Raw genomic sequence first — 55,818 nt, 5'->3', positions numbered from 1 at the left:
GGCGATCTCGAAACCGTCGGCGTCGTAGATCTGCGAGCCGATGTGGCTGTGCAGACCCACGAGCTTGAGGCCCTCGGCCTTGAGCACCCGGCGGGCCGCCTCGGCGGCGTCGCCTCCGGCGAGCGAGAAGCCGAACTTCTGGTCCTCGTGCGCGGTGGCGATGAACTCGTGGGTGTGCGCCTCGACGCCGACGGTCACGCGGATCATCACGGCCTGCCGGACGCCGTGGCGGCGCGCCACCTCGTCCAGGCGGGCGATCTCCACGAACGAGTCCAGCACGACCACGCCGACGCCGGCGGCCACCGCCTGCTCCAGCTCGGCGGTGGACTTGTTGTTGCCGTGCAAGGCGATCCGCTCCGGCGGGAAGTCCGCGCGCAGTGCGATGGCCAGCTCGCCGCCGCTGCACACGTCCAGCCCGAGGCCCTCCTGGGCGACCCAGCGGGCGATCTCCACGGACAGGAACGCCTTGGAGGCGTAGTGCACCAGCCCCGGGTCGCCGAAGGCCTCGGCGTGCGTGCGGCAGCGCGTGCGGAAGTCGTCCTCGTCGACCACGAACAGCGGCGTGCCGTACTGCTCGGCCAGGTCCCGCACGTCCACGCCGGCGAGCTCGACCACGCCGTCCTCGCGGCGGCGCGCGCCCAGCGGCCACACGTTCGCCGGCAGCGCGTCGATCTCGTCCGAAGTGGACGGTTGCGGTCCTGCGGTGTTCGCCGGCACCAACACGTCGGCGTGACGTGGGCCGGCGGGATGTGCGCGCATCGGGGTTTCCTACATCCGTTCCGGGGCGGAGACACCCAGCAGGGCCAGCCCGTTGCGCAGCACCTGCCGCGTGGCGCGGAGCAGGTGCAGCTGCGGGACCGCCCGCGCCGACACCTCCTCGTCGCCCTTGGGCAACACCTTGGCCAGGGGGTCCTTGTCGTCGTAGTACTTGTGGAAGGCGCCGGCCAGCTCTTCCAGGTACCGCGCCACCCGGTGGGGCTCGCGCAGCTCGGCCGCCGAGGCGACGACCTTCGGGAACTCGCCGAGGGTGCGGATCAGCGCACCCTCCTTGTCCAGGGTCAGCAGGCCGAGGTCCGCGTCGGCGACCTCGCCCAGGTCGATCTTCAGGTCGGCGGCGTTGCGCAGCACGCTGCTCACCCGGGCGTGCGCGTACTGCACGTAGTAGACCGGGTTCTCGGCGGTGGTCTTGCGCAGCAGGTCCAGGTCGATGTCCACGGCCGAGTCGACCGAGGACCGGATCAGCGAGTACCGGGCCGCGTCCACGCCCACGGCGTCGACCAGGTCCTCCAGCGTGATCACCGTGCCGGCGCGCTTGCTCATCCGCACCGGCTTGCCGTCGGAGACCAGGTTCACCATCTGGCCGATCAGCACCTCGACGGTGTCCGGGTCGTCGCCCAGCGCCGCCGCGGCCGCCTTGAGCCGGCCGATGTAGCCGTGGTGGTCCGCGCCGAGCATGTAGATGCACAGGTCGAAGCCGCGGTCCCGCTTGTCCTTGAAGTACGCGATGTCACCGGCGATGTAGGCCGGCGCGCCGTCGCTCTTGATGACGACCCGGTCCTTGTCGTCGCCGAAGTCCTTGGACCGGATCCACCACGCGCCGTCCTGCTCGTACAGGTCGCCGGAGGCCTTCAGCCGCTCGACGGCGCGGTCCACCGCGCCGGACTCGTGCAGCGAGTTCTCGTGGAAGTAGACGTCGAAGTCGGTGCCGAAGTCGTGCAGGGTCTGCTTGATCTCGTCGAACATGAGGTTCACGCCGACCCGCCGGAACGTCTCGTCCCGCTCGGCCTCGGGCAGCGAGAGCACGCTCGGCTCGGCCTTGACCACCTCGGCCGCGATGTCGTTGATGTAGCCGCCGGCGTAGCCGTCCTCGGGGGCCGGCTCGCCCTTGGCCGCGGCCACCAGGGACCGGACGAACCGGTCGATCTGGGCGCCGGCGTCGTTGAAGTAGTACTCCCGGGTGACCTCGCCGCCCTCGGCCTCGAGCACCCGGCCCAGGGCGTCGCCGACCGCGGCCCACCGGGTGCCGCCCAGGTGCACCGGGCCGGTCGGGTTGGCGGAGACGAACTCCAGGTTGATCTTCTTGCCGGCCAGCAGCGTGTTGTGGCCGTAGCCGGCGCCCTGGGCCAGCGCCTCGCGCACGATCGCGCCCTGCGCGTCGGCGTCCAGCCGCAGGTTCAGGAAGCCCGGCCCGGCCACGTCCACCGCGGCGACGCCGGTCTGCTTGGTCAGCGCCTCGGCCAGCCAGCCGGCGAAGTCCCGCGGGTTCACACCGAGCTTCTTGGACACCTGGAGGGCCAGGTTGGTGGCGTAGTCGCCGTGCTCCGGGTTGCGCGGTCGCTCCACTGTCACCTCGGCCGGAAGCACGCCGGAGTCCAGCCCTCGGGAGGCGAGGACGTCGACGGCGGTGGAGCGGACGAGGTCGGCAAGAGCGGCTGGAGTCACCGGAGCAGTCTAGGCAAGCGTATCCGCACGTCGCGATGGGGTTACGGGTGTCCCAGTCACTGGACCCGACCTGGTCTGACGGAATTCTCATGCCGGGTCCCTACACTGGCCGCCGAAGGTCTGGACCGATGTGGTCCAGCTCACGATGCCAAGGGCGGGGAGATGGCCGGCGGGAAGAAGAAGGGCGGCGCGAAGAAGAACGCCGTCAGTTCGGCGCGCGGACAGGTGGTGGCCGGCAAGGGCAAGCCGTGGGGCACCATCGCCGCGATCGTCGTGGTGGTGTTGCTCGCCGGCGGCGTGTTCGGCTACGCGTACTGGCAGATCAACCAGAAGAACGCGGCCCAGGCCGCGCTCACGCAGTGGCAGCCCAGCGACAGCAACCACGACCCGTCGACCAAGATCCAGGGCGTCGTCGTCAAGGACTACAAGCAGGGCCAGCATGTGCAGCCCACCCAGCGGGTGGCCTACGACCAGTCGCCGCCCTTCGGCGGCCCGCACGACGGCTTCTGGGCCGCGTGCAACGGCATCGTCTACCCGAACGCGGTGCGCAACGAGAACATGGTGCACGCGCTGGAGCACGGCACCGTCTGGATCGCCTACAACCCGGACAAGATCAAGGGTCCCGACCTCGACACGCTCAAGCTCAAGGTCACCGGCAAGCAGAACATGATGCTGTCGCCGTACCCGGGCCTGGACAAGCCGATCTCGCTGCAGTCCTGGGGCCACCAGCTGAAGCTGGACAGCGTGACCGACCCTCGGATCGACGAGTTCATCTCGGCGCTGCGGACCAACCAGTACGAGACCCCCGAGGTCGGCGCCAGCTGTGACGCCCTGGGCCCGGGCCAGTTCGACCCGAACAACCCGCCGCCGTTCGACCCGTCCAAGCCGGGTCCGGACGCGATCCCGATGAGCGGCACCGGCGCGCAGAACGCCACCAACGAGCAGCAGCCCGGCATGCCGCCGGCCACCGCGCCGTCCGGCTCGGGCACGCCGACCACCGGTTCGGGCGCCCCGACCACCAAGCCGTCGAGCTGATGACCGACACCGAGGAACTCGACGAGGTCGCGGAGGAGCTGCCCACCGGGCCGGTCTCCGCGACCACGCGGGTGCTGGTGCTCGCCGCCGCGGCGGTGGCCATCCTGCTGCTGGGCGCCGCCGTCGGGCTGCTGATCAAGCTGCCCGGCGGTTCGTCGGACTCGGCCAACCCCGTCGCCGGCTCCGTCGAGGTCGGCTTCGCCCAGGACATGTCGCTGCACCACCTCCAGGCCGTCACGATGGCCAACTGGGAGCTCCAGCACACCCAGAACGCGGAGCTCAAGCAGCTGGCGTTCGACATCGAGACGACCCAGGGCGACCAGGCCGGGCGGATGCGCGGCTGGCTCATGTTGTGGGGCCAGCCCGAGCAGTCCCCGACCGGGCGCTACATGGCGTGGATGGCCGGGCCCAGCGACGGCATGGCCGGCATGCCGGGCATGACCAACAACCAGATGCCGGCCAACGGCGTCGACCACATGCCCGGCTACGCCACCCAGGCGGAGATCTCCAAGCTCCAGACGCTGACCGGCACGGACATGGACAACTTCTTCCTCCAGCTGATGCTGCGCCACCACCTCGGCGGCGCGCCGATGGCGCAGTTCGCCGTGGACCACTCCACGGTGTCGGCGGTGAAGGTGTTGGCGCAGAACATGCAGGCGTCGCAGAACGCCGAGGTCGAGCAGATGCGGCAGATGATGGCGGCGCGGAACATCCAGCCGCTGCCGATGAACTGAGCCTGATGCAGGGAAGGACGCCTTACCCGCGTTGAACGAGGGTGAGGCGTCCTTCCCTGCATTGAGTCGTGCCCGCTTCGGAGGGGGAGACGTCCAGGGAGCGGACGATTTCTGGCGGCGCGGCGGACCGCTCCCTGAACGTGAGGTGACCTGACCCCCGTCTCGGCCTGCCTCGTTTATCCCCTTGTGCGACCCTTCCCTCCGAGGAGGTGCCGCTACGCTATGCCACCAATCACAGCCTTGGCTTCCCCCAAACGAGTGAAACGTTAAAAGGAAGCGTTCGCATCGCTGCGCTGCGTCACCAAATTCTCGCCGCGCCGCTCGAAGACGATGTCCTGGGCCGCGCGCAGGCCGGTGGCGATCGCGCCGGTCAGCACCGCGTCCTCGCCCAGCTGGCCAGGAGCGATCCGGGGCATCATCGGGCTGATCTCGTGCAACGCCTTCTCCAGCGGCTCGATCAGCAGGTCCGTGTTCGAGCCGATGCCGCCGACCAGCAGCACCACCTCGGGATCGATCACCGCCGACACCGACGCCACCAGGAAGGCCAACTTGGTCGCCTCCTGCTCGACCACGGCCAGCGCGCCGGCGTCACCCTGACGGGCGAGCTGGAACACCTCGCGGGCCGAGCCGGCGTGCCGCACGCCGTGCTCGCGGGCCAGCTGCACCACCGAGTTCGCCGCCGCGGCCTGCTCCAGCATGCCGGGCGTGGCCGGCGTCCAGCCCTCCGAGTCGGCGTCCACCCAGCCGTAGGGCAGATAGCCCACCTCGCCGGCAGCCCCGTGCGCCCCACGGAACAGCTGCCCGTCGACCACGATGCCCATGCCGATACCGGTGCCGACGTTCACGCAGACGAACACGTCCACACCGCGCGCCGCGCCCTGGTCCCGCTCGCCCACCGCGGCCAGGTTGGCATCGTTCTCCACCAGCAGGCCCGGGCCGAGCACCGCCTCCAGCTCGTCCAGCAGGCCCCGCCGGCCCCAGCCGGGCAGGTTCGGCGCGTAGTGCAGCATCCGGCCGCGGCGGTCCGGCACGCCCGGGCTGCCGACGACCGTCAGGACCACATCGGACAGTGCCATGCCGGCCTGGCCGACCACGTCCGTGGCCATCTCGTGCACGGTGCGCACCAGCGCGCTCGCCGAGCGGCACCGGTTGGGTTCGTCCACTTTGGCCACGACGTTGCCGGCGAGGTCGGCGACGGCCAACCGCAGCCGGCCGCGGCCGATGTCGATGCCCAGCACGTGTCCGGCCGCCGGATCGGCCTCGTACAGCACCGCCGACCGCCCCGGGCCGGCCGACGTGCGGCCCGCCGGCCGGACCAGGCCGTCCTGCTCCAGGTCGAGCAGCGCCTGCCCGACCGTGGGCTTGGACAGTCCGGTGTCCTTGGCCAGGCTCGGCCGCGTGGCGGCGCCGCCCCGGCGCAGCCGGTCCAGCACGATTCGCTGGTTGAGCTCCCGCATGCTCGCGGGAGTGCCGACCTGTGGCGCCCTCACACCGCCTGCCTCCGTGTCCAGGGGCCAAAGCCCCGCCGACCTCCCATAGTAGGAGTTGCCCGGATCAGTGGACGTGAGCAGCCATGGCGCGCCGCAGAGCTGCGAACGTCGGGTACACCGAGACCCCCGGATCGGCGTCGGCCGACCGGCCGAACGACACCATGGTCCAGACCAGCTCGCGCCCCAGCCCGGCGGTGTAGACCACCACCCCGCAGGTCGCGCAGCTGGCCACCGCCGCCACCGGCGCGGCCGCCAGCGGATGGTCGTCGGCGATGCCCTCCACCAGCTGTTTCTCCAACGCGCAGCGCTGGTCGGTGGTCGCGATCAGCCACGACTGCGGGAACAGTCCGGGCGGCGTCACGGGGCCAGTCTCCCGCAAGATCAGGTCACGACTTCGTCGGCAGTCACACTCGGCGTGTTCCCCCCGCACGGCCTTTATGTTAAGAACCTTTCCTAATTCCAGAGCCAGGGAGGTGGGCGTGGCTACGTTCACGCAGAAGGGGCAGTCGGGCCTCGAGCGCCGGATCGGGCCGTGGCAGGCGACCGCCATCAACATGACGCAGATGTGCGGCATCGGGCCGTTCCTCACGATCCCGCTGATGGTCACGGCGATGAACGGGCCGCAGGCCATGTTCGGCTGGGTCATCGGCGCGATCATCGTGCTGGCCGACGGGCTGATCTGGGCCGAGCTCGGCGCGGCCATGCCCGGCGCCGGCGGCACGTACATCTACCTGCGGGAGGCGTTCCAGTACCGGACCGGGCGGCTGATGCCGTTCCTGTTCGTGTGGACCGCGGTGTTGTTCATCCCGCTGATCATGTCCACCGGCGTCATCGGCCTCGTCCAGTACCTCGGGGTGCTGTGGCCGGCGGTGGTGGACGACACCGGCGCCGTCAACACGTTCGGACACGTGGTCGGCGTGGTCATCACCGCCCTGGTGGTCGTCCTGCTGTACCGCAAGATCGGCGACATCACCAAGGTCACCACGGTCTTCTTCGGCGTGATGCTGGTCAGCATCCTCGCCGTGATCGTCGCCGCCTACACCCACTTCAGCGCAGCACTGGCCTTCGACTTCACGCCGGGCGCGTTCGCCGGCGGCGGCGCGTTCTGGACCGGCCTCGGCGCCGGCCTGGTCATCGCCGTGTACGACTACCTCGGCTACAACACCAGCGCCTACCTGGGCGGTGAGGTGAGCGAGCCCGGCAAGACGCTGCCGCGGTCGATCATCGTGTCGATCGTCGCGATCATGGCCCTGTACCTGCTGCTCCAGATCGGCATCCTCGGCGCCGTGCCGTGGCAGGACGTCGCCAAGTCGTTCTCGGTGGCCACCCTGGCCGTGCAGACCTCGTGGGGCGCGGGCGTGGCCAACGTCGTCACCGCGCTGATCGTCGTCACCGCGTTCGCGTCGGTGTTCGCCGGCCTGCTCGGCGGCTCGCGGGTGCCCTACGAGGCCGCCCGCGACAAGCTGTTCCTGCCGGTGTTCGCCAAGCTGCACCCGAAGGGGCACTTCCCCACCGCGGGTCTGCTGGTGATGGGCGTGATCACGGCCATCGCCTCGCTGTTCCCGCTGACCGTGGTGATCAACGCGCTCACCGCCGTCATCGTGCTGGTGCAGTCGGTGGCGCAGATCGCCGCGCTGGTCGTGCTGCGGCGGCGCCAGCCGAACCTCGAACGCCCGTACAAGATGTGGCTGTACCCGGTGCCGTTGGTGATCGCGTTCGTCGGCTGGGCGTTCCTGTACTACTCGACCGACTCGCTGTCCCAGATCCTGTCGGTCGCCTGGGTGATCGTCGGCGTGGCCGCGTTCCTCATCTGGGCCCGCGCCGAGCAGGTCTGGCCGTTCGGGCCGAAGGAGATCAACGAGGAGTACCTCACGACATCGACGTCAGCCGAGTGAGCTCGTCGTCGATGTCGACCCACAGGTGCTCGTTGCCGGGCATGACGACCTCGTAGGTTTCGTCCAGGAACTCGGCGAGGTCCTCGGCCGCGGCCTCGAACACGGCCTGGCCGGACGGGGAGTGCAGCTCGACCACGACCATCTCGACATCGCTGTCCGACGGCCTGATCCGGATGTCGCCCTCACCGGCGTCGCCGATCAGGCCGTCGGCCAGCAGGTCCCGGGCGAAGGCCCATTCCACGCAGTCGTCGCGGCCCGGCCGGAATGCCGCCACCACCGCGAACGGGTCCAGCGTGTCGTAGCGCAGCTCGACCTCCAGCGGCACCAGGAAGTCGTGCGCGGCCAGGAAGCCGAAGTCGACCCTCGACGTGATCACCTTGCGGTCGTTGCCCATGTCGTCCATCCCCTTCGCTCTCTCACGTCATCACCCGTGACAGAGGTGGGACGCAGCACCGCCGGGATACCCACGCGGCTTTCACAGAAGACACCCGAAAGGGTGCCGTCACCAACTCAGGTCACGGCACTTCGAGGTGGCTTCGCGGGGCTCGACCTGGACCGTCGCGTGCTCCAGCCGATAGTCCTCGGCCAGCAGTTTCTGGGCCCTGACCAGCACGTCGCCCGGCTCGCTGCCGGGGGCGACGGTGAGGTGCGCGGAGGCCACCTCCATGCCCGATGTGAGTGTCCACACATGGACGTCATGGGCCTCGGTGACGCCGTCCAGGGCGGTGAGGTCAACACATAGCTGCCGCACGTCCACCCGTTCGGGCGCGTGCTGGAAGAGGATGCGCAGCGCGCGGCGGGCCAGGCCGTAGGTGCGGGGCAGCACGAACAGGCCGATGGCGACCGCGATGACCGGGTCCGCGTAGCGCCAGCCGGTGGTCAGCGTGATCAGACCGCTGATCAGGACGCCCACCGAGCCCACCAGGTCGGAGAGCACCTCGAGGTAGGCGCCGCGCAGGTTCAGACTCTCCTTCGCGCCCTCGCGCAGCAGGAGGAAGGCCACCGCGTTGATGGTGAGGCCCACGATCGCCGTCAGGACGACGGGCAGGCCCGGCACCTCCGGCGGGGCCGTGAAGCGCTCGATCGCTTCGTACAGGACGTAGCCGGCGACCGCGAACAGCAGGACCGCGTTGGCCAGCGCCGCGAGCACCTCGGCCCGGTACATGCCGAAGGTGCGGTTCTGGTCCGTGCGGTTCTTGGCGGCCAGGATCACTGCCGCCAGGGCGAGTCCGATGCCGACGACGTCCGTGAGCATGTGCGCGGCGTCCGAGATCAGGGCCAGGGAGCCCGTGGTGACGCCGACGACCACCTCCACGGCGAGGAACGTCGCGCCCAGGCCCAGGGCCGCCCACAGCCGGCCCACGTGCTGACCCGACGCGCTGGCGTGGCCGTGTCCGTGCCCCATCGCTTGTCCCCTTCTGTCCGGCTCGCCGTCGAACATATAGCGACATGCGCATAAGTTCAATAAGGCAAGCCTAGCTTTCCGCCACGAACTCGGTGATCCAGCTCGCGACCACCTCCGGATGAGTCTGGATCACCCAATGTCCCGCCGGAGCCCGCCGTTCCGTGAGGTCGCCACACCACTCCCGCGCCGACGCCGCCAGCGCCGGCGTCACGTACCTGTCCCGCGTCGGGACAATCTGCAACACCCTCGTCGTGATCCTCCTGGGCTCATGCCCGCGTCCCAGGTTCTGCCGGTACAGCGCCAGGCCGTTGCTGTCGAACCACAGATCCGCCAGCTTGGGGATCCGAAAGAAGGCCATGTACCAAGACCGGGCCAGCTGGGTCACCGTTGCCCTGGACGGGAAGTTCTTGCGGTACCAGTGGCCCGCGTGGCCCAGATCCGGGCCCGAAATCGCCGTGAAGGACGCGAAGAGCTCCGGCCGCTCCGACACCGCCCGCCACCCCTGCACCGCTCCCCAGTCGTGTCCGACCAGGTGAACCCGCTCCCCTGTGGCCTCCGCCACACGAAGCACGTCGTCCGCCAACTGCTCGATCCGGAAGCCGGCTTCGTCAGCCGGCGCCTGCGAGCCGCCCACCCCTCTGACGTCGTAGCGCACCACGTGGAACCGGTCCGCCAGCTGTCTGACCAGCGGATCCCACACCCTCGCCGTATCCGGGAACCCGTGCACCAACACCAAGGTCGGCTTCCCCGGATCGCCGTCCCCGTACACCGCCAGCCGCAGCCCGTCCGCCGTGATCGTCTCCTCCACGCCGATAGACGGTAGGCCGTGCAAAACCACGCCGCGCCATGCTGTAGGCTTCTCCACGTTGAGCAACGGGCCCCCGTAGCTCAGGGGATAGAGCACCGCCCTCCGGAGGCGGGTGCGCAGGTTCGAATCCTGCCGGGGGCACATCACAGGACACGCGAAACGGCTCTCGACTCAGTCGAGGGCCGTTTCGCGTGCAGGTCGGGTTGCTACCTAACGGTCGGCCCGACCCTGAGGACATCCTTGTCGAGGCCGCCGAGTAGGAGGCTAGGTCCCGCAGTCCGCACATCGGCGTGCCGGTGCGCGGACCGCGGATTTAGCGGGTTCAGCCGATGGTGCTTACCTGCTGGGTGAACGTGTTGTTGGCGGGGTTGATGTCGCCGGCGAACTTCGTGGCGTTGGCGGTGATGGTGGCGTTGCTCAACGCGCCGGTCACCTTGACGACGATCGTGACGTGCACGGTGGTGTGGGGCGCGACGAAGGAATTGAAGGAGCCGAAGGAGGCGTACTGGCCGGAAACGGCGGCGGGCAGGCCGCCAGTGGCGGTTGCTGACACGGGGGTGATTCCGGTCGGGAACGCGACCGAGCCGTTGAGGATTTCGGCGGCGTCGCTCAGGTTGGCCGCGTCGACGGCAATGCTGACCTGATCGCCCACGTGCAGTTGGTCGGGCACGGTGAGCGCGGTGATCGCGGTGTCGAGGTGGGCCTCGACGAAACCGGCGTCGATCGGGTTGATACGCCGGCCGGTGTCGACCCGAACCGGAGAGCCGACGGACTGGGTCAGCGGATCGAAGGCGGAATCCCCACCGGATCGGGTGAGCCCGTAGGTCGGATCCGGCGTGCCGGCCGAAAGCTGGTAACTGCCGGCGGGAAGGTCCTGGATCGCGTAATTCCCGGACGCGTCACTCGCGGCCGCGTTGTTGTGCCGAAGATTCGGTTCGTAGGCGGTGAAGTTGACGCCGGCCAGCGGCGGCTCGCCTGGCTGGCGGAGACCGTCGCCGTTGCTGTCGACCCACGCCTTCCCGACGATCGTGCCGCCCCGGATCCCGAAGTCGGCCGTCGCCCGGCCGCCCGCCGGCACCGTCACGCACACCGCGGGCGCGGTGGTGCTGGCGTAGCCGGCCTGGGCGCCGCTGACCTCGTACACGCCCGGCTTCAAGCCGTCGAGCGCGTACGTGCCCTTGATCATGTCGGTGGTGATCGTGGTGCTGGTGCCGTCGGCCACATCGGTGACGGTGACGGTGGACGCACCGAACGCGGGCTCCCCGTTGTCCTGCCGGTGGTCGGAGTTGCGGTCGAACCAGACTAGGCCGGCGATGCTGCCGGTGCCGGTGTCGGCCCACGCGGTCGCGGCCCCGAGCAACGGGCCCGCGATCACCGCCCCCGCGGTCGCCGCGATGAGGCCACGCCTGACCAGACTGCCGTAGAACATGTCTCCCCCTATAGGTGATAACCCATCCCTGTCAATGCACGTTCAGCTCGGCAAGCGGGATTGGCCGTCGGTAATTCCGCAAAGCCGCCGGCGCTTCGCTCCCCGCAATTACACAGACGCTCGGGCACCGCGAGGGTTGCCCGGGCGGGGTGCTCGCTGTGGGCGAATCTGCTGACAGCAGCAAAGGGATCCGCCACGGCCGCGAGCGCGGGATGGTCGGGGCATGACGAACGACGACGGGCCACGGCTGTTCGACCACCGACTCCGAGACCGGTTCCTGGACCAGCGGGTGCTGGTGCTGGACGGTGTGCTGGACGACGACAACGGGACGGTGCTGGCCACGCAGATGCTGGCGCTGGCGAGCGATGATCCACGCAAGGACATCGCGCTGTGGATCCACTCACCGGGCGGCTCGGTGCCGTCGATGCTGGCGATCCGGGACGTGATGCGGCTGGTGCCGTGCGACGTGGCGACGCTGGCGCTGGGACTGGCGTGCAGCGCGGGGCAGTTCCTGCTGTCGGCGGGCACACCGGGCAAGCGGTTCGCGCTACCGCACGCCAGGATCCTTATGCACCAAGGGTCTGCGGGCATCGGGGGCTCGGCGGTGGAACTGGAGGTTCAGGCGGACGACCTGCGCTACACGAGGGACACGGTGCTGGGGATCGTCTCGGAGGACACGGGCCAGCCGCTGGAGCGGATCTTCGCGGATTCCTTGCACGACAGGTGGTTCACGACCGAGCAGGCCCTGGAGTACGGCTTCATCGACCGGGTGGTCGACAGCCTCGACCAGGTGGTGCCGGTCCGCACGCACGCGTTGGGACTGGGGGCGAAGGCATGAGCACGTACACGATTCCCAACGTCATCACCCGGGTGGCGGGCGGCGAGCGGATCATGGACATCTACTCGCACCTGCTGTCGGAGCGGATCGTCTACCTGGGCACGGCGATCGACTCGGGCGTGGCCAACGCGCTGATCGCGCAACTGCTGTTCCTCAACGCGGAGAATCCGGACCAGGAGATCGACCTGTTCATCAACTCCGAGGGCGGCGACCCGTCGGCGATGTTGGCGCTGTACGACACGATGCGCTTCGTCACGGCGCCGGTCGCGACCACGTGCGTCGGCCAGGCGGTGGCGACCGGCGCGGTGCTGCTGGCGGCGGGCGCGCCGGGTCGGCGGACGGTGCTGCCGCACTCACGGGTGGTGCTGCACCAGCCGGCGGCGCAGGGACGCGGCACGATCCCGGACCTCATCCTCCAGGCGGACGAGGTCGTGCGGGTACGCACCCAGCTGGAGAAGATCCTCTCCGCGCACACCGGTCACGGCGTCGAGGAACTGCGGCACGACACCGACCGCGACCGGGTGTTCGACGCGGCGGGCGCGGTGGCGTACGGCCTGGCGGACCGGGTGTTGGAACCCGCGCAGCTCAGGCGGCCATGAGCACGGGGCCGGCCGGCCTGGTGTGCTGACGGACGCCGACGGAGATCTCGGCGAGCAGGTCGGCCAGCTCGATGCCGAGCGCGCCGGTGACCGCGGCGATCATCTCGCTCGACGGCTCCTTGCGGCCCCGTTCGATCTCGGACAGGTACTGCGGCGAGATGCCGGCGCGCTCCGCGACGTCGACGAGGCGGCCGCCCTGCTGTTCCCGGGCGGCGCGCAGGCTTCGGCCGAGGGCCTCGCGCCACAGCGGTTCCGGGGTGCGCCTGCGCGGGAACTGAAGGATGTCCGCCATGGGGTCACGATGGCATCGGTGCCGCACCCGGCGGCACCGATTCCGCTCCCGGCAGAACTCAGAACTCGTCGGCGTGGGTGAGTTCCTGCTCCAGCGCGTCGGCGCGGTTGACGAGGAGCTCGAGGGGGCGCGCGAACTCGTCGAGGACGCTGAGGTCCTCCAGCGGGGCCACGTGCTTGAGCAGCGCGACGCCGTCCACGACGGCGGCGCCGCCGATGGTGGCCTCGCCGGCGAGTTCGAGCAGGCGGCGCAGGTCGATGGCGTCGGCGCGGCCGACCGGCGAGGAGATCTCCAGCCACTCGACGCCGTCGAGGTCGGGGACGTGGTGCACGGCGACCTGCTGCGTGCGGTCGCCCTCGCACTCCAGCCGGAACCGCAGCCAGGAGCCGGTGTCCTCCAGCACCTCGTGCCGGGTCCGGACATAGTTGATCACGTCGGTCCAGGTGGTCACTCGCGTCCCTTTCGCCTACGAGCCTCGCGCCGCCACAGCATCGCATGCCGCGCCGGAGCGGCAGAGCGGAATCGCCGGACGGTCAGCGCGCGACCAGACCCAGCAGCAGCGTGGTGAGGGCCTGCTGGACGGTGTCGCGGTCGGCGCCGTTGGCGATCATGACGCCGGCCTCGGTGACGGCGCTGAGCACGAGCTGGGCCAGCGCCGGCACGGACGGGGCGACGACGAGACCGGCGGCGACGGCGGAGGTGAGCATGGCGGTGATCACGCCGAGGCCGTGGCGGGCCTCGATCTCCCGCCACCCGGCCCAGCCGAGCACCGCGGGCGCGTCGGTGAGGCAGATGCTCAGGACCTCGGGCCGCTGGCAGATGTCGAGGTAGCTGGTGACGCCGACGGCCATGGCGGCCAGGTGGTCGGGGGCGCCGGCGGTGGCGGCCTCGACCTCGGCGGTGATCTCGGCCTCCACCTGCTCGAACACGTCCCGGAACAGGGCCTGCTTGTCGGCGTAGTGGTGGTAGAGGGCCCCGCGGGTGACGCCGGCGGCGCGCACGATCTCGTCGGTGGACACGGCGGCGTAGCCCCGCTCGGCGAACAGCGTCCGGGCGGCGGCGGTCAGGGCGGACCGGGTGGAGCGGGTGCGCTCCTCCTGGCTACGACGTGGCACCCAGAAAGTTCACCATGAGGCGGGCCAACGCCTGCGGCTGGTCCTCGGGCACGAACGTGTACGAGTCGTCGATCAACTCCAGCCGGGCGTCGGGCAGCACGGCGGCGAGCCGCCGGGCGAGGGAGAGCGGGAACAGCTTCTCCTCACGGGCCCAGGCCAGCAGCACGGGCCGCGTGAACGAGCCGAGACGCGAGGCGGCGGCGAGGGTGTGCCGGTTGTGCACGGCGGAGACGAACCGCCGGAGGTCACGGCGGATCGCCTTGGAACCACGGCTGGGCCGCAGGTACGAGTCGACGACGTCGGCCGGCACGGGCCGCTTGGCCACCCACCCGAAGGTCATGGGCAGCCGGTGCAGGGCCCGCAGCCGCAGGGCCTGCACGAGCAGCCAGGTGGCGCCGGGCAGGCGCAGGAACCCCGGCAGCGGCGCGAACACCGAAGGGAAGAAGGCCTCGAAGCAGTCACACGGGGTGAGCACGACCCGCCCGATGCGCTCGGGGTGATCGGCCATCACGAGCTGGGTGATCGCCCCGCCGGTGTCGTTGGCGACCAGGGTGACGTCGGTCAGGTCCAACGCGTCGAGGAACTCCGCCACCAGCGCGGCCACGCCCGGCGGCGTCAGATCGGCGCCGGGCACGGCGATGGAATGCGCGCCGAGCGGCCAGTCGGGGACCAGACACCGGTAGCCGGCGCCGGCCACGACCGGCACGACCTTGCGCCACAGGTCGCCGTTGACCAGCAATCCGTGCACGAAAACGACGGGCGGACCCGAGCCGACCTCCTGGTACCGGAGGCGGCCGCCGCTGAGCTCGATCTCCATGGCGATTAACATACAGACTGTATGTATGTTTTGTCGAGGGTCTCCTACACCTGACCACTCCTCACATCCAGGGGCTTTGGGTCATTGTGAGCAGCACCCCTGCCAAGATCGGGCCTATCCCTCGACGACATCGCCTAGGTTTGAGGGGGACTTCGCCGATCATCCTGAGGGGGCGCCGTGGAGACCGGGACCGAGAATCCGCAGCCGAGACTGGCCCGCCACCTCGCGATGGCCGAGGTCTATGCAGATCAGACCCTGTCCCAGCGGTTCGCCAGCGACCTGAACCACCTGCTCGCCGAGACGAAGGCGACCGCCCGCGAGCGCTCCGCCGGCTGGGACGAGTGGCTGGCGGCGGTCACCCGGACCCTGGGACCGTCGCTGGCGGGCATGGTGATCCCGGCGCAACCCGCGACCGCGCCGGTGATTCCGGCCAACCAGCGCCACTTGTGGCGCAACCGGCTCAGGGTGATGCGCGAGGCGGTGGTCTCCGAGCCACAGCCGTGGCCCGAGCTCCGCATGACGGTGGCGCGGCTGTACCTGGACCTGTTGGCGGCCGGCGTCTGGGAGGCGGGCGAGGAGTGGCGGCCGGAGCTGCGCGACGTCGTGTCGACCCTGCCGCTGCGGGACGGCGAGAGCGTCCCCGGCCAGCTCGAGTCGTACCTGAGCTCGCTCGTGGCGGTGTGCCTGGCGCTGCTGTGCCAGGAGGCGGACCTGTTCGGCAGCGGCCCGAACGACGCGATCGCCAAGTCGGCCTGGGACAAGGCGGCCGAACTGGCGGCGTTCGCGGAGGCGGAGCAGGCCGAGCGCTACCTCTACAACCCGGACCAGCCCTACGCCCGGGTCGCCACCCGCACCGACGTGGACTGGGTGATCGAACTGGCCGTGGACTCGGCCGACGACCCGCACGCGGAGCTGCGCGCGGCGTTCGAGAGCGCGGGCCTGGACGTGGATCTGATCGACAGCGTCTGGGTGTCCAAGGGCACGTTCAAGAACCCGCGCCGCGCGGCGGCCCGCATCGCGACGCTGGTCGGCGGCGACTGCGTGACCATGGCGTACAACGACAAGCGGGCCAGCGTGATCATCCGCAGCGGCCGCGAGGTGGTGGTGGCCGACTCCACCGCCCCGCGCTGGCGCTACTACAAGCTGACCACGATGGCCACGCCGGAGTCGCTGCTCGGTGACGCAGAGGGACTGCCGCCGACCCGGGAGAACGACCCGTTCCGGCCGGTGCCGGGGCGGGTGCAGGCCCTGTTCGCGGCGGCCGATGTCAACGCGCAGCACATCCTGATGCTGTTCGACAGCTTCCGGCCGCGCCTGCGCTAACCCAGCACGCGGATCGGCGAGCCAGCGGCGAACGCGTCGATGTCCTCGACCGCCTCGGCGAAGTACCGGCTGTAGTTGCCGTACGTGACGTAGCCGAGGTGCGGCGTGGCCAGCACGGTCGGCAGCGTCCGAAGTGGATGGTCGCCGGGCAGCGGCTCGAGGTCGAACACGTCGAGCCCGGCTCCGGCCAGCCCGCCGGCGGTCAGCGCGGCGATCAGGGCATCGGTGTCCACGATCGCCGCCCGCGAGGTGTTGACCAGCAGCGCGGACGGCTTCATGGCGGCCAGCGCGGCCGCGTCGACCAGGCCCCGGGTGCGGTCGCTCAGCGCCAGGTGGATCGAGACGATGTCGCTGTCGGCCATCAGGGCCTCCAGCGACAGGGCCAGCCGGGCGCCCACCGCTTCGGTCCGCTCGGACGTCAGGTTCTGGCTCCAGGCAAGGACGTCCATGCCGAAGGCGCGTGCGATCGCGGCCACCCGGGTGCCGATCTTGCCCAACCCGATCAGCCCCAACGTACCGCCGGCGAGATCCGTGCCGACGGTGCTCTGCCACGGACCGCCGGCGCGGAAGGCCACGTTCTCGGGCACGAGGTGCCGGCACAGCCCGAGGATGAGCGCCCACGTCAGCTCGACCGGCGGCTCGGACCGGCTGGCCGTCCCGCACACGGTCACGCCGTGCTCGGCAGCCGCCGGGAGGTCGATGGACGCGTTGCGCATGCCGGACGTGATGAGCAGGCGCAGCTTGGGCAGCCGGGCGAACAGCGAGGCGGGGAACGGGGTCCGCTCCCGCATGATCACCACGACGTCGAAGTCGGCCAGCGCCGTGGCGACATCGTCCTCGGACGACATGTGCTCGCGGAAGACGGTGACGTCGACCCGGCTCCAGTCGGCCAGGGACAACGCCGCGTCCTGGTAGTCGTCGAGCACCGCACAGCGCAACATCAGGGAACCTCCGAGAGCCGGTACTGGGTGGGCGACTGGCCGAACAGCCGCTTGAACGCGTGGGAGAAGGCGAAGGGCGACTCGTAGCCGACCTGGCGGGCGACGGCCGTCAACGGCGCGTCGGAGTCGCGGAGCAACCGGGCGGCGCGGGTCATCCGCCACCACGTCAGGTAGGCCATCGGCGGTTGGCCGACCAGCGCGGTGAACCGCCGGGCGAGCGTGGCGCGGGACTGGCCGACCAGCGCGGCGAGCTCGGGCACGGTCCATGGACGCGCCGGGTCGTCGTGGATGGCGTGCAGCGCTTGAGCGACCGCGGGGTCCGCCAGCGCGGCGGACCAGCCGGCGCCGGCGTTGTCCTCCAGCCAGGCCCGGAGCATGTAGACGAGGAGCAGGTCGAGCAGCCCGGAGACGACGGCGTCACGGCCGGACCGGTCGGTCTCGACCTCGCCACCGAGCAGGTCGATCGCGGCCCGCAGCTCGGGGTGGCGGCCGACGGTCGCGGGCAGGTGGACGATCTCGGGCAGCTCGGTGAGCAGCGGGTGCGACCGGGACCGGTCGAGCCGGTACTTGCCGCACAGCAGCTCGGTGCCGTCGCCGGCGAGCCGGTGCGCGCTGCCGTGCGGAAGCAGCACGACATCGCCGACGTTGAGTTTGACGGGATCGCCGAAATCGCTGAGCAGCTCGCAGTTCCCGCGGAGCAGCACGTGGAAGCCGGCGCCCTCGTAGGCGTCGAACGGCATGTGCCACCGGACGTCCACCGAGGTGCGGTTAGAGGACGGCCGCCCGGTGCGCAGCACGGCGATCACATCGCTGACCACGTCCATGACGTGAGCGTATCAAGCATGAGATCGACCTGCACAAGCATTGGAACGCTCAAGGCTGAGCGGCAGACTCAAGGCATGGAACTGGGTGAAGTCGAGATCGTCAGGGTTGTGGAGCTGCACGGCGAGTTCGGGCCGCTGCGTGAGATCGTGCCGGGTCTGCCGGATCCGGCGCCGGCGTGGCTCGCGCCGGACCATCACTCCCCGACCGGCGGCATGCTCGCCGCGGCGCAGACCTGGGTGCTGCGCGTGGGCGGCCGGACAGTGCTGGTCGACACCGGCGTAGGCAACGACCGCGTGCGGCCCAATCCGCTGTTCACGGGCTGGCAGACGGATTTCCTGGAGCGGCTGACCGCGGTGGTGGATCCGGCCGCGGTCGACGTGGTGATCAACACGCACGTGCACGCGGATCACGTGGGGTGGAACACGCGACTCGAGGACGGCGAGTGGGTGCCGACCTTCCCCAACGCCAGGTACCTGATTCCCCGGGCGGACGCGGAGTACTTCAAGGGCACGGCGGTGCACGACGACAGCATCGCGCCGATCATCGATGCGGGGTTGGCCACGTTGTGGGAGAACAGTTTCCGGGTCGACTCGGCGCTGGAGTTGGAGGCCGCGCCCGGGCACACGCCGGGATCGTCGGTGCTGCGGCTGCGGTCGGGCGGGGACCGGGCGGTGTTCGTCGGCGACCTCGTGCACAGCCCGTATCAGGTGACGGATCCGTTGTGCAACAGCGTGTTCTGCCTTGACGAGGGGCAGGCGCGGGCGAGCCGGCGGCGGGTGCTGGCTCGGGCGGCGGCGGAGCACGAGCTGGTGGTGCCGGCCCACTTCGGCGGGCACGGGGCGGTGGAGGTGGCCGAGCGCGGCGACGGCTTCGCCATCACCGGCTGGGCGGGCTTCGAAACGCCGTGAGTCAGTCCAGCAGCTCCCTGGCGACTATGTAGCCGGAGCCGCCGCTGATGCCGTGGCCGGGCCAGGTGGCGGCGCCGACCATGTAGAGGTTGGGCACCACCGTGCGGTGACTGGGCTGCCCCGGCAGCGGGCTGAACAGGTAGCTCTGCGACAGGTCGTGGCTGCCGCCGAACGGGTCGCCGGGCCCGCAGTTCGGGTTGAAGGCGGCGAGTTCATGCGGGCTGATCACATACCGGTCGAGGATTGTGTCCTTGAGTCGGGGAATGTGCTTGGCGGCCTCGTCGATCACCCGGTCGGCGAAGGCGTTCTTCACGTCCTCGGTCCACCCGTGCTCCCCCACCGGGATCTCCCCCAGCGAGTCGTCGCGCACGACCGTGGGCACCTCGAGGATCTGCACCCGGGCCACCGCCCGCCCGGGCGGGCAGCGCGACGGGTCCAAGGTGGACGGAGTGTCCCACGAGATGGTCGGCTCGGCCGGCAGCAGCCCGCGCAGGGCCTCGTTGGTGGCCCGGGAGATGGCGTTCAGGCCGCCGGTCAGGTGCGGCTGGCCCACGTGCATCAGCCGCTCGTCGTGGAACCGGGCGGGCTCGGACAGCGCCAGGTGGATCTGCACCGCGCCCAGGCCGTAGCGATAGTCCTTGGCCTGCTTGCGAAGCGCGGGCGGCGTGGCGCCGTGCTCGTGGTCGAGCAGCTTGAGGTAGAGCTGGTCGGGATTGACCGAGGCGATCACCGCGCGCCGCGCGTGGATCACGTCGCCATCGGCGGTCCGCACGCCGACGGCCTGCCCGCCCTCGACCAGCACGTGCCGCACCCACTGCCCACAACGGACCTCGCCGCCGTTGGCCTCGATAAGCTTGGTCAGCGCGATGACGAGTTGTTCGCTGCCACCACGGGGAATCGGCATGCCGGCCATCATCAGCGCGGCCAGCACGAGCACGGACCAGGTGCCGCTGTTGGCGTCGTCCACGGCCCGGCCGAGGTGCGTCGCCCACGGCGCGAGCATCGCCCGCAGCGCCGGCGAGCGGAAACGCTGCTCCAGCAACGCCCGGGCGCTGAGCGTGAACATGTGGGCGAAGTCGGAGAAGCCGCCGTCGGGCGTGTGCATCAGGCTCTGGATCGCCGCCGCCGAACTGGGCGAGGTGAGGTCGGCCGAGCACAGCGCGAACACCGTCGCGATGGACGGCTCGAAATCCTTGAACAGGTCGCCGAAGGCGTCGCCGTCGCCGGGCGCGAGACGGTTGCCCTCCACGATGTTCTCGTCGATGTCGGTGGACACGATGGAGCTCTGCCCGTCCGGCAGCGACACCCCGGTGGGGTATCTGGTGTTGAGGTACTCCAGGTCCAGCTCGGACCTCAGGTCGGCGTAGGCGGGCCCGGCCACGAACAGCGGGTGCGCGGCGGCGAAGTTGTCGTGGCGGAAGCCGGGCAGGGTCAGCGCGTCGGTGCGCACCAGCCCGCCCGGCCGGTCGTTGCCCTCCAGCACGAGCACTCCCCAGCCGGCGCGCGCCAGGTACGCGGCGGTGACCAGCGCGTTGTGGCCGCTGCCGACCACAACGGCGTCGTATCCCTGCATACGCCGAATCATGACCGTCGAAACGACCGTTCGACAACAGTGGATGTCGTGCTTTTCTCGTGACGCGACGGTGACGGGAGGCCGCGCCGGGCCATGCAGGGGTGGTCCGGCGCGGCTGGTCTGACCCGTCAGAACCCGTACACGGTGAAGCTGAACGTGGTGCTGCCCGAAGTGCCGTTCGCCTCTGTCGCCGTCACCTTGACCGAATAGGTGCCGGACGCGCTGGGCGTGCCGGTGATGGCGCCGCTAGCGCTGATCTTCAGCCCCGGAGGGAGGCCGGTGGCGGAGAAGGTCAGGGCGCCGCCGTCGCTGGCCTTGGCACTGATCTGAATCGTCTGGAACAGCGGGTATCCCTTGAAACCCCACTGGTTCCCCGGATTCGTCACGGTCACCGTGCCGGTCGGCGGGGTGCCGACCGTCCACTTGAAACCGGTGTTGCCGGACGCCTGCGTGTCGTCGGTGACGGTGACCGTCACGTTCGACACACCCTGAGTGGTTGCCGTGCCGGAGATGACGCCGGTGCCGGAGTCGATGGACAGCCCGGCCGGCAGGCCGCTGGCGGCATAGCTCAGCTTGGCCGTGGCCGAGGAGTCGGTCGCCTTGATCTGGAGGTTGACGCTGCCGTCGACCGCGGTCGTCTGGTCGCCGGGGTTGGTCACCGTCACGGTGTTGCCGGTGGTGGCGCCGTTGAGGGCGTTGAACAGCTTGGTGCCGTCGTACGAGCCCCAGCCGGTCGTCTCGTCGTAGCCGGGGCCGGCCTTGAAGTCACCGTTGTTGCCGGTGGTGACGTCGTGGAAGGTGTTGCCCTTGAGGCCGTAGATCGCCTGGTTGCCGGCGCCCAGCTTGGACTTCGCCTTCTGGTTGTACAGCGCGGTCCAGCCGGCCCACATCGGGGCGGCGCAACTGGTTCCGCCGTAGACCTGCCACTGCCCGCCGGTGTACACGGAGTAGCCGGTGTTCGGGTCGCCGTCGGAGGCCACGTCCGGCACGGTGCGTTTGCCGTTCACGCCGGTCTGCCAACTCGGGGCACTGAACACAGTGGACACACCGCCGCCGGTGGCGCCGATCGAGTTGTTCCACACCGTCTCGGAGCCGTAGGAGTTGTTGCTACCCACGGTGAGGGTGGTGCCGCCGACGCCGGTCACGTTCGGCGAGGACGCCGGGAAGTCCACCGCCACCACGCTGGAGCCGGACGGGCTGCGCGTGCAGTCCTTGGAGCCGTTGTCGCCGGAGGCGGCGTAGAAGCTCAGGCCCTGGGCCGCGCCCTGCTTGAACGCGTTGTCCACGCTGGTCATCGTGGACGCGGTGCTGTCCTGCTCGCACTCGCCCCACGAGATCGACACGACCTGGGCCTTGTTCTCCTTGACGATCTGGTTGGCCATGTCCAGTTCGCCGGCGTCGGTGTTGGGCGCCTCGTAGACCAGGGTCGACGCCTTGGGCGCCATGGCCTGCACGATCTCGATGTCCAGGCTGACCTCCGCCTGGCCCTGCCCGGGGCTGGAGTCGTAGTTCGCACCGTCCACCGACACCGTGGTCGGGGCCGAGGAGCCCAGGCCGAACTGCTGGTCGTACGTGGAGATGTCGGACTTCTTGTAGCCGTCGAACTCCCACAGCGCGACCGTCTGACCGGTGCCGTCGCCGCCGATGCCGTCGGTGTCGTAGATCGAGCGCAACGCCGCCGGTCCGAGGCCCGACGGGGCAGCCGGCGCGGCGTCCCGGTGCCGCACCGCGTAGTCGTTCAGGCCGGACACGCCCTGCACCAGGCCGGCGATGCCGGCCGGCAGCACGGGGTTGCGGTCGTTGGCGAAGAACCGCCGGCCGGCGCGGTCGTAGACGCCCATCGGGGTGGCGAACGCGGCGGTGACCTGGGCGGCCGTGCCGGTGGCGTCCACCGCCTGGTTGTTCACGCCCGTGACCTTCAGCCCCCTGGCCCGAAGGTAGGCGCTCACCTGGTCGAAGGCGGACCGCGTCGGCCCGAACCGGTCGGCGAACTGAGCCGGCGTCAGGTAGTGGCCGTAGCTGGGCGAATGCGGGTCGGCGACGTCCTTGACGAACCGGTCGAGGCCGGCGGCGTCGCGCAGCTTGAGCGGCACGGCGACCTGCAGCCGCTGGTCGGCGGGCAGGTCGCCGATGCGGTGGCTGACGCCGACGGCCGGGCTGATGTCGCCGGTCAGCGCGACCTGCGGCTCGGCGGCGGAGGCGGGGCCGGCGAGCGCGGGCAGCGCGAGCACCAGGGGTGTGGCGAGCAGGAGCGCCACACGTGAACGATTTTTCACGACTTCTCCACTAGGCAGGGGAAATTAAGTGTTAATGAGAGACGTGGAATTACTGCCGACGCAGTACAGGTCAGCACGCGCCGTGGTGTCAAGGGTCCTAAGAAGGGTGGTATCCGTCGAATTCATCGGCGATAATCGGGCGCGATGACGCAACGCCGCGACTTCGCACCCGCCCTGCACGGTGCGATCACCGCCAGCGGACTGACCCTGGACCGCATCGTCCATCGGCTCGCTGAGCGGGGATTCGCGCTGAGCACCGCCACGCTCAGCTACTGGTCGAGAGGCCGGAGCAGACCCGAGCGCCCGGAGTCGCTGGCGGCGCTGTCCGCGCTGGAGGAGATCCTGGGCGTCGAGGCGGGGTCGCTGCGTGAGCTGCTGGGCGACCGGGTGCGCCGGGGCCGCGGCAAGGCGGCCCGGCTGGTGCCGTTCGGCGAGCTCTGGGGGCATTTCGGCCACGCCGTCGACCAGGTGATCGCCCAGGTCACGTCGCCGGCGGACCAGCGGCGGGTGCTCAGCTACCACGAGCGCTACGAGATGGACGCGACCGGCGCGGAGACCTACTGCCGGGTCATCGCCGTGCTCGAGGCCGTCACCGAGAAGGCCAAGCACATGGTCACCGTGTACCGCGACGACACCGGCTGCGCCCAGCTGCCGACGGTGGTGCCGGTGGCCGGGGTGCGGCTGGGACGGGTCGGCGTCGATCACACCTCGCACGTGATGGCTGCCGAACTATGGTTCGAGCAGAACCTGCGCAAGGGTGAGCGAACCGTTGTCGAATACGGCCTGGAATTCGTACCCGGCGGTAACAGGTCGGTGATGTGTGAACGGCGATTCGCCGCCCCGATCCGACAGTACGTACTCGAGGTCACCTTTCATCCGGAAGCGGTTCCGCGCTACTTCCGGGCGACCTCGGAACCGACCGAGGACGGCCCCGACTCATCGGTGGAACTGTCGGTGGACAGCCAGCACACGGTGCGGGCGGTGTGGCTGGACGAGCCGGCCGGGGCGTACCGCATCGACTGGGAGTGGGACCGATGAGTTCCGGTCCCGGCGGTCGTTACACCGGGCATGGATGCTGTGGCAGTGGATGAGAGCACCTTCACCGAGCTGACGGCGCGGCACCGCCGCGAACTCCACGTGCACTGCTACCGGCTGCTCGGTTCCTTCGAGGACGCCGACGACCTGGTGCAGGAGACGTTCCTGCGGGCCTGGCGGGCCCGCGCCGAGGTGCGGGACGACGCCCTGCGGGCGTGGCTGTACAAGATCGCCACCAACGCCTGCCTGGACGTCATCCGCAGCCGCAAGCGCCGGGCGCCGTACCTACAGCCGTACCCCGACACGTTGCTGGACGAGCTGTCGCCGGACGAGGTCCTGGTCGGCCGCGAGACGATCGAACTGGCCTTCCTGGCCGCGATCCAACTGCTGCCGCCGCGACAGCGAGCGGTGCTCATCATGCGTGACGTGCTCGAATGGCCGGCCGCCGACACCGCGCGGCTGCTCGACCTGACCGTGGTCGCCGCCAACAGCGCCTTGCAGCGGGCGCGGGCGACGCTGCGCAGCACACAGTGGACGCCCGCCAAGCCCAGCGGTGACGAGCAGGCGCTGCTGGCCGGGATGATCGAGGCTCACGAGCACGCCGACGTGGATCACTTCGTGCGGCTGGTGCGCGACGACATCCGCGTCTCGATGCCGCCGTCGCCGCAGACCTTCCTCGGCGTGCGGGCTTTGCGGCCCCTGTTCGACATCGCCTTCGGCCCGTCCGGGATGGGCGAGTGGCGGCTGCTGCCGACCTCCGTCAACCGGACCCCGGCCGCCGCCAGCTACCTGCGCCGGCCCGGCGAGGTCGGCTTCCGGCCGTTCAAGCTGGACGTGTTCCGGATGGACGGCGGCCTGGTGACCGAGATCCACACCTTCGACGCCCGGATGTTCGACGACCTGGGCCTGCCGAAGGAGTTGGCTTGCCGTTGATGCAGGGAAGGACGCCTTACCCGCATTCAGCGAGGGTAAGGCGTCCTTCCCTGCATCAAGCCGTGTCGCCGCACTCGGCGGCGCGGTCCAGCAGCAGCGTCCGCTCCCGCTCGTTCCGGGTCAGCGACGCCGCCCGTTCGAACTCCGCCCTCGCCTCCGGCAGCCGCCCCAGCTTGCGCAGGAAGTCCCCGCGCACGCTGGGCAGCAGGTGGTAGTTCTTCATCGACGGGACCTCCATCAGCTGGTCCAGCAGCGTCAACGCGGTCTCCGGCCCGAACGCCATGGACAGCGCCACCGCCCGGTTGAGCTCCACCACCGGCGACGGCGTCGCCTCGGCCAGCAGCTCGTACAGCCAGGCAATGCGCTCCCAGTCCGTGTCCTCGAACCGCCGGGCCCGCGCGTGGCAGGCGGCGATCGCGGCCTGCAGCACGTACGGACCGGGCTTGCCGTCGATCAGACCCTCGGCGGTCTCGAGCGCCGCCAGGCCGCGGCGGATCAGCAGCTGGTCCCAGCGGCCCCGGTTCTGGTCGGCCAGCAGGATCGGCTCGCCGCCGGGCCCGGTGCGGGCCGCCGCCCGGGACGCCTGGATCTCCATCAGGGCCACCAGGCCGTGCACCTCGGGCTCGCGCCGGGCCAGCCGCGCCAGGATCCGGCCCAGGCGCATCGCGTCCTCGCACAGCGCCGGCCGCATCCAGTCGTCGCCGGCGGTCGCCGAGTACCCCTCGTTGAACACGAGGTACACGACCTCGAGCACCGACGACAGGCGCGCCTGCAACTCCTCGCCCTGCGGCACCTCGAACGGCACCTTGGCCTTGGTCAGCGTCTTCTTCGCCCGCACGATGCGTTGCGCCACGGTCGATTCCGGCACCAGGTAGGCCCGAGCGATCTCGTCGGTGGTCAGGCCGCCGAGCAGCCGCAGCGTCAGCGCGACCCGGGCCTCAGTGGACAGCACCGGGTGACAGGACACGAACACCAGCCGCAGCAGGTCGTCGCCGATGCCGTCGTCCTCGGCGACCATCGTGCCGATGTCCGGCGTCGACTCCTCCAGGTCGCGGCCGACCTCCTCGACCTTGCGCTTGTACGTCTCGTTGCGCCGGATCTGGTCGATCGCCCGCCGCTTGGCCGTGGTCATCAGCCACGCGCCGGGATTGCGCGGCACGCCCTCGGTCGGCCACTGCTCCAGCGCCGCGACCAGCGCGTCCTGCGCCAGCTCCTCGGCCGTGCCGACGTCGCGGACGAGCCTGGTCAGGCCGGCGATCAGCCGGGGCGACTCGATCCGCCAGACGGCGTCGATCGCGCGGTGGGTGTCGGTGGCCACCGCCCCCGTCTACCCCACCGCGCGGATCGACGCAACCAGGTCAGTTGTGCTGGGCCGCGGCCCGGGCCCGCAGCTCCTCCACGGCGGCCTGCCGCTCCGGCGTGAAGTTCTCGCCGAAGTCCTCGGCCTCGAAGACCCGCCGGATCTCGATGTTCGTCTGCACACCGCGCGCCGGGTTGGGGCAGCGCTTGAACCACTCGACGCACTCCTCGAGCGACTTCATCTCCACCAGCCAGTAGCCGGCGATCAGCTCCTTGGACTCGGTGAACGGCCCGTCGACCACGGTCTTCTGGTCGCCGTCGAAGTAGATCCGGGCGCCGTGGCTGCTGGCCGTGAGGCCGTCGGCGGCCAACAGCACGCCGGCGTCGACCAGCTGCTCGTTGAACGCGCCCATGGTCTCGAACTCCTCGGGCGTGGGCAGCACGCCGGCCTCGCTCGCCTCGCTGGCCTTGACGATCACCATGAACCGCATCGCAGTCTCCTCAAAGATCAGGGTGCCTTCTCACCTACGCGTCGAGCGGCGGTCGGCTCGATCGACACCCTGCCAGAAGTTTTTTCCGCGAAGTTGTCGGTGGCCGTGACCAGGGCGTGTCGCATGCCGGGCGCGGCGAGGCTGTGCCCCTCGCCGGGCACCATGATCAGCTCGGCGTGCGGCAGGGCCTGGGCCAGCAGCCACGGCGTGCCGACGAGGTTGCCCAGGTCGAGCACCCCCTGCACGAGGACGGTCGGGATGTCGGCGAGCTTGCCGGCGTTGGCCAGGACCTCGTCCGGGTCGATGAAGTGGTCCTGGCTCCAGTAGTGCGTGACCAGCCGGGTGAAGGCGTAGGCGCGGTCGGCGTCCTCCTCGTACATGGCCTTCGCCGGCGCGTACGGGAGCATCGCGTCCTCCCAGTCGCACCAGGCGCGCATGGCCCGGTCTCGGACTTGTGCGTCGGGATCGTTGAGCAGCTTGTAGTAGCCGGCGGGGATGTTGTCGCGCTCGGACTCCGGCAGCAGGTCGACGTAGCGGGCAAACGCTTGCGGGAAGATGCCTCCGAGACCGCGGGTGAGCAGCTCGACGTCGTCACGCCGGCCGGTGGCCAGGCCCATCTGCACCAGCTCGGTCACCCGGTCCGGGTGCCGCTCCGCGTACACGAGGCTGAGCACGCAGCCCCAGGAGCCGCCGAACAGCATCCAGCGGTCGATGCCGAGGTGCTCGCGGAGCAGCTCCATGTCGGCGATCAGGTGGTCGGTGGTGTTGGCCGAGAGGTCGACCGCCGGGTCCGCCGCATTGGGCAGGCTGCGGCCGCAGTTGCGCTGGTCGAACAGCACGATCCGGTAGCGGTCCGGGTCGAAGTAGCGGCGGGAGTTGGTGCTGCAGCCGCTACCGGGGCCGCCGTGCACGGACAGCACCGGCTTGCCGGCCGGGTTTCCGCAGGTCTCCCAGTAGACGAGATTGCCGTCGCCCACTTCGAGCAGGCCGTGGTCGTAGGGCTCGATCTCCGGGTAGCGGTCGCGCATGGGTCCCCCTCGCTCGATTACAACAGCACTGTTACATTAGCACTGTTATATTGACGACGTGACGGGACCGGGACTGGGCACACGACTTCGCCACCTGATCGAACTGCTGGACAGCGACGTGGCCGCAGTGGAGGAAGAGCTGGGACTGACCGGATTCCGGCCGCGCTACGCGCCGTTCCTACGAACGTTGGCGACGCTCGGCCCGAGCTCGATCCGCGATCTGGCCGCGGCGGTCGAAGTCACCCATTCGGCGGCAAGCCAGACGGTCGCCCAGATGGAGCGGCAGGGCCTGGTGTCACTGTCGCCGGGAACCGATGCACGGCAACGGATCGTGGACCTCACGCCGAAGTCGATGGCCCTGATGCCCCGATTGAAGCTCGCCTGGGACGCGGCGGAGGCGGCCGGTCGGGAGCTGGACGCCGAGTTGCCGTATCCACTGTCCGAAGTGGTCATCGCCGCTACGGAAGCGTTGCGGCACAAGCCCCTGCGGGAGCGGATCCAGCGCTACCTGTAGCTGCTGCGGTTGGCGTTGATCTGGTCCCGGTTGGCCATCGCCCACTCGGCGAGCGCGATCACCAGCGGCACCAACGTTGTGCCCAGCTCGGTCACCTCGTATTCCACGCGCGGCGGCACCTCGGCGTACGCGGTGCGGCTGACCAGACCGTCCTCGACGAGATGCTTCAACGTCAGCGTGAGCATGCGCTGCGAAATGCCCTCGATGGTCTTCTCCAGCTCGCCGAAGCGCAGCGGGCCCTCCCGCAGCGCGCCGACCACCAGCAAGCTCCACTTGTCGCCGATGCGGTCCAGCACCTCGCGGACGGCGCCACCGTCCTTGATCCGCGGCGGACAGTTCCCATTGCGCGTGAACTGCGTCACAGCCGCACCTCCCATCCTGGACACATACACCGATGTGCCTTTTGTGGCGCCCGCATCACGGACAGACCATGAGGCTACGCACAAGAGGTAAGGATTGGGGAATCCCGTGAACATCGCGCTGTGGGTGGTGCAGGCTCTGCTGGCATTGGTCTACCTCGCCGCCGGCGGCCTGAAAGTGGCGCGGCCGCGCGAGCAACTGGTGGCGTCCGGCAACTACGACTGGATGAAGGACACCTCGGACGCCGGCGTGAAGGCGGTGGGCGCGGTGGAACTGCTCGGCGCACTCGGGCTCGTCCTGCCGGAGCTGACCGGCATCGCGCCGATCCTCACGCCGATCGCGGCCGTCGGGCTGGTCGTCGTGCAGGTCGGGGCGATCCGAGTGCACCTCACCCGGAACGAGCGGAAACCGTTGCCCGCCAACGTGATTCTGCTGCTACTGGCCGCGTTCGTCGCGGCCGGCCGTTTCCTCGGCTGACCCGCGTCATTAACAAAAAGGCCGCCGGTTTCACCGGCGGCCTTTTTGTCGGTCACCGACACGTCAATAGTTCTCACCCAATCGGGGTATTTCCCGCTCTTGGGGAACTGATTGACAAGTTACTCCGAAAGCACCATCATCTTGGGCATGATGCGCGGGGTCTCCCTGACCATTCGCCGGCATGTCGACCTGCAACGGCAGGCGAGCGACCTCTGTCTCGGCCGCTGAGGCCATCTCACATTCATCGGCCTCCGACATAGTCGGACGCCGTTGAAAGCGCTTGCCCGAACACCGAGTCCGGCGTTCGGTCGGTCAGCCGCGCGCATTTTCCCCTTTCACGAATCGGGAGCACACATGTCTGTCATTTCGCCTGGCCGGCGAAGGACGAGGGTGGCGGTGGCCGCCGCGACGGTCGCCGTCGCCGCCACGTTCTTCCCGGCCGCGGGCACGTCCGCCTACGCCGACGTGCAGGTGACCACCGAGCACGTCACCGGCACGGACGGCAAGGACTATTCCGTCACCAACCACCTCGTGCCGCAGTACGTCGCGAAGTCCAGCAGCCGCAAGGAATGGCTGCTGGTCTGGGCCGGCGACGAGAACATCGCCGACACCGTGGTGCCGGACATCAAGAACCTGCCCGGCACGCTCGGCGGCGGCCTGACCAAGGTGCGTAACGCCTTGCCGGGCCCGGACTTCCTGGCCGTCATCGACGCCACCAAGGGCTCGCCGGACTACGGCAAGGTGGTCAACACCGCCACCGTCGGCCCGCTGGTGGAGAACGAGCCGCACCACATGCAGTACGTGTGGCACAAGGGCGACACCATCTACGCCGGCGCGCTGTTCGCCGCCGCCACGTACGCGTTCGACGTCAGCCAGCTGCCGCAGCTCAAGCTCAAGGGCATCAGCCTGCCCAGTCAGACGCTCGGCGGCTCGGTGCCGGACGCGTACTGGACGCTCAAGGACGGAACCGCGTACGGCACCTACATGGGCGGTCCGGTGGTGCCCGGCCCGTACGTGTACGGCGACGGCTCCTCGGTGATCGGCAACGGCTTCGCCGGCAGCCCGGGCGAGGTGATCCACTTCGACCAGAGCGGCAAGGTGCTGTCGCAGTCCCCGGCGGCCACCCCGCAGGGCGACGACCCCAAGCTGTGCGACAACCTGCCGCAGCTGGGCAGCCCGACCTGCGCCAACCCGCACGGCATCCAGGCCCGCGAGGACCTGAACACGATGATCACCAGCGACTACGCCGAGCCGCGCAACATCATCCTGGACCCGGTCAAGCAGCCGTCCCCGTACCTGCGGCGGCCGACCATCCGCACCTGGGACATCTCCGACCGCAACAACCCCAGGCTGCGCGCGGTCAGCTATCTGCCGGACGGTCCGCGGGCCAATCCCGCCGACCCGCTGCACGCGGAGAGCCGGGCGGCGATGGAGAACACCGTCACGAACCTGCCGCAGCACAAGGGCGCGTTCGCGCAGACCATGCAGGGCGGCGCGATCTTCTACACGCCGGACATCACCGCGGCGCAGCCGCACTGGCGTGAGGTGTTCGACGACGGCACCGCCACGAAGGCCTTCAATCCCAACGCGACCGAGGCCAACGGCGGCGGCACCAACGGCGGTTGGGTGCAGGTCAGCCCGGACGACCACTACCTGTACCACGCGGTGATCGGCCGGCCGAAGGGCGCGCTGTCGGCCGACGACCCGGGCACCGTCGGCGGTGTGTACACATTGGACATTCGCAAGCTGCTGGCCGACGGCGCCGGCTACACGTGCGACATCGACACCGTGGCCAAGGCGCAGAACGGCGGCGGCGCCGACTGCCCGACGCTGGCCGGCGCGGCGGCGATCAACCCCGGCACGCCGGGGCAGGGGCCGCACTGGGGCGCGTACGACAACTTCCAGATCGGCGCGGACGGCTACTACCACGAGACCGACAACCCGGACCGGGTCGCGGTGTCGGACTACTTCGTGGCGCGGTCCGGCATCGACGGCGACCACAAGGTCAACATGGTGGACCTCGGACCGGACGGCAGGCTGACCGTGGACAGCTCGTTCCGTGACGAGTACACGGGCCAGGTCGGCATCAACTTCAACCGGAAGTCCTGGCCGCACGGCGACTTCGGCAATGCCAAGCCGCACTCCGAACTGTTCGTCGTCGCCGACGCCGATGTGAAGTGACGGTTGCGGGTGGCGCCGCCCCGACCGCGGCGCCACCCGTCCTAGGTGAACCGGGATTCCCTTGTGAACATGACCGACATGGGCACGCCGGCAACCAGCGTTCCTGCCGCCGTGCTGCTGCTCCGGATCGTGCTCCTGCTGGCGAGCGCGACCGTCGCGGGTATCGGGTTGCTGCGGCCCACTGTGGCCTCAGTGCGCCGTGGCACCGTACTCATCGCTTGGGCGGCCGCCGGCGTTACGGCCGTCGCCGACCTGATTTCCTTGCTGTGGCTGGACACCAGTCCGGCGTTCGCGATCGGACAGCTGGCGCTGGCCGTCGCGGTGCCGCTGACGCTGCGCCCGCGCACCGTCTCCGCGTACCTGGGGTTTGGCCTGCTGGTGGTGTTGATCTCCGAGATCTCCCTGAGCCACATGGGGATCGAGTTTCTCGCCGACACGGGTTACGCCGTCGGGGTGGTGGCCTGGCTGGGGCTCACATTGCTCGCGCCGGAACCCACCGGCCGGCTGCGGCCCCGCCCGGTCGCGCTGACGGTGGCGATCGTGTTGGCGCTGGCCGGCGTCCTCCAGATCGCCGTGTCCGGGATCGGCTTCGACCGCCGGCTCTACGACACGGGCTTCGGGCTGGCGCTGCTGGCCGTGGCGCTGTTGCCGATCATCGTAACGGCGCTGACGATCAGGCGACTGCACCCGGCCAGCACGCTGCTCGTGGTCGTCGCCTACGTGGCGTGGGCGGCGCTGGGCGCGATCCCGCGGCCGGCGGATCTGCCGACACCCGGCGTGCCCCTGCTCGGTTCGGCCTCGGGCGTGCCGGTGCTGGTCGCGCCGCAACGCCCCGGCCGCAACCTCGTTCACCTGCCGGGCGAGGCGACGGTCGACGGCGTCAAGGCGTTGGCCCGCCCGGGGATGAGCGGGACCTGGGCGGAGGTCGACCTGCCGCCCGGGCGTAGCGACCTTAGGATCTCCCTTGGCGGCAAGGAATCCACCCTGGCCGTCGACACCGGCGCCGGGGCGGCCCGTGCCGTCGACCCGGAGTGCGCCGAGGCGGGTTTGGGCGGCTTGATCGGCGGTAGCCGGTTGCCGTTGACGACGTGCCCGAGCGACGGTTTGTCCACAGGGGACGCCGACGCCGTCCACAAGCTCGTGGATTACCTGAAGGGGCGGAAGATCCCCGCGATCACCGTCGTCGGCGACGGCTCGCCGCGGGCCAGGGCCGCCGAGGACGTCGTTCGGCGGGCAGGCATTCCGGTGTCCGACACCGAGGAGCCCAACAGCGCGCTGGTGGTCGTGGCCGGATGGTCCGGCGCGGCCGCCGAGCTGTCGAGGGTCGCGGTGGAGCAGACCCAGAAGCCGACCTTCGTCGACGGCGTCTACCTCGCCCCCTGGCTGCTCACCGCTCCCCTGCTGAAGTCCGTCGTCAGCTCCGCGATTCCGCTCCGATTCGACCCGCGTGATCCGCGCACCATGGCGTACACCGTCGCCCTGTCCGACGCCTTCCCCGGCGCCACCGGCTCCATCGGCGGCCTCGACTCCTGGCTCGCCGCCCAGGGCCAGCAGCCCGACCCGTCCGTCCGGCTGTACGCGGCGGCGCAGGTCGACGCCATGCCCATGGACAACACGATGGACGGGATGGAGATGGCGTATCCCGGCCAGTGGGTCCCCAACGGCACCATCGTCCCGATCTCCGGCCCCCTGTCCTGATCCCATATCCCTTTCGGCACCTCTCTTCCGACCATCAACCCTTCAACCCGAACCCCAAGCTCGTCCCCTCCCGACCATCCCCGCAGCCCAGTCCTCAACACCGAATCCCTTTCCCACCAAACATCCCTGTTCGCCCCGGTCCTGAATCGCCTTTCCCCGTCCCAGTCGTCAGGAGGAAAGATGTCCGTCGTCAACGAACGGCTGCCCGTGGTGGCGGTCGAGGCCCCGTCGGCCAGATCCGGCGTGATCATCGTCGGCACCGCGCTCGCCGCGATCCTCGGGTTCGCCGTCGACCACGCGGCCGGTTGGAAGCTGGCCCTGCTGTACGTGGTGGGGCTGGCCCTCGGCCTGGTGCTTTTCCACTCCCGCTTCGGTTTCACGTCGGCGTGGCGGCAGGTCGTAGCCGTCGGCCAGGGCACGGCGATCCGGGCGCACATGCTGATGCTGGCCGTCGCCGTGGTGCTGTTCGCGGTGATCCTCCAGTCCGGCATCGGGCTTTCCGGCGCTCCCAAGGGCATGGTGTTACCGGCCAGCATCGGCGTCGCGCTCGGCGCGTTCATCTTCGGCGTCGGCATGCAGATCGGTGGCTCCTGCGCGTCCGGCACGCTGTTCGCGGTCGGCAGCGGGCAGACCGCGATTCTCTACACCCTCGGCGGTTTCATCCTCGGCTCGATCGGCAGCGCCTTCGCCGCCAACTGGATCGCGTACCTCCAGTCGCTCGGCCCGACCGTGTCGCTGGCCGCCACACCACTCGGCTACGCCGGCGGGGTGCTGTTCTCGCTGCTGATCATCGGCGCGATCGCCGGCGGGTCCCTGCTGCTGCAACGTCGTCGCAACCCGCCGCCGATCGAGCCCGCCCCCGTGGCCCGGGGCTGGACCCGGGTGCTGCGTGGCGCGTGGCCGCTGTGGGTGGGCGCGATCCTGCTCGCCGCGCTGAACGCCGTGACCCTGTTCATCTCCGGCAGCCCGTGGGGAATCACCGCCGCCTTCGCCTTGTGGGGCGCGAAGTTCCTTGGTTGGATCGGGATCGACATCTCCCACGCTCCCTATTGGGCGATTCCCAAGAACGCCGCCGCGCTGCACGCCTCCGTGCTGGCCGACCGGGTGTCGGTGATGGACTTCGGCATCATGCTCGGCGCGCTGATCGCTTCCGCCCTGGCCGGCGCCTTCGTCCTGCACCGCGCCGTGCCGTGGAAGATGGCCGTCGGCGCCGTCATCGGCGGCATCCTGATGGGCTTCGGCGCGCGCATGGCCGGCGGCTGCAACATCGGCGCCTACTTCTCCGGTGTCGCCTCGTTCAGCCTGCACGGCTGGCTGTGGGGCCTCGCCGCCATCGCCGGCACGTATGTCGGAGTGCCGCTCCGCCCGCTGTTCGGGCTGGGCAACCCCAAACCCACCGATTCCGTCTGCTGAAAGGAAACCCATGAAGTCCAAGGCTGTTGTCGTCGGCCTGCTCACGGCCGGCCTGCTGGCGGTCGGCGCCGGATCCGCTTCCGCGGCACCCGCCCCGATCTGGGCGCTGCCCGGCGTGGACGCCGGCTCGCTGCTCGGCCCCGCCATTCCCGTGCCCGCCACCGCGCTGGCCCCCATCGACGGCCTGCTGAAGCTCATCAGCGGCTGAACGGAAAGGAATCCCTCCATGCGCAAGACCCTCGTCACCGCGACCCTGGTCGCCGCCGCCCTCGCCGGTCTGGCCTCGCCGGCGCTGGCCGACGGCGTGACCGTGGTGGACAAGCCGGACACCAGCAACCTCAACAACATCTGGACATTCGACCCGCTGGGCGTGCCGGTGATCGGCGCCCTCCAGTCCGTGTCGCAGGCGGTCGGCCGCCTGTTCTGAGTCGATGACCCACCGTGGCCCGGCCCGACCTCCCCGCCGGGCCACGGTCCTTCTCCGATTGGAGTTCTCCTTGTCCCGCCGTGCCTCGACCGGTCTGGTCGCGCTCGCCGGAGTACTGGCCGTGACCTGCGCGGCCAGCACCACGCCCCCACCGCCGGCGGTCGCCGCGGCACCGACCGTGGCGGATCACGTTCTGCCGCCGGCGAAACCGCCCGTGACGCCGGCCAAGCGCCCGGCTGTCCAGGTCGTGTATCCCGATCACGTCGCCCCGTTCAAGCCGGTCGCCACCGTCGTCGACAACCGGATACCGTCCGTCCTGCTGGCCGCGTACCAACACGCCGCCGGCCGCGTTCCCGCATGTCACCTGCGCTGGCAGGTGCTCGCCGGCATCGGCAAGGTCGAGTCCAACCACGCCCGCGGCGGCCAGGTCGACCCGCGGGGCACCGTCACCGAACCCATCTTCGGCCCCTCCCTGACCGACGGCACCCGCGCAGTCGGCCCGATGCAGTTCCTGCCGTCCACGTGGTCGACATGGGGCGTCGACGCCAACGGTGACGGCGTCGCCGATCCGCAGAACGTCTGGGACGCAACCGCATCCGCCGCCGATTACCTGTGCGCCGACCGTCGGGACCTGTCGTTGAACGGGGACCTCGTCAACGCGATCCTCAGCTACAACCACGACGGCGCCTACCTGGCCGACGTGTTCCAGTGGATCACCACCTACTCCGGCGGCGTGGCGGCGATTCCCGCCGTCGCCGCCCCACCCCCCACGGCTCCGGTCACGACTACGTCCACTCCGCCACCAACGACGACCACCACCACACCACCGGCCACGACGACCACCACTCCGCCGAACCTGGTCGGTGCAGTTGTCGGCGGCCTGCTCACAGACGTGGGCTCGCTGCTGGGAAAGAAGTGATCCAGCGTTTCATCGCGTCCGCCAGGCCATCGGTTCCCGCCGAGCGAGGCGGGGCCGGCGTACACCCAGCGTGGGCCCCGCATCCGCTCGACCAGTACGGTCTCCGCCTGCTCCTTCGCGGCGCCGTGTCTCAGTGGTCTTCTCGTGCCAGGATCCCTTCCGCCAGAGCGATTGCGTGCGCCTGCCCGGGGCATTCGTGGGTGCCGGCGCCGAAAGGGTGGCCGTCGAGGCTGACCATGACGACCTCGCCGTCGCGGACGCGGCGGGTGGAGCGCAGCGGCGGGTCGTCGCGCAGGGTGGCGGCGACGCTGGAGTGATTGCGGGCGTTGGCAACGAGCGCAGTGGTGGCGTCGCAGCTCTGGACGAGGAGGCTGATCCGCGCGGCGGTGAGCTCGTCGGTGACGCCGCCGAAGGCGTCGACCAGGCGAGCGACGGCGCTGTCGGCGGCATCATCGGCAACGGTGTGCGGATGGTAGGCGCGAGCGACATCGGCGACGGCGTCGCCGGCGTCGATGTCCATGGCTTGTGCGAGGACTTCGGCGGCGCTGCACGACGATCCGGCGGCACGGCGGCGAAGGTCGGCCGGATCGATCTTGGCGAGTTCGGCGACGGCGAGGGCCCGACGGCGCTGGTGGTCGGAGCCGGAGCTGAACCGGGCGACCATGGCGCGCAGCCAGGCGACGGTGGGCGCGGGCTGCGGCACAGGCAGTTCCAGATCCATATGGAGAAAGCTAGTTCCGCAACGGTTCGGCGGCGGCCGAAGTGTCAACCCTCCACGAGATCCGGTTCCTGGGCGAGCAACGAGGCGAGGATGTCCAGGGCGCCGGTCAGGGCGTCCACGGGTGGGGAACCGAGGGCCAGCCGGACGGCGTTCGGCGCTTGAGCGGGCACCACGGCGAAGGCGGCGGCCGGGGTGACGGAGATGCCCCGACGAGCGGCTGCGGCGACGAAAGTGTCGGCCTGCCAGGGGGAAGGCAGCGGCAACCAGCAGTGATAGGCCTTGGGGTTGCCCTGTACGGGAAGGCGGTCCCGAACGAGCTCCTGCCGGTGCGCGGCGTCGACCCGCTTGGCGGCGGCGATGCGCGCGGCGGAGCCGTCGAGGATCCACCGGGTCGCGGCGTCGAGGGCGAAGGCGGCGCTCCCCCAAGCGCCGGAACGCAGCGTGGCGGCGATGCGGTCCGTCCAACCGGCCGGCGCGGCAACGAATCCGATGGTGAGGCCGGGGGCGAGCCGCTTGGACAGGCCGTCGACGACCACGACGCGGTCGGGCGCCAGCGCTGCTAGCGGCGCTGGCGACTCGTCGAGGAACGAGTTGACGCCGTCCTCGATGATCGGGAGCCCGAGCCCGGCGATCTCCTCGCGGCGAGCAGGCGACATGGTGATGCCGAGCGGATTGTGCAGGGTGGGCTGTACATACAGGGCGTCGACAGGCACTCGCCGCGGGAGCAGGCCGCCGGCGTCCATGGGAAGCGGCACGAGTTCGATCCCGAGCTGGGCGGCGATCGCCTTGAGCACGGGATACGTCAGCGACTCGACGCCGAGCCGGCCGCCGGGCGGGACCAGGGCCGCGAGCACGGCGGCGATGGCCTGCCGGCCGCCGGCCGCGAACAGCAGGCTGCCGGGGGCGGGGCGCCAGCCGGGCCGCGCCAACAGGTCGGCGGCGGCCTCCCGGGTCGCGGTCGGCGCCGGTCCGCCGCGGAGCGACTGGTCGAGCACGTCGTGCCGGAGCGCCCGCTCCAGCGCGGGCGCGAGCAGCGCGGCCTGCTCGGGCAGCACGGGGAAGTTGAGCTCCAGGTTGACCTGGTCGACGGTCCGCGCCGGCCGGACGAACGTGCCCCGCCCGACCTCCCCGACGGCCAGGCCCCGCCGGACCAGCTCGCCGTACACGCGGGCCGCGGTCGACGCGGCGATGTGGTGCCGCCGGGCGAACGTCCGCTGCGGCGGCAGCTGCTGCCCCGGCCGCAACCGGCCGGCGGCGATGTCCGCGGCGATCAGGTCCGCGATCCGCCGGTACTCCTCCACCCGCGACTCCCAAATTGCACTCGGAGCATTGTTTCCATTGCACCGACATCGTGCTCCGGTTAGCGTTCGGACGTCAAACCGAAGGGGGACGCGATGAGCACCGTGACACTGAACGGCATCACCGTCGGCTACGACGACACCGGCGGCGACATGCCGCTGCTGCTGGTGCACGGCCACCCGTTCGACCGCACCATGTGGCGGCCGCAACTCGCCCTCGGCTACCGGATGATCGCCCCCGACCTGCGCGGTTACGGCGAATCGACGGTCGTGCCGGGCAAGACGACCTTCGACGTGTTCGCCGCCGACCTGGCCGCCTTGTTGGACCACCTCGACGTCGAGCGAGCCGTTCTGGTCGGGCTGTCCATGGGCGGGCAGATCGTGCTGGAGTTCCTGCGGCTGCACGCCGACCGGGTGCAGGCGCTGGTGCTGGCGGACACCTCGCCGCGGGGCGAGACACCGGAGGGCGTCGAATATCGCACCGAGCTCGCCGACAGATTGCTCCGAGAGGGCAGCGCGGATTACATCGAGCACGCGCTGCCGAAGATGGTCGTGCCGGGTTGTGCGGCCGAGGAGCACGTCCGCCGCATGATGACCGGCGCCCCGGTCGAGGGCTCGGCGGCGGCGCTGCGTGGTCGCGCCGAGCGGCCCGACTACGTGGATCTGCTCGCTCAGGCCGGCTTGCCGACGCTGATCGTCGTCGGCGACCGGGACGAGTACACCCCGGTCGCCGAGGCGCAGTTCATGCACGGACTGGCCAAGGGCTCGCGGCTGGCCGTCATCGCCGGCGCGGCACACCTGCCCAACCTGGAGCGCCCGACCGAGTTCAACGCGACCCTTCAGTCCTTTGTGGACGAACTGTAGGCCTCGGCCAGCGCGCCGAACACCGCCTTGGGCACGAGCCCCTCGTCGGTCACCTTGACCACGCCGTACGCGGCGAGGTCCAGGTCGTGCCGGGGATCCGGGCTGTACGGCGCGTTGAACGAGGCAAAGGTGAACCACAGCGCGGTGTCCACGCCGATCTCCTCGAAGACCTCCAACAGTTCCCGCAGGTAGCGCACCTGCTCCTGCTCGTCGCGCGCGTGATCGCCGCTGATCGTCGGCGGGTCGGCCTTGTCGTCGATGATCGCCCAGCCCATGCCGCCGCGGTCGCCCGCGCCGGTGTAGGTGCAGCAGCCGAACTCCGTGACCGCGACCGGCTTGCCGATCTTCACCCGCTCGGCGAGCTGGTCGCGGAAGGTGGCGGCATTCTCCTTGTCGCGGTAGGCGTCCACGGAGACGATGTCGAACGGCCGCCAGTCGATGTCCTCCCACAGCCCGGACGCGTAGGTGACGCGGCCGCCGAACCTCTCCCGCGCCGCGGTGGCCGCCGTGTTCAGGAACGCCGTGACCTCGGCCGGGGCGGTGGCGAACGCGGCGAACGTCTCCGCGTCGCCGGCCATGATCCGCTCGATCCGCGTGTAGGTGTCGTCGCCGGGAAGGAATCCCTTGGCGAACAGGCTGATCTCACAGCCGAGGACCAGGATCACCTCGGCCCCGGCGAGCCGCAGCGCCTCCGCCCGCTCGGCGCAGTCCGCGAAGATCGGCAGCATCTCGTCCGGCGTCAGGTCGCACGGGAACGGGGCGAACCACACCTCCAGACCCAGCTCCCCCGCGATCGCGGCGGCCGTGCCGATCCGCGCCGGGTCCGCGCCGCTGATGCGGACCGCCGTGCAGTGCAGGTCCTCTGCGATCGTCCGCAGCTCGCTGCGCACCTGCTCCGGATCGAACACGGGCCGGCTCTGCCTGCCGCCCGGCGTCACACCGGTGTCGTAGTTGATTCCCTTGGCTCGCATGGCATCGAGTCTGGCACCGGTGTCGACGGCGAGCCCACGACAGATGTCATGCCCGCGGCACGACAATCCACATCGGACGGTCAGACCAGCGCGCTGCGCCGCTCCAGCAACACGACGTCGCGCCAGCGGCCGTCGTGGAAGCGCCCGACCCGCTCGGTCACGCCGATCACGCGGAAGCCGGCCTTCTCGTGCAGGGCGAGGCTGGCCGTGTTCTCCGGGAAGATGCCGGCCCGCAGCGTCCAGATGCCGGCCGCCTCCGTGCTGGCGATCACACTGCTCAGCAGGCCCCGGCCGACGCCCTGCCCGCGGCCGTCCGGGTGGACGTAGACGCTCTCCTCCACGACGCCGGCGTACACCGCGCGCTTCGACGTCGGCGAGCACGCGACCCAGCCGAGCACGCGGTCGCCGTCGACGGCCACGAACCGATGGTCCGGCAGATGCCCGGAGTCGAAGTCCGCCCAGCTGGGGGCGGTCGTCGCGAAGGTGGCGTCGCCGCCGTCGATGCCCTGCTGGTAGATCGCCAACACGGCGTCCGCATGGACGGGCAACATCGGCGTGACGGCCATCATGAGAGCCGACGTTACCCCAAACGGGCGACGTATCCTCACGAGTTGTGACCAAGGCGAGGACCACCGGGCTGGCGGTCGTGCTGGGCAGCCTGTCGGCGTTCGCGCCGCTGTCCATCGACATGTACCTGCCGGCCTTTCCGGCGATGGCGCGCGAGCTGACCGCGACGCCGTCCGACATCCAGCTCACGCTGACCGCGTGCACCATCGGGCTCGCCGTCGGGCAGCTGATCCCCGGGCCGCTGTCCGACCGGCTCGGCCGGCGCGGGCCACTGCTCGTCGGGCTCGCGATCTACCTCGTCGCGTCGGCCGCGTGCATCTTCGCCCCGTCCGCGATCACGCTCACCGTGCTGCGGCTGGTGCAGGGCATGGGCGGCGCCGCCGGCATCGTCATTTCCCGCGCCGTCGCCCGGGACCTCTTCGAGGGCGGCGAGCTGGCCAGGTTCTTCTCGCTGCTCATGCTCGTCAACAGCCTCGGCCCCGTCGTCGCGCCTGCCCTCGGCGCCGTCATCCTGCACTGGACCACCTGGCGTGGCGTCTTCGTCGTGCTCGCCGCCATCGGCCTGCTGCTGCTCGTCACGTGCACCCTCTCGCTCAAGGAGTCCCTGCCGGTTTCGCGCCGCCGACCGGGGAGCCTGTCCATCGTCGGGTTGCTCGCCGACCGCGTCTTCCTCGGCTACTCCCTGTCCTGCGCCTTGGCCTTCGCCGCACTGTTCTCCTACATCTCCGGCTCGTCCTTCGAGCTCCAGACCACCTACGGCCTCTCCGCCACGCTGTTCAGCGTCGTGTTCGGCGTCAATTCGCTGGCCATCATGGGCGCCAGCCAGGTCAACAGCTGGCTCCTCGGCCGCTTCTCCCCTCGCCGCCTCCTCGCGGTAGGCCTGGCCGGCACCGTGTTCGGGGCGGTGGCGCTGCTGGTCTCGGTGCTCGCCGGCGTCGGGCTGCCCGGGGTGCTGCCGGCGCTGTTCGTCCTGGCCGGGGCCGTCGGCATGGTCTTCCCCAACGCCACCGCGTTGGCCATGAGCGACCACCCCGACAAAGCCGGCAACGCCTCGGCCTTGCTCGGCACCTTCCAGTTCCTCGTCGGCGGCGTCGCCGCACCCCTCGCCAGCACCGCTGTCTCCATGGGCGTCGTCATGACCGCCGTAGCCGTCGCCGCCCTGTCCGCGTTCCTCCTGCTCACCCGCGCCCGCGCCACCGTCGCCGCCGCCGTCACCTGATTGCCTGGAACCACCCGCGCCCGCCCCACGTCAGAGCCTGTCGACGACGGAGAGTCACCTCGGTCACGGCGGGGTGGGCCTGAATCGCCTCACCGAGCGGATTCGCCCTCACGGCCGTGACAGGTCGGCTAGCCTGGATGGGCGTTTGGACTGAGTGAACGGGGACGGGGGCCATGGCGGCGGAGATCAGCCTGGGCGGCGGCTACAGCATCGACCTCGACGATGCCCAGAAGTTTATCGATGCATTGCAGAACCAGCTGCAGGCGCTGCAGGAGACTGCGATGCAGGCCGGGCGCGACATTTCGGTGTTTCCGCCCGGCAACGATGACTACAGCGCCGCCTGGGCCCGCGCGGCCAACGCGATGGCCGGCCAGCACTTCACCTGGAACCGGGGTAAGCAGCAAGAACTCATCGCGCTGATCGACAAGGTCACCGATGTAGTGAACAAGTACAAGCAGACCGAACACGACAACACTATGAGGGCCTGACACGTGCGATCGAAGACTCCGCTCACCGTGACCATCCTCGGCGGCATCGCCGCCCTGGCCCTCGCCGGCTGCAACAACAATACAGGCGGCACCGCCGGTCCGTCTCCGTCCAGCACCACTGCGACCGCGGGCACCTCCACAGCAGTCGCCAACCCGCTGGATACCACCAAACTTCAGCAGAACCTGTGCACAGGGCTCACGGCGGCACAGTTGACACCTTATGTGGGTCAGGTAAAAAACACCAGCTCCGTCAATAAGACTGACTACTCGGGTTGCGACATGTTTCCGACCGACGTCCACATGGCAGCCGTCTCCGTAAACGTATACCCCAATACGACACCCAGTGCCATGATTGCCGCCAATAGCAACTTCCCCTACAGCAAGAACCTCGCCCCCATTCAAGGTTACACCGCACGCGACACCAGCCTGCTGCCCCAGCCGCAGGGTAAATGCGCAACGGCGGTCGCCGTAGCAGATCACGTGGTGGTCGAGGTCGAGGTTGAACAGTCTGACGCGAGCTCCCAGTACTATAACAACACATGCGCCGCATCCGAGGCGCTTGTGACTACATTGGTCGGCAACCTCAAGGCGTCGGGGTGACTCCATGAGTGGCAACGGATATTCGTTCACGCCTATGTGTCAGGCCGGTGTGGGGCAGGGCACGCTCTATGACCAGTTCCACAACAACGTCAAGGGCGACGCTCAGATCCACGACAATGCCTCGGCGTTCCAAAAGCTGTCCGCTTCGTATGCACAACATCAGCAGGAACTCACCACGGCGCTCGCTGGGATCAAGACCACTTACACCGGTTCCGCAGCAGACAGCATGAACAGCGCCTTCGATCCGCTGATCAAGTCGATGGCTGACGGTCAGACGATGACGCAGCAGGCGGCTACCGCGCTCACTGGCCAGGCTGGCACGTTCACAACGGCGCAGAGCAAGATCAATAATACAGTACCGGTTCCGGGTGAGCCCTGGTACGAGCACATGGTGCCGTGGAACACCGCTCATGACGACGCGGTCGACAAGAACAACGACATCAACAACGCAAACAACGCGGCGTACCAGCAGTATGCACAGGCGAGTGGCGCGAATGTTCAGACGTTCCCCCCGTTCTCCGATAACGACAAGGTGAACAGCGATGGGATCGCCGTCACGGGCGGACCGGTGGGGCCGGTGGGGCCTGGACCGGGGCACGTCGGCGGACCCGGTGGGGGCGGCGGGGGTTACTCGCCGAACCAGGTGGGCGGGCCGGGAGGCGGCCCGGGCGGGGGCTCGCACCAGCCGGGGGGCATCAACAACCCGGGCGGCGGCGCGTACCAGCCGGGGCCGATCGGCGCGGACATGAACGGGAACGGCCAGTACCAGCCGGGTGGCGGGACGAACATCCAGGGTGCGGGCGGGTATCCGGGCGGCGGGGGCGGCGGCTACCCCTACCCGGGCATGGGCGGCGGTAGCGGCAACGACGGCAGCGGCGGCCCAGGCGGGTTCGGGGGATTCCCGGCCACGGGCGGCTTCGGCGGCGGAGGCGACTACGCCAGCGGCGGCGGGAGCGGTTACGGCCGCGGCGGCGCGGGCATGGGCGGCGGCGCGGGCGGAATGGGCGGTGCCAAGGGCGCGATGGGGGCTGGCGCGGCGGCGGCGGGAGCGAAGCCCGGAGCTGGTGCGGCGGCGGGAATCGGCGCGGCGGAAGAGGGCCGCATGGGCGGCCCGGGCGCGATGTCGGGGGCCCGTGGCGCGGCCGGCGCGAACGGCATGATGGGCGGCCAGGGCCGCGGCGGCAAGAAGGAAGACGACTACGAGCACAAGTCCGCCGCCTACCTCGTCAGCGAGGAGGACGAGATCGTGGGCGACCTCCCGGCGACACTGCCGCCGGGTGGAGTGATTGGGGGCTGAGGCACAAGTGCTCAGGGCACCGGTGAGCGTCTCGAAGGACGCGTGGGAGGCGGTGCGCCAGCGGGCCGGCATCGAGGAGCAGCACGCCATCCTGGCGGTGCCGCTCCCGGCGGTCCGTCTCGACGACTACGCGGCCTGGGAGCGCCGGCAGTTCGACGAGTTGGCCCGCATCGGCATGGCCAACGGCATGACGGCGCACCCGGACCTGGTGGCGACGATGGCCCTGCTGGCCCGCCCGCCGCTGGAGCTGCACGGCCGGGTCGGCTACCACAATCGGGTCACGGTCGGCGTGGTCGCGGCCAGCGACGGCCGGTCGGCGGTGTTGGCGGTGATCGACGAGCAGGCGCTGCACCTGCGCCCGATCGCGCCGAACGGACTGGCGGAGGCGGCGGTGGGTCTGCTGCCGCCGGCCCCGCCGGGGCGCGGCCAGTCGATCAGCATCTCGCAGGCGGCGGCGGACCGGGTCGGTAGCGGCGCACCGCGGCCCCGTTCGGACGACGAGCAGCAGAGCTGGCTCCAGTCGAGCATCGACCAGGGCAACCCGGAGGAGCGGGCGCTGGAACGCCTGCTGGCGGAGCCCCGGCTGGGCGGCGGCCGGCTCTACGCCGCGGTCCGGGACGGCATGGGCCGCCACCGCAAGAGCCCGAACCCCATGACCTACATGGACTTCGAATCGGGCCGCTGGCTGTTCCAGCAGAAACCCGGCGCGGGCGGGGAGATGTGGATGATCGTGCGTCCCGCCACCCCGGACTCGCTGCTGGCCGGCGCGAACGAACTGCTCGGCGAGATCACCGCCCGCGTCTGAGCCTCACACGGGCGTCAGCTCGGACACCAGCCACTGGCCGTCCTGTCGTTGCAAGGTGGCGCGCACCCGCGCGCCGTCGATCCGCGACGACGGGTCGGCCTTGGTCTGGGTGACCTGGTCCAGGAACACCAGCAGCACAACGCGATCCGGGTCGGCGCTGACGACGGACGCACCGGTGACGGTGGTCTTGGTGACGATCTGCTGCCGCGCCGCCGCCGGGGCGACGACCTTTGTGGACAGTTCGGCGAACTGGTCGCGGAACGCCCCGGTGGTGCCGGCCCGCGCGCCGGCCAGGTCCCGGTCCAGGGTGTGGTAGTCGTACGACAGGAGCTGCGGCAATCGGGTCCGTACGGCGTCCATTGCGGACTGTCGAGCGGCGTCCACATCGGATGACTGCTCGACACGTTGGTAGAGCAGGAAGACCGCGGCGCACAGGCCGAGCAACGCGGTGGCGGCAATCCATTTCACGAACCTCACGACACGAACTCCAGATCCGAGACCAGCCACCGGTCCCCGTCGCGCTGCAACTGCATCTTCATCCGGTACTGGCGCTGCTCTCCGTTCGGCGCATCGGCGTTCTGCACGGTCGCGGTGACGGCCGCCAGCACGGTCACGGTGTCGCCGTCGACGGTGCTCACGCCGGCCTCGGTGACGGTTCCCTTGGAACTGACCGAAGCCTGCTGCACCACCTTGCGGAAGGTATCGGCCAGCTGGGCGAACTGGTCCTTGAACGAACCGGTGGCGACATCCATGAGCCGGTTCACGCTCTGCTGGGCGCTGTCCCTGCTCACGGTCGTGAGGTCGACGGCGACCTGCCGGGCGACCGTCAGCGCGGCCTGCCGGCTGTCCTCCTCGGCGTTGGCGTCGTTCAGCTTGACCAGCAGCAGGGTCGCGACGGCGACGAGCGCGGCGGCCAGCAGCATGCCGGCGGCCTGGAGCGCCCGCCGCCGCCAGGGCACTACTTCACGAGCAACTTCTGCCATGGTGGCTCCTGTTCTAGGCATTGCTCGGGGCTGGCGCCCCGCCGACCGGGCGCGTTCAGACACGGCGTGTTCCGCGCACCGCGCACGACCCGGGGATCGGCCGGCGTGACCTTGCAGTACAGGTCCCGCGGCGCGGGAATGTCCTTGGTGTCACTGGGATCCCGCCGCTGCGGATTGGACAGGAATCCGGTGGTGCACGGCGGCGGGTCGTTGATGTTGAGCCGCAGGGTGGCGGCGATGCCGCCGTGCCGCAGCAACATGCCCTGGATGACGGCGACGGTTGCGGGATAGGTGGAGAGCAGCTGCTCCACGCCTGGCAGGTAGGTGCGGACGACCTGGCCGGTGGCGATCATGTTGCCCAGCAACATGGGCAGCGTCGGCCGCAGCTGGTCCTGGAGGCCCAGAACCTGGTCGTCGAAGCCCGGCACGGTGTCGACGAGCCGGCGCAGGTCGTCGCCGCTGAGCCGGAGCTGGTCGGTGAACGATGCCAGATCCCTGGTGTAGGAACGGATCTGACCATCGAGGGCGTGCTGGGTGGCCAGAAACGGCCCCAGCTGGTTGATCAGGTTCACGGTGGGACCGGCGTCGGCGGTGGCGTCGTGCACGAGCAGCGACGCCTGGTCGAGGAGCTGACGGAGGTCGTCGTGCGAGCCCTGAAACGCGGTGGTGACCTCGGTCAGCACGGTCCGGAGCCGATCGGTGGGCACGGCCTGCGCCAAGGAGTCCACACTGGACAAGAGGGCTTCGGTCGGTGTCATCGCGCGGGTTCGGCTCTGGGGAATGGAAGTGCCGTCGACGGCCGTTCGGGACGTGTCGCCGACAGGCGAGAGGTCCACGTACTGCTCACCGATCGCGGAGGTGCTGTGGATCTCCGCACGCAACGAGGCCGGCACCCGTGAGTCCAGCGACAGCGAGACCCGCACCCCGTCCACACCGAGGTCCATCGACGCGACCCTGCCGACCTGAACGCCGAGATAGGTGACCTCCGCGCCGCTGTACAGCCCGGAAGCGTCGGCGAAGTCGGCGGTCACGGTGTACTTCCCGACGCCGAAGCCGAGGTAGTCGACGACGACCACCGATACGGCGAAGATCGTCAGCGCCGAGAACGCGGCGAGCTGGATACGGACCAGGCGGCTGAACATCAGCGCCCGCCCAGGGGCGCCAGCAGCGGATTGACCGCCTGCAAGGAGAGATCGACCGACGCGTACACGTTGACGAAGTCGCCGCGGAAGCTGTTCTTGAAGGTGGACAACGGAAACAGCAGCGTGCCGGCGACGTCGAGCGAGCGCGGCAGCGAGTCGCCGGCGGCGACGAGATTGGCCAGGATCGGCCGCAGGTCGGCGAGATCGGCGGTGAGATCGTCCTGGGTGCGATTGATCACCCGGGTGGCGACGGTGGAGAACGAGGTCAGCGCCGACAGGGCGGTGGTCAGGTTCGTCCGTTGCTGGTTCAGGAGCGTGACTCCGGGTGTGACGTGGTCGAGGGCCTGCGCGAGCTGATCCCGCTGTGCGGCAAGGGGTTTGCTCAGGCCGTCCAGCGCGTCGACGGTGGCGACGATCGCGTTCTTCTGCTGGTCGATGGTCGTGGCGAAGGTGCGCAGCTTGTCCAGCAGGTCACGCGTGATTTGCTCGCGGCCGCCCAGGGCCTTGTCCACCTCGGTGTAGATCGTCCGCAGGTTCTGGAGGCCGCCGCCGTTGAGCCACAGGGACAATCCGGCCAGCAGTTCCTCGGTCTCCGGGTAGCGATCGGTGCGGGTGAGGGGAATGACATCGCCCGGCCGCAGCACGCCCGTGGCGTCGGACGGGCGGTCGAGCTCGACGTATTCGGCCCCCAGCAGACTCTTCTGGCCGACCTTGGCGGTGGCGTTTGCCGGCAAACGCACGCCGTTGTCCAACTCCAAGGTCAGCCGCGCGTGCCAGCCGTCCAGCTCCATGTCGCTGACCCGGCCGACGGTGACATCGTCGACCTTCACCTCAGAGTTCGGCACCAGGTTGGCGACATTGCTGAGCTCCGCCTGCACCACGTACACATCGCGCGAGCAGGCCGTCAGAGCGAGCAGGCAGGCGACCGCGAGCAGGATCCTCATCGGCCACCGCCGAGCAGCAGCGTGGGCAGGTTCGGCGGATTCAGCGCGATCGGGACCGTGGGCATGTTCAGCATGTGCAGCAACGGATCCAGCGTCTGCCGGCACTGGTCGGGGGTGCCGCCCAGGGAGAACAGGGTGGCGCAGGTGAAGCCGGCGAGGTCCTGGGTGTTGTTGATCGCGAGCCGGGCCTGGAGCCGGCCGGTGCCCGGGTCGAACACGGCCAGGACGTCGGTCAAGGTGGTCGGCGCCTGGTGCAGGATCTCGGCCAGTTGGGCCCGCTCGTCGGCGATGATCTTCGTGACGTCGGCGAGCTGCCCGACGGTGGCGCCGAGCCGGTCCCGGTTGTGCGCGACGAAGTCGGCGACCTCGGCGGTGGCGCGATCGAGCGCGGTCAGCGCGGCCGCCAGCTGGGCCTTGTTGTCGTCCAACAGCTTCGCGATCGCCGCCAGCTGACCGCTGAACTCGCGGATCTGAGCGTCGGCACCGTTCAGCGCGGTGACCAACACCTGGAGGTTGTTGACGGTGGCGAACAGGTCGTGGCTGCCAGCGGCAAGCGTGCCGGTCGCCTTGGCGAGGTCGGAAATCGTCTGACGGATGGAGCCGCCGTTGCCTTGCAGGTTCGCCGCGGCGGTGTCGATCGCCTTCGGCAGCGAGCCGTTCTTGGCCAGCGCGGTGGACAGTCGGGTCAGCTGGTCCTTGAGCTGGTCCCACTCCACCGGCACCGCGGTACGGCCAGCAGGAATCGTTGCGCCGTCGGGCAGCTCCGGCCCGCTCGTGTACGCCGGCGTGAGCTGCACGAATCGCCCGCTGATCACGCTCGGCGTGACGATGACCGCCTTCGCGCCAAGGGGAACCGCCCGGTCGTACCCGATGCCGACGGCGACGTGATCACCGTCCGGGCGCACCGACGTGACCTCACCGATCCGCACCCCCAGCACCCGCACGTCGTCGCCGGGATGCAGGTTGACGGCGCGCGCGAATTCCAGCGTGGCGGTGCGCCGACCGCCCGGGTTCAGCACCACGTACGCCGTCGAGGCCAGCAGGGCCAGGACAACGGCGGCGACGGTCAGCCGGTGCAGGTTCACTTTCCTCCCCTGGCCAGCAGTTCGGGCAGCAGCGGCACCAGGTTGGTGGGCACGAGGTTGCCGACCTGGGTGTCCACGAACGGCCCGGACCCGACGGCCTCACCCAGTTCACGGACCAGCGGCCCGGACCGGTCGAGCACCTGGTTCAGGTGGTCGCGGTTCTGCTGGAGCACAGTGAGCAAGTCGTCCAACTGCTTCAACGACGGATCCAGCTGCGCCTTGTTGTCCTGCACCAGGCCGCTCAGCTCGTCGGACACGGCGACGGAGTTGGTCAGCAGGGACTGGATGGCCGCGCTGCGCTGGTTCAGTGTGGCCAGCAGCGACGAGCCCTGCGCGAAGATCTTCACCAGCTCGCCGTCGCGCTGGGCCAACACGCCGCTGACGTCGTCGGCGTGCACCAGAAGCTCCCGCAGCGCCGCGTCCCGCGAGTTAACGGTCTCCGACAGCCGACTCAGGCCGTCCAGCACGGACTTCACCTGCGGCGACGTGTCCTGGAACGTGGTCGACAGGGTGTCCAGCGCGCCGGAAACCTTGTCGGTGTCCAGTTCTGACACTTGGGTGGTCACGTCCGACAACGCATCGGTGACGTCGTAGGGCACGGTCGTCCGGGACAGCGGGATGCGGTGCAGCTCGCCGCCGCCGGCCGGGGTCAGCGCGAGTTCCTTGCGCCCCAGGGCGGTCTCGGCCTTGATCGCGGCACGCGTGCTGTCGCCGAGCTGGATCTTCGGATCCGTCACCGAGAAGGTGACATCGACGCGATCGCCTTGCAGCGCAACGCCGTCGACGGCCCCGACCCGAAGGCCGGACACCACCACCGGATCGCCACCGCCGAGGCCGCCCACCTCGGCGAACTCGGCGACGAACCGACGGCCCCCGATCGCCGGCACGAGGAACGCGCCGACCACGATCGCCACCAGCACGGCGGTCCCGACCACGCCCACCTTGACCGGATCTCGTTCGGCGAAGGTTCTTGTCACGCCGTCCTCACTTCGTCGGCAGGCAGCGGGCGATTCCGCTGCGCAGGGCGATCGGGTCCGCGAGCTTGACGCCGAGACCGCACAGGTAGACGTTGATGTAGCCGCCCCAGGCGGCTCCCCGGCTCAGCCGCTGGTAGGCGTCCGGTAGCGCGGCGAGCGCGGCGGTCAGGCTGTCCTTGTTGGCGTTCACCGTGTTCGCCAACCGGCCGAGCCGGCCGATGTCGTCGTGCAGCGGCGGCCGGATCACGTCGAGCAGCGCGGCCGTCTGGCCGGTCAGCGCGTCGATGTGCGTGACGGCGTCGCCGATCTGGTCCCGGTCCGCGTCGAGACCTCTCACCAGCTGCTGCAACTGCGTGATCAGCTGGCCGAGCTCGCCGGTGTTCACCCTGCCCAGCGCGGAGTTCAGGTTGGTGATCACGTCGCCGATGACCTGGTCCCGGTCGGCCAGTGTGGACGTGACCGACGCCAGCGAGGCCAGCAACGCGTCGAGGGTGCCACCTTCGCCCTGCAACACGGTCACCAGCTCGCCGGACACGGTGTTGACCTGGTCCGGCGACAGCGCGGCGAGCAGCGGCTTGAAGCCGTTGAACAACGCGTCCAGGTCGAGCGCCGGCGCGGTCTGGCCGACCGGGATCGTGCCGTCCGGCGGCAGCCTGGGGCCGTCGCCGGCGGTCAGCTCCAGGAACCGGTCGCCGACCAGGTTCTTGTACTTCACGGCCACATGCGTGCCGGTGGTCAGGTCGACGGTCCGCTGTGCGGAGAAGGCGACCTCGACCCGATTTCCGTCCGTTATGGACAGTCGCTCGACGGTGCCGACCCGGATGCCGGCGGCCCGAACCTCATCGCCGGCGACGAGATTGGAGACGTCGGCGAAGATCGCCCGGTACTCGTCGGACGGCCCGCCCGGTGAGCGGCCGGACAGCGTGAACCCGACCAGCGTGGCGGCGGCGATGCTGACGAGTAAGAAGACGAGGAACTTCACCGGCGCCCCACCATCCCGTGGCAGCTGGGCCCGGTGCCGGGCTGGATCTGCGGCAGGTCCTGCGGATACCGGTACGGCCGCGCGCCAGGTCCGACGGCCACGTCGACGTGCAGGCCGCTGTCCTGGTCGCGGCTCAACAACTGTCGGTTCAGGTCGAGCCCCTGGAACAGGCAGGGGAACATCGTCGAGTAGTCGGCCAGCAGCCCAGCAGTCGGACGGCTGATCTGCAGGGCGTCGGCGAGCGGCTGGTCGATGTGCCCGAGGAACTCCGCACTCTGGTTGCCGAACTTGGTCAGCGACAACAGGAACGTGCCCAGCTGCGTCGCGGCCAGGGTGTCGCCGGTGGCCCCGAGGTTGTCACCGATACGGATCACGTCCGGCGTCACCGCCGCGTACGTGTCGAGCACCGGCGGCGCCTTGGCCAGGTCGTCGGCCAGTGCCGGCAGGCTGGGGTTGATCTTGCCGAGGTAGCCGTCGAGGTCGACGGCGAGCCGGCCGAGCCGGTCCCCGTTGCCCTGCAGGGCATCGGCGACGGCGCTCAGCGCCAGGTCGAACCGGCTCGGCTCGATGGCGTTCAACTGCCCCAGCAGGTGCTCGAACGTCTCGTTGATCTCGACGGCGACCCGGCTGCCGCCGATCACCGCCCCGGCCCTGATCGGCGGCGACGGTGCAGCCGGCCGAACGAGCTCGACGTACTTGGCACCGAAGATCGTCAGCGGCACGACCTGAGCGGTGACGTCTGCCGGCACCTTGTCCGCCATCGACGGGAAGAGCCCGACACCGAGCTCGGCCCCGTCAGCAGTGGGAGCAACGGTGCGAACCGTGCCGACGGTGACGCCGAGGACCTTGACCTCCGCACCCCGATCCATCAGCAACCCCGCCCGGGAGGCCCGCACGGTGATCGGCACGACCCGGTCCAGCGCGCCCTCGAACTGCGCGGCGACCAGCGCCGACGCCGCCAGCAGGGCGACGACGAACGCGGCTCCCAACGCCGTGTGCCGGTTCATCCGGCGATGTGCACGGTCGAGGCGCTGCCGAAGACGCTGAAGTCCACGGCCATGTCCACCAGCAGCACCGCGACCAGCGACGTCCGGACGGCCTTGCCGACGGCGATGCCCACGCCGGCGGGCCCGCCGCGGGCGGTGAAGCCGTGGTAGCAGTGCACCGACATGACCACCACCGACATCAGGAGCGCCTTGAGGAACGCCCAGAACAGGTCCGCCGGGTTGAGGAAGATGTCGAAGTAGTGCTGGTAGGTGCCGCTGGGCTGGCCGAAGCCGACGGTGACGACGAGCTTGGTGGCGGTGAACGACGTCAGCACGGCCAGCGCGAACAGCGGCACGATGGCCAGCAGCCCGGCGACGATCCGGGTGCTCACCAGGAACGGCAGCGACGGGATGGCCATCACCTCCAGGGCGTCGATCTCCTCGCTGACCCGCATCGCCCCGAGCTGCGCGGTGAAGCCGGCGCCGACGGTGGCGGTCAGGGCGATGCCGGCGATCAGCGGCGCGGCCTCGCGCGTGTTGGCGTACGAGGACAGGAACCCCGAGAGCGCTCCCGCGCCGATGTCGGACAGCGCCGCGTAGCCCTGGAGGCCGACCTCGACGCCGACGGCCGCTGTCATGAACGCCACAACCGCCGCGGTGCCGCCGATCACGGCGAGCCCGCCGGTGCCCATGCTGGTCTCGGCGAGCAGGCGGAACACCTCCCGCCGGTACTTGCGCGCGGCGCTCGGCAGTTCCGCGTACACGCGGCCGTGGAATTCCAGTTGGCGGCCGATCGATCGCAGCATCGTCAGCTCCTCAGGAATAGCGCGGTGATGAGGCTGTTGGCCAGGAACAGCAGCAGGAAACCGCACACCACGGTCTGGTTGACGGCATCGCCGACGCCTTTCGGACCGCCCTTGGCGTTCAATCCGAGATGGCACGCGACCAGGCCGGCCAACAGCCCGAACACGGCGCTCTTGAACTCGCTGACGGCGAAGTCCTTCGGCCCGGCGAGCAGCGTCAGGTTGGCCATGAACAGGCCCGGGCTGGCGTGCTGCACGTACACCGAGAAGACGTAGCCGGCGAGCAGGCCGACCAGCGTCACCATGCCGTTGAGGCACAGCGCGACGACGGTGGCGGCCAGCACGCGCGGCACCACCAGGCGGTGCACGGGGTGCAGGCCCAGCGCGCGGACGGCGTCGATCTCCTCGCGGATCCGGCGCGCACCGAGGTCGGCGCAGATCGCGGTGGCCCCGGAGCCGGCCACCACCAGGGCGCTGACCAGCGGCGCGATCTCCCGCACGACGCCGAGGCCGGCGCCCGCGCCGGACAGGTCGGCGCCGCCGAGCTCGATCAGCAGCTGGTTGAGCTGGAACACGGTGATGACGCAGAACGGGATGGACATCAGCAGGGTCGGCGCGAGGCAGACGCCGGCGATGAACCAGGACTGGCGGAGGAATTCGCGGGTCTGAAAGGGGCGGCGGAAGGCGAACCGGACCGAGTCGAGCGAGGTGGCGTAGAAACCGCCGATCGCGGCGGCCGGTTTGCGCAACGGCACGGCGCCTCCCTTCCGAGGCCGTCGACTTGTATACCCCAGCCCCGAATTGGTGAGTGGTGTTCAGTCTTCGGCGGGTATTTCCTTGACGCTTTGCGGTGGCCCGATCGCTCGAAGTGGTGAACGGTCATTCGACCGCCGGGTAACCGCCGTTCGGTGGCGCACAACGAGTACCCGGGGCCGGTCCCGTCGGTTACCGTCGCCGCGTGCGCACGCTGCTGGTCGACAACTACGACTCGTTCACCCACAACCTGGCCCACTACCTGGCCGAGGTCACCGGGTGCGCGCCGACCGTGCTGCGCAACGACGACCCGGCGCTGGCACCCGGCCTGCTCGCCGAGTTCGACAACGTCGTGGTGTCGCCCGGCCCCGGCACACCGGAGCACGACGCCGACCTGGGGTTCGCCCGGGAACTGATCGCCCGCTGCGACCTGCCGCTGCTCGGCGTCTGCCTTGGCCACCAGGCGATCGCGCACCTGCACGGCGCGAAGGTGCGGCGGGCCGACGAGCCGCGGCACGGGCGGACCTCGCCCGTCGAGCACGACGGCACCGGGTTGTTCGCCGGGCTGCCGTCGCCGTTCCGGGCTGTGCGGTACCACTCGCTCACCGTCACCGATCTGCCGGATGCGTTGGAGGCCACGGCGTGGACGCCGGACGGTGTCCTCATGGGACTCCAGCACCGGACGAAGCCGTTGTACGGCGTGCAGTTCCACCCCGAATCCGTCCGCACCGAGCACGGGCACCGGCTGCTGCGCAACTTCACCGACCTCACGCCGACGCGCTCGCGCCCGGTGATCAGCACCAGCGCCCCACGAGCGAAGCCTGAGCCGGTCACCGTGCACGTGCGGCGAATGCCGACCACGCACGAGCCGGAAGCCGTGTTCGATCAGCTTTTCCGGACCGCCCATTACGCGTTCTGGTTGGACAGCAACGGGATCGACCGGTTCTCGATCATGGGCTCGGCCTCGCGGTGCGTCACCGCCGCAGACGGCCCGTTCTTCGACTGGCTGTCCGACGAGCTCGACACCGTCACGGCGACCGCAGATGCGCCGTTCGACTTCACCCTGGGGTGGGTGGGTTATCTCGGCTACGAGCTGAAGTCGGAGTGCGGCGGGGACGCGGCGCACCGGTCGCCGTATCCCGACGCCGCCATGATGTTCGCCGACCACGCGGTGGTGTTCGATCACGAGGAGAACACAACCTACGTGCTCGCCCTCGATCCCACGAACCTGTCAATACTGGATTCTGTATCCAATGTGGACACAGCACCGCCGGCGGCTCATGGGTCGGCGAGCATCTCGTTGCGGGACGACCGGGAGCGGTACCTCGACGCGATCACCGCCTGCCAGCAGGCGATCGTCGAGGGCGAGACGTACGAGGTCAACCTCACCAACAAGATCACCGTCGACGCCGACGTCGATCCCTGGCAGGCCTACCGATTCCTGCGGCATACCAGCCCCGCGCCGTTCGGCGCGCTGCTGAAGTTCGGCGACCTGCACGTGCTCAGCACGTCACCGGAACGCTTTCTGCGCATCGACCGGCACGGCGTCGTCGAGTCCAAGCCGATCAAGGGAACGCGCCCACGCGGCACAACCCCTGGCCGGGACGCCGAGTTGCGGGAAGAGCTTCGCACCAGCGAGAAGGACCGCTCCGAGAGCCTGATGATCGTCGATCTCGTGCGCAACGACCTGGCCCGGGTCGCCGAGGTCGGCAGTGTGCGGGTGCCGAAGCTGTTCGACGTCGAGAGCTATGCGACCGTGCACCAACTCGTGTCGACGATCACCGCCCGGCTGCGCCCCGACGCCTCGCCCGTCGACTGCGTGCGATCTGCTTTCCCGCCCGGATCCATGACCGGGGCGCCCAAGATCCGCACCATGCGGATCATCGACCGGCTGGAGGGCGCCGCTCGCGGCGTGTACTCCGGGGCACTGGGGTACTTCTCGCTGAGCGGCGCCGTCGACCTCAGCGTGGTGATCCGCACCGCCGTCGTGACGCCCGGCCGGGTCGACTACGGCGTCGGCGGCGCGGTCGTCGCACTGTCCGATCCGGACGGTGAGTACGAGGAAACCGCCGTCAAGGCAACGCCTTTGCTGGGCCTGTTCCAGGAGGAGTTCCCCGATCGGGTGATCTAGAACGCGCGGAAAGTGCTTCGCGGGTCAACTATTGGGCGTCCTGTTCCGACACCCCCAGAGGTCAACGATGCCCAAGACGTTTGTCGGGATCATCGCCGCCACACTGGTCGCCGCCGTGCTCGGCGTCACCGGCGGCGTCGCCCAGGCCAGCACCCCGACGCTGGTCCAGCAGGTTCAGCAGGGCCGCGACCGCCTGGCGGCGGCCTGGCAGGCCAAGGACGTCGACGCCGTGCGCGCCGCCGTCACCGACCTCGGCCCCGTGCTCGCCGCCGTGCGCGGCGGCAGCGACCGCGACAGCCTCAGCCCCGAAACCGCCATGTACCTGAACCGCGCCGAGGCGCAGCAGGCCCAGCTCGCCGCCGCGCTGACCGCCCCGCAGCCGCGCAGCGGCATCCTCGACTCCGTCGGCAGCCTGGTCAGCGGCCTGCTCGACTCGCTGTCCCACCTGCTCAGCGGCCTGCTCGGCGGGGGCGGGGGCGGCGGCGACAGCGACAGCGGCGGCTCGGGCGGCACCGGTGGAAGCGGCCCGGCCGACCACGGCCCCGCCCCGGCTGCGGCCTGACGACTCCGGCATGCAGGGAAGGACGCTTGAAGTCAGGTGGTTGTTGCAACACCCCGTCTGAGTCAGGTGGTGTGTTGTGCAGACCGGACGTCCCCCTCTTGCCCGCTCCGTCCAGGTCCT

The 55,818-nt window shown here is 70.0% G+C and carries 59 protein-coding genes and 1 tRNA gene (1 of these 60 only partly in view); 26 read left to right on the top strand and 34 right to left on the bottom strand.

The genetic code is table 11. From position 1 onward, the window contains the following. Both lysA and argS read right to left on the bottom strand, forming a co-directional pair. Window positions 1-759 carry the 5' portion of a diaminopimelate decarboxylase gene (gene lysA / locus BCF44_RS32050; protein ID WP_116178178.1) on the bottom strand. Its footprint begins 666 nt before the window's first position, so 759 of the gene's 1,425 nt are visible here — the first part of the coding sequence; the start codon lies at window positions 757-759; its stop codon lies off the left edge, out of view. 9 nt (window positions 760-768) lie between these two features. After that, window positions 769-2,442: an arginine--tRNA ligase gene (argS, locus tag BCF44_RS32045; protein WP_116178177.1), complete on the bottom strand. Its 1,674-nt coding sequence runs from the start codon at window positions 2,440-2,442 to the stop codon at window positions 769-771. Between the two features lie 162 nt (window positions 2,443-2,604). Between argS and BCF44_RS32040 the strand changes: the two genes are divergently transcribed. After that, complete coding sequence (locus BCF44_RS32040) at window positions 2,605-3,477, top strand: thioredoxin-like domain-containing protein (protein ID WP_116178176.1); 873 nt, start codon at window positions 2,605-2,607, stop codon at window positions 3,475-3,477. Continuing rightward, window positions 3,477-4,211 (top strand): DUF305 domain-containing protein, encoded by a 735-nt coding sequence (locus tag BCF44_RS32035; RefSeq protein WP_116178175.1) that lies wholly within the window; start codon window positions 3,477-3,479, stop codon window positions 4,209-4,211. Before BCF44_RS32040 ends, BCF44_RS32035 begins: the two co-directional genes overlap by 1 nt. A gap of 266 nt (window positions 4,212-4,477) precedes the next feature. Here BCF44_RS32035 and BCF44_RS32030 read toward each other — a convergent pair whose 3' ends face one another. Beyond that, window positions 4,478-5,668 carry an ROK family transcriptional regulator gene (locus BCF44_RS32030; protein ID WP_116178174.1) on the bottom strand — a complete coding sequence of 397 codons (1,191 nt, stop codon included), beginning with the start codon at window positions 5,666-5,668 and terminating at the stop codon, window positions 4,478-4,480. A 97-nt stretch (window positions 5,669-5,765) separates the two neighbouring features. Further along, a complete protein-coding gene (locus tag BCF44_RS32025) occupies window positions 5,766-6,062 on the bottom strand; it encodes a hypothetical protein (protein ID WP_116178173.1) in 297 nt (98 codons plus the stop codon). 118 nt (window positions 6,063-6,180) lie between these two features. On the opposite strand from BCF44_RS32025, the gene BCF44_RS32020 reads away from it, so the two are divergent. After that, window positions 6,181-7,596: an APC family permease gene (locus BCF44_RS32020; protein WP_281283161.1), complete on the top strand. Its 1,416-nt coding sequence runs from the start codon at window positions 6,181-6,183 to the stop codon at window positions 7,594-7,596. Here BCF44_RS32020 and BCF44_RS32015 read toward each other — a convergent pair. From BCF44_RS32015 to BCF44_RS32005, 3 genes are all read right to left on the bottom strand, one after another. Next, entirely contained in the window at window positions 7,571-7,990 is a 420-nt protein-coding gene (locus BCF44_RS32015; protein WP_116178470.1) for an SsgA family sporulation/cell division regulator, read from the bottom strand. The genes BCF44_RS32020 and BCF44_RS32015 overlap by 26 nt on opposite strands. 108 nt (window positions 7,991-8,098) lie before the next feature. Beyond that, window positions 8,099-9,001 (bottom strand): cation diffusion facilitator family transporter, encoded by a 903-nt coding sequence (locus BCF44_RS32010; RefSeq protein WP_116178171.1) that lies wholly within the window; start codon window positions 8,999-9,001, stop codon window positions 8,099-8,101. Between the two features lie 70 nt (window positions 9,002-9,071). Beyond that, window positions 9,072-9,809 (bottom strand): alpha/beta fold hydrolase, encoded by a 738-nt coding sequence (locus BCF44_RS32005; RefSeq protein ID WP_170217857.1) that lies wholly within the window; start codon window positions 9,807-9,809, stop codon window positions 9,072-9,074. Window positions 9,810-9,878: 69 nt separating this feature from the next. Between BCF44_RS32005 and BCF44_RS32000 the strand changes: the two genes are divergently transcribed. Continuing rightward, window positions 9,879-9,950, top strand: a tRNA-Arg gene (locus BCF44_RS32000). 181 nt (window positions 9,951-10,131) lie between these two features. Here BCF44_RS32000 and BCF44_RS31995 read toward each other — a convergent pair. After that, complete coding sequence (locus BCF44_RS31995; protein WP_116178169.1) at window positions 10,132-11,238, bottom strand: SdrD B-like domain-containing protein; 1,107 nt, start codon at window positions 11,236-11,238, stop codon at window positions 10,132-10,134. A 223-nt stretch (window positions 11,239-11,461) separates the two neighbouring features. On the opposite strand from BCF44_RS31995, the gene BCF44_RS31990 reads away from it, so the two are divergent. Together BCF44_RS31990 and BCF44_RS31985 are read left to right on the top strand one after the other, a co-directional pair. Then, window positions 11,462-12,076: a ClpP family protease gene (locus tag BCF44_RS31990; RefSeq protein WP_116178168.1), complete on the top strand. Its 615-nt coding sequence runs from the start codon at window positions 11,462-11,464 to the stop codon at window positions 12,074-12,076. Further along, a complete protein-coding gene (locus BCF44_RS31985) occupies window positions 12,073-12,675 on the top strand; it encodes a ClpP family protease (protein ID WP_116178167.1) in 603 nt (200 codons plus the stop codon). The genes BCF44_RS31990 and BCF44_RS31985 overlap by 4 nt, the downstream gene beginning before the upstream one ends. Here BCF44_RS31985 and BCF44_RS31980 read toward each other — a convergent pair. The 4 genes from BCF44_RS31980 to BCF44_RS31965 form a co-directional block, all read right to left on the bottom strand. After that, window positions 12,662-12,967: a helix-turn-helix domain-containing protein gene (locus BCF44_RS31980; protein WP_116178166.1), complete on the bottom strand. Its 306-nt coding sequence runs from the start codon at window positions 12,965-12,967 to the stop codon at window positions 12,662-12,664. The two genes, BCF44_RS31985 and BCF44_RS31980, sit on opposite strands and share 14 nt — an antisense overlap. A 58-nt stretch (window positions 12,968-13,025) precedes the next feature. Beyond that, entirely contained in the window at window positions 13,026-13,418 is a 393-nt protein-coding gene (locus tag BCF44_RS31975) for a hypothetical protein (RefSeq protein WP_116178165.1), read from the bottom strand. An 82-nt stretch (window positions 13,419-13,500) separates the two neighbouring features. Further along, window positions 13,501-14,082, bottom strand: coding sequence for a TetR/AcrR family transcriptional regulator (locus BCF44_RS31970; protein WP_147328710.1), 582 nt, complete (start codon window positions 14,080-14,082; stop codon window positions 13,501-13,503). Then, window positions 14,069-14,899 carry an alpha/beta fold hydrolase gene (locus tag BCF44_RS31965; RefSeq protein ID WP_246015834.1) on the bottom strand — a complete coding sequence of 277 codons (831 nt, stop codon included), beginning with the start codon at window positions 14,897-14,899 and terminating at the stop codon, window positions 14,069-14,071. Before BCF44_RS31965 ends, BCF44_RS31970 begins: the two co-directional genes overlap by 14 nt. 177 nt (window positions 14,900-15,076) lie before the next feature. Here BCF44_RS31965 and BCF44_RS31960 point away from each other — a divergent pair, with 177 nt between their 5' ends. Continuing rightward, the gene (locus BCF44_RS31960; RefSeq protein ID WP_116178163.1) at window positions 15,077-16,222 is read left to right on the top strand and encodes a hypothetical protein; all 1,146 of its coding nucleotides are present in this window, start codon (window positions 15,077-15,079) and stop codon (window positions 16,220-16,222) included. Here BCF44_RS31960 and BCF44_RS31955 read toward each other — a convergent pair. Beyond that, window positions 16,219-17,160, bottom strand: coding sequence for a D-2-hydroxyacid dehydrogenase family protein (locus BCF44_RS31955; RefSeq protein WP_211353325.1), 942 nt, complete (start codon window positions 17,158-17,160; stop codon window positions 16,219-16,221). The two genes, BCF44_RS31960 and BCF44_RS31955, sit on opposite strands and share 4 nt — an antisense overlap. A 2-nt stretch (window positions 17,161-17,162) precedes the next feature. Then, window positions 17,163-17,987, bottom strand: a complete 825-nt coding sequence (locus BCF44_RS31950) for an AraC family transcriptional regulator (RefSeq protein ID WP_116178162.1) — start codon at window positions 17,985-17,987, stop codon at window positions 17,163-17,165. 75 nt (window positions 17,988-18,062) lie between these two features. Between BCF44_RS31950 and BCF44_RS31945 the strand changes: the two genes are divergently transcribed. Next, on the top strand, window positions 18,063-18,896 hold the full coding sequence (locus tag BCF44_RS31945) for an MBL fold metallo-hydrolase (RefSeq protein ID WP_116178161.1): 834 nt from the start codon (window positions 18,063-18,065) through the stop codon (window positions 18,894-18,896). Between the two features lies 1 nt (window position 18,897). On the opposite strand, the gene BCF44_RS31940 is transcribed toward BCF44_RS31945, so the two are convergent. After that, the gene (locus BCF44_RS31940) at window positions 18,898-20,469 is read right to left on the bottom strand and encodes a phytoene desaturase family protein (protein ID WP_116178160.1); all 1,572 of its coding nucleotides are present in this window, start codon (window positions 20,467-20,469) and stop codon (window positions 18,898-18,900) included. Window positions 20,470-20,597: 128 nt separating this feature from the next. Continuing rightward, entirely contained in the window at window positions 20,598-22,727 is a 2,130-nt protein-coding gene (locus tag BCF44_RS31935) for a protease pro-enzyme activation domain-containing protein (RefSeq protein ID WP_246015832.1), read from the bottom strand. Window positions 22,728-22,889: 162 nt separating this feature from the next. Between BCF44_RS31935 and BCF44_RS31930 the strand changes: the two genes are divergently transcribed. Both BCF44_RS31930 and BCF44_RS31925 read left to right on the top strand, forming a co-directional pair. Beyond that, a complete protein-coding gene (locus BCF44_RS31930) occupies window positions 22,890-23,783 on the top strand; it encodes a hypothetical protein (protein ID WP_116178158.1) in 894 nt (297 codons plus the stop codon). Window positions 23,784-23,828: 45 nt separating this feature from the next. Next, complete coding sequence (locus BCF44_RS31925; RefSeq protein WP_246015830.1) at window positions 23,829-24,713, top strand: sigma-70 family RNA polymerase sigma factor; 885 nt, start codon at window positions 23,829-23,831, stop codon at window positions 24,711-24,713. Between the two features lie 55 nt (window positions 24,714-24,768). Here BCF44_RS31925 and BCF44_RS31920 read toward each other — a convergent pair whose 3' ends face one another. The 3 genes from BCF44_RS31920 to pip are packed head-to-tail and all read right to left on the bottom strand — an operon-like array spanning window position 24,769 to window position 27,531. Next, window positions 24,769-26,031: an RNA polymerase sigma factor gene (locus BCF44_RS31920; RefSeq protein WP_116178156.1), complete on the bottom strand. Its 1,263-nt coding sequence runs from the start codon at window positions 26,029-26,031 to the stop codon at window positions 24,769-24,771. 40 nt (window positions 26,032-26,071) lie between these two features. After that, on the bottom strand, window positions 26,072-26,503 hold the full coding sequence (locus tag BCF44_RS31915) for a YciI family protein (protein ID WP_116178155.1): 432 nt from the start codon (window positions 26,501-26,503) through the stop codon (window positions 26,072-26,074). A gap of 17 nt (window positions 26,504-26,520) precedes the next feature. Then, on the bottom strand, window positions 26,521-27,531 hold the full coding sequence (gene pip / locus BCF44_RS31910; protein ID WP_116178154.1) for a prolyl aminopeptidase: 1,011 nt from the start codon (window positions 27,529-27,531) through the stop codon (window positions 26,521-26,523). Window positions 27,532-27,589: 58 nt separating this feature from the next. Here pip and BCF44_RS31905 point away from each other — a divergent pair, with 58 nt between their 5' ends. Beyond that, window positions 27,590-28,045, top strand: coding sequence for a MarR family winged helix-turn-helix transcriptional regulator (locus tag BCF44_RS31905; protein WP_246015828.1), 456 nt, complete (start codon window positions 27,590-27,592; stop codon window positions 28,043-28,045). Here the strand turns inward: BCF44_RS31905 and BCF44_RS31900 are convergent. Next, complete coding sequence (locus BCF44_RS31900; RefSeq protein WP_246015826.1) at window positions 28,036-28,407, bottom strand: winged helix-turn-helix transcriptional regulator; 372 nt, start codon at window positions 28,405-28,407, stop codon at window positions 28,036-28,038. The two genes, BCF44_RS31905 and BCF44_RS31900, sit on opposite strands and share 10 nt — an antisense overlap. A gap of 106 nt (window positions 28,408-28,513) precedes the next feature. Here BCF44_RS31900 and BCF44_RS31895 point away from each other — a divergent pair, with 106 nt between their 5' ends. The 7 genes from BCF44_RS31895 (at window position 28,514) to BCF44_RS31865 (ending at window position 35,520) form a co-directional block, all read left to right on the top strand. After that, the gene (locus BCF44_RS31895; protein ID WP_116178152.1) at window positions 28,514-28,882 is read left to right on the top strand and encodes a DoxX family protein; all 369 of its coding nucleotides are present in this window, start codon (window positions 28,514-28,516) and stop codon (window positions 28,880-28,882) included. A 354-nt stretch (window positions 28,883-29,236) separates the two neighbouring features. Further along, entirely contained in the window at window positions 29,237-31,063 is a 1,827-nt protein-coding gene (locus BCF44_RS31890) for a hypothetical protein (protein WP_246015824.1), read from the top strand. Between the two features lie 69 nt (window positions 31,064-31,132). Continuing rightward, the gene (locus BCF44_RS31885; RefSeq protein ID WP_147328709.1) at window positions 31,133-32,761 is read left to right on the top strand and encodes a hypothetical protein; all 1,629 of its coding nucleotides are present in this window, start codon (window positions 31,133-31,135) and stop codon (window positions 32,759-32,761) included. A 180-nt stretch (window positions 32,762-32,941) separates the two neighbouring features. Continuing rightward, window positions 32,942-34,174, top strand: coding sequence for a YeeE/YedE family protein (locus tag BCF44_RS31880; protein WP_116178150.1), 1,233 nt, complete (start codon window positions 32,942-32,944; stop codon window positions 34,172-34,174). A 10-nt stretch (window positions 34,175-34,184) separates the two neighbouring features. Further along, window positions 34,185-34,382, top strand: coding sequence for a hypothetical protein (locus BCF44_RS31875; RefSeq protein ID WP_116178149.1), 198 nt, complete (start codon window positions 34,185-34,187; stop codon window positions 34,380-34,382). A gap of 18 nt (window positions 34,383-34,400) precedes the next feature. Next, window positions 34,401-34,601 carry a hypothetical protein gene (locus tag BCF44_RS31870; RefSeq protein ID WP_116178148.1) on the top strand — a complete coding sequence of 67 codons (201 nt, stop codon included), beginning with the start codon at window positions 34,401-34,403 and terminating at the stop codon, window positions 34,599-34,601. Window positions 34,602-34,671: 70 nt separating this feature from the next. Next, on the top strand, window positions 34,672-35,520 hold the full coding sequence (locus tag BCF44_RS31865; RefSeq protein ID WP_246015822.1) for a lytic transglycosylase domain-containing protein: 849 nt from the start codon (window positions 34,672-34,674) through the stop codon (window positions 35,518-35,520). A 130-nt stretch (window positions 35,521-35,650) separates the two neighbouring features. On the opposite strand, the gene BCF44_RS31860 is transcribed toward BCF44_RS31865, so the two are convergent. Both BCF44_RS31860 and BCF44_RS31855 read right to left on the bottom strand, forming a co-directional pair. Further along, window positions 35,651-36,241: a hypothetical protein gene (locus BCF44_RS31860; protein WP_116178146.1), complete on the bottom strand. Its 591-nt coding sequence runs from the start codon at window positions 36,239-36,241 to the stop codon at window positions 35,651-35,653. Between the two features lie 44 nt (window positions 36,242-36,285). Then, a complete protein-coding gene (locus BCF44_RS31855; protein ID WP_116178145.1) occupies window positions 36,286-37,542 on the bottom strand; it encodes an aminotransferase-like domain-containing protein in 1,257 nt (418 codons plus the stop codon). A gap of 93 nt (window positions 37,543-37,635) precedes the next feature. Here BCF44_RS31855 and BCF44_RS31850 point away from each other — a divergent pair, with 93 nt between their 5' ends. Continuing rightward, window positions 37,636-38,403, top strand: a complete 768-nt coding sequence (locus tag BCF44_RS31850; protein WP_116178144.1) for an alpha/beta fold hydrolase — start codon at window positions 37,636-37,638, stop codon at window positions 38,401-38,403. On the opposite strand, the gene BCF44_RS31845 is transcribed toward BCF44_RS31850, so the two are convergent. Both BCF44_RS31845 and BCF44_RS31840 read right to left on the bottom strand, forming a co-directional pair. Beyond that, a complete protein-coding gene (locus BCF44_RS31845) occupies window positions 38,379-39,374 on the bottom strand; it encodes a glycoside hydrolase family 113 protein (protein ID WP_116178143.1) in 996 nt (331 codons plus the stop codon). The genes BCF44_RS31850 and BCF44_RS31845 overlap by 25 nt on opposite strands. 80 nt (window positions 39,375-39,454) lie before the next feature. After that, window positions 39,455-39,943 (bottom strand): GNAT family N-acetyltransferase, encoded by a 489-nt coding sequence (locus BCF44_RS31840; protein WP_116178142.1) that lies wholly within the window; start codon window positions 39,941-39,943, stop codon window positions 39,455-39,457. 44 nt (window positions 39,944-39,987) lie between these two features. Between BCF44_RS31840 and BCF44_RS31835 the strand changes: the two genes are divergently transcribed. From BCF44_RS31835 to BCF44_RS31805, 5 genes are all read left to right on the top strand, one after another. Continuing rightward, window positions 39,988-41,160 carry a multidrug effflux MFS transporter gene (locus tag BCF44_RS31835; RefSeq protein WP_116178141.1) on the top strand — a complete coding sequence of 391 codons (1,173 nt, stop codon included), beginning with the start codon at window positions 39,988-39,990 and terminating at the stop codon, window positions 41,158-41,160. Window positions 41,161-41,333: 173 nt separating this feature from the next. Further along, window positions 41,334-41,648 carry a PE domain-containing protein gene (locus tag BCF44_RS31830; RefSeq protein ID WP_116178140.1) on the top strand — a complete coding sequence of 105 codons (315 nt, stop codon included), beginning with the start codon at window positions 41,334-41,336 and terminating at the stop codon, window positions 41,646-41,648. A gap of 27 nt (window positions 41,649-41,675) precedes the next feature. Continuing rightward, window positions 41,676-42,248, top strand: coding sequence for a DUF3558 family protein (locus BCF44_RS31825; protein WP_170217856.1), 573 nt, complete (start codon window positions 41,676-41,678; stop codon window positions 42,246-42,248). 4 nt (window positions 42,249-42,252) lie between these two features. Then, the gene (locus BCF44_RS58665) at window positions 42,253-43,545 is read left to right on the top strand and encodes a WXG100 family type VII secretion target (RefSeq protein WP_170217855.1); all 1,293 of its coding nucleotides are present in this window, start codon (window positions 42,253-42,255) and stop codon (window positions 43,543-43,545) included. Between the two features lie 22 nt (window positions 43,546-43,567). Further along, entirely contained in the window at window positions 43,568-44,350 is a 783-nt protein-coding gene (locus BCF44_RS31805) for an ESX secretion-associated protein EspG (RefSeq protein WP_170217854.1), read from the top strand. A gap of 3 nt (window positions 44,351-44,353) precedes the next feature. Here the strand turns inward: BCF44_RS31805 and BCF44_RS31800 are convergent, their stop codons facing one another. The 10 genes from BCF44_RS31800 to BCF44_RS31755 are packed head-to-tail and all read right to left on the bottom strand — an operon-like array spanning window position 44,354 to window position 53,007. Next, complete coding sequence (locus tag BCF44_RS31800; RefSeq protein WP_147328708.1) at window positions 44,354-44,818, bottom strand: twin-arginine translocation pathway signal; 465 nt, start codon at window positions 44,816-44,818, stop codon at window positions 44,354-44,356. A gap of 5 nt (window positions 44,819-44,823) precedes the next feature. Further along, window positions 44,824-45,333, bottom strand: coding sequence for a hypothetical protein (locus tag BCF44_RS31795; RefSeq protein WP_147328707.1), 510 nt, complete (start codon window positions 45,331-45,333; stop codon window positions 44,824-44,826). After that, entirely contained in the window at window positions 45,309-46,475 is a 1,167-nt protein-coding gene (locus BCF44_RS31790) for an MCE family protein (RefSeq protein WP_116178134.1), read from the bottom strand. Before BCF44_RS31790 ends, BCF44_RS31795 begins: the two co-directional genes overlap by 25 nt. Then, on the bottom strand, window positions 46,475-47,419 hold the full coding sequence (locus BCF44_RS31785; RefSeq protein WP_116178133.1) for an MCE family protein: 945 nt from the start codon (window positions 47,417-47,419) through the stop codon (window positions 46,475-46,477). Before BCF44_RS31785 ends, BCF44_RS31790 begins: the two co-directional genes overlap by 1 nt. Further along, window positions 47,416-48,504, bottom strand: coding sequence for an MCE family protein (locus tag BCF44_RS31780; RefSeq protein WP_116178132.1), 1,089 nt, complete (start codon window positions 48,502-48,504; stop codon window positions 47,416-47,418). The genes BCF44_RS31785 and BCF44_RS31780 overlap by 4 nt, the downstream gene beginning before the upstream one ends. Beyond that, complete coding sequence (locus tag BCF44_RS31775) at window positions 48,501-49,481, bottom strand: MCE family protein (protein ID WP_116178131.1); 981 nt, start codon at window positions 49,479-49,481, stop codon at window positions 48,501-48,503. The genes BCF44_RS31780 and BCF44_RS31775 overlap by 4 nt, the downstream gene beginning before the upstream one ends. 7 nt (window positions 49,482-49,488) lie before the next feature. Then, a complete protein-coding gene (locus BCF44_RS31770; protein WP_170217853.1) occupies window positions 49,489-50,463 on the bottom strand; it encodes an MCE family protein in 975 nt (324 codons plus the stop codon). Next, complete coding sequence (locus BCF44_RS31765) at window positions 50,460-51,470, bottom strand: MCE family protein (RefSeq protein WP_116178129.1); 1,011 nt, start codon at window positions 51,468-51,470, stop codon at window positions 50,460-50,462. The genes BCF44_RS31770 and BCF44_RS31765 overlap by 4 nt, the downstream gene beginning before the upstream one ends. After that, complete coding sequence (locus BCF44_RS31760) at window positions 51,467-52,255, bottom strand: ABC transporter permease (protein ID WP_116178128.1); 789 nt, start codon at window positions 52,253-52,255, stop codon at window positions 51,467-51,469. Before BCF44_RS31760 ends, BCF44_RS31765 begins: the two co-directional genes overlap by 4 nt. 2 nt (window positions 52,256-52,257) lie before the next feature. Beyond that, the gene (locus BCF44_RS31755) at window positions 52,258-53,007 is read right to left on the bottom strand and encodes an MlaE family ABC transporter permease (protein WP_211353307.1); all 750 of its coding nucleotides are present in this window, start codon (window positions 53,005-53,007) and stop codon (window positions 52,258-52,260) included. A gap of 203 nt (window positions 53,008-53,210) precedes the next feature. Here BCF44_RS31755 and pabB point away from each other — a divergent pair, with 203 nt between their 5' ends. Together pabB and BCF44_RS55810 are read left to right on the top strand one after the other, a co-directional pair. After that, window positions 53,211-55,136: an aminodeoxychorismate synthase component I gene (pabB, locus tag BCF44_RS31750; RefSeq protein WP_116178126.1), complete on the top strand. Its 1,926-nt coding sequence runs from the start codon at window positions 53,211-53,213 to the stop codon at window positions 55,134-55,136. A gap of 67 nt (window positions 55,137-55,203) precedes the next feature. Then, the gene (locus BCF44_RS55810; RefSeq protein ID WP_170217852.1) at window positions 55,204-55,698 is read left to right on the top strand and encodes a hypothetical protein; all 495 of its coding nucleotides are present in this window, start codon (window positions 55,204-55,206) and stop codon (window positions 55,696-55,698) included. Window positions 55,699-55,818 lie beyond the last annotated feature (120 nt).

The sequence above is a fragment of the Kutzneria buriramensis genome (genome assembly GCF_003387475.1).
Lineage (GTDB): Bacteria > Actinomycetota > Actinomycetes > Mycobacteriales > Pseudonocardiaceae > Kutzneria > Kutzneria buriramensis.
Note: the sequence above shows the minus strand (reverse complement) of the source record. Positions and strands in the feature narration are given on the sequence as shown.

Bases quoted from the DNA above. Each gene is read 5' to 3' on its own strand.
- BCF44_RS31845 (WP_116178143.1), bottom strand. From the start codon at position 39,374: ATGCGAGCCAAGGGAATCAACTACGACACCGGTGTGACGCCGGGCGGC.
- BCF44_RS31760 (WP_116178128.1), bottom strand. From the start codon at position 52,255: ATGCTGCGATCGATCGGCCGCCAACTGGAATTCCACGGCCGCGTGTAC.
- BCF44_RS31915 (WP_116178155.1), bottom strand. From the start codon at position 26,503: ATGCGGTTCATGGTGATCGTCAAGGCCAGCGAGGCGAGCGAGGCCGGC.
- BCF44_RS31940 (WP_116178160.1), bottom strand. From the start codon at position 20,469: ATGCAGGGATACGACGCCGTTGTGGTCGGCAGCGGCCACAACGCGCTG.
- BCF44_RS32040 (WP_116178176.1), top strand. From the start codon at position 2,605: ATGGCCGGCGGGAAGAAGAAGGGCGGCGCGAAGAAGAACGCCGTCAGT.
- BCF44_RS31885 (WP_147328709.1), top strand. From the start codon at position 31,133: ATGACCGACATGGGCACGCCGGCAACCAGCGTTCCTGCCGCCGTGCTG.
- BCF44_RS58665 (WP_170217855.1), top strand. From the start codon at position 42,253: ATGAGTGGCAACGGATATTCGTTCACGCCTATGTGTCAGGCCGGTGTG.
- pip (WP_116178154.1), bottom strand. From the start codon at position 27,531: ATGCGCGACCGCTACCCGGAGATCGAGCCCTACGACCACGGCCTGCTC.
- BCF44_RS31790 (WP_116178134.1), bottom strand. From the start codon at position 46,475: ATGTTCAGCCGCCTGGTCCGTATCCAGCTCGCCGCGTTCTCGGCGCTG.
- BCF44_RS31880 (WP_116178150.1), top strand. From the start codon at position 32,942: ATGTCCGTCGTCAACGAACGGCTGCCCGTGGTGGCGGTCGAGGCCCCG.
- BCF44_RS31890 (WP_246015824.1), top strand. From the start codon at position 29,237: ATGTCTGTCATTTCGCCTGGCCGGCGAAGGACGAGGGTGGCGGTGGCC.
- BCF44_RS31870 (WP_116178148.1), top strand. From the start codon at position 34,401: ATGCGCAAGACCCTCGTCACCGCGACCCTGGTCGCCGCCGCCCTCGCC.
- BCF44_RS32035 (WP_116178175.1), top strand. From the start codon at position 3,477: ATGACCGACACCGAGGAACTCGACGAGGTCGCGGAGGAGCTGCCCACC.
- BCF44_RS32010 (WP_116178171.1), bottom strand. From the start codon at position 9,001: ATGGGGCACGGACACGGCCACGCCAGCGCGTCGGGTCAGCACGTGGGC.
- BCF44_RS31860 (WP_116178146.1), bottom strand. From the start codon at position 36,241: ATGGATCTGGAACTGCCTGTGCCGCAGCCCGCGCCCACCGTCGCCTGG.
- BCF44_RS31765 (WP_116178129.1), bottom strand. From the start codon at position 51,470: ATGAACCGGCACACGGCGTTGGGAGCCGCGTTCGTCGTCGCCCTGCTG.
- BCF44_RS31785 (WP_116178133.1), bottom strand. From the start codon at position 47,419: ATGAGGATCCTGCTCGCGGTCGCCTGCCTGCTCGCTCTGACGGCCTGC.
- BCF44_RS31850 (WP_116178144.1), top strand. From the start codon at position 37,636: ATGAGCACCGTGACACTGAACGGCATCACCGTCGGCTACGACGACACC.
- BCF44_RS31930 (WP_116178158.1), top strand. From the start codon at position 22,890: ATGACGCAACGCCGCGACTTCGCACCCGCCCTGCACGGTGCGATCACC.
- BCF44_RS31995 (WP_116178169.1), bottom strand. From the start codon at position 11,238: ATGTTCTACGGCAGTCTGGTCAGGCGTGGCCTCATCGCGGCGACCGCG.
- BCF44_RS31875 (WP_116178149.1), top strand. From the start codon at position 34,185: ATGAAGTCCAAGGCTGTTGTCGTCGGCCTGCTCACGGCCGGCCTGCTG.
- BCF44_RS31985 (WP_116178167.1), top strand. From the start codon at position 12,073: ATGAGCACGTACACGATTCCCAACGTCATCACCCGGGTGGCGGGCGGC.
- BCF44_RS31830 (WP_116178140.1), top strand. From the start codon at position 41,334: ATGGCGGCGGAGATCAGCCTGGGCGGCGGCTACAGCATCGACCTCGAC.
- BCF44_RS31980 (WP_116178166.1), bottom strand. From the start codon at position 12,967: ATGGCGGACATCCTTCAGTTCCCGCGCAGGCGCACCCCGGAACCGCTG.
- BCF44_RS32015 (WP_116178470.1), bottom strand. From the start codon at position 7,990: ATGGGCAACGACCGCAAGGTGATCACGTCGAGGGTCGACTTCGGCTTC.
- BCF44_RS31840 (WP_116178142.1), bottom strand. From the start codon at position 39,943: ATGATGGCCGTCACGCCGATGTTGCCCGTCCATGCGGACGCCGTGTTG.
- BCF44_RS32030 (WP_116178174.1), bottom strand. From the start codon at position 5,668: ATGCGGGAGCTCAACCAGCGAATCGTGCTGGACCGGCTGCGCCGGGGC.
- BCF44_RS31965 (WP_246015834.1), bottom strand. From the start codon at position 14,899: ATGGAGATCGAGCTCAGCGGCGGCCGCCTCCGGTACCAGGAGGTCGGC.
- BCF44_RS55810 (WP_170217852.1), top strand. From the start codon at position 55,204: ATGCCCAAGACGTTTGTCGGGATCATCGCCGCCACACTGGTCGCCGCC.
- BCF44_RS31950 (WP_116178162.1), bottom strand. From the start codon at position 17,987: ATGGACGTGGTCAGCGATGTGATCGCCGTGCTGCGCACCGGGCGGCCG.
- BCF44_RS31990 (WP_116178168.1), top strand. From the start codon at position 11,462: ATGACGAACGACGACGGGCCACGGCTGTTCGACCACCGACTCCGAGAC.
- BCF44_RS31795 (WP_147328707.1), bottom strand. From the start codon at position 45,333: ATGGCAGAAGTTGCTCGTGAAGTAGTGCCCTGGCGGCGGCGGGCGCTC.
- BCF44_RS31945 (WP_116178161.1), top strand. From the start codon at position 18,063: ATGGAACTGGGTGAAGTCGAGATCGTCAGGGTTGTGGAGCTGCACGGC.